Source organism: Vibrio sp. 2096, assembly GCF_033339595.1.
In the GTDB taxonomy this organism is placed as follows: Bacteria; Pseudomonadota; Gammaproteobacteria; order Enterobacterales; family Vibrionaceae; genus Vibrio; species Vibrio alginolyticus.
The window spans coordinates 1-57671 of sequence record NZ_JAWOUX010000005.1 but is presented as its reverse complement, the minus strand read 5'-3'; the positions used below and the strand labels follow the sequence as shown (position 1 = coordinate 57671).

Genomic DNA, 57671 nt, shown 5'->3' with positions numbered 1-57671 from the left:
TTGAGAAATAATGCGTTATTTTCCCATATCCAGACTCCGATGTAATTAGATAACATGACCAGATATGGCTTACGAGCACGTGTAATTACACTAACTCTCGCTCCCACTCTCATTATTGGTTTATTACTGAGCGGCTTTTTCTCATTTAACCGCTACCAAGACCTTGAGAAACAAGTTATCACCACTGGTAACAGCATTATTGAGCCGCTGGCGATTGCCAGTGAAACTCATCTACTATCAGAAAGCCGAGAGGCGGTACGTCGCTTGATAAGCTACGCGCACCGAAAAAACTCCAAACTGGTTCGTAGTATCGCGGTATTTGATGAACATCATGAGCTCTTTGTGACCTCTAACTTTCATCCTAATTTTGAAGCCTTGATGTTTCCCAAAGATAAACCGATCCCGCAACTGGGTAATTCGGAAATCTACGAAAACTCACTGATATTGCGTGTCCCCATTTTGTCAGAAGGTCACTACTTAGCGGAGTTGTCGAACGAAAGCCAAGGCACAAAAGCGATTGGTTACATCGCCGTCGAGTTAGATCTCTCCTCCTTGAGGCTGCAACAGTATCAAGAAGTCTTTTCTGCTTTTTTAGTTCTGGTTCTCGGTCTTGGCTTAGCAAGTGTGTTTGCTTCACGTCTAATGCACGATGTGACCCAACCTATCACCCACATGAAGAATGTCGTTGACCGCATTCGCCGCGGTCATCTTGATGTGCGTATCGAAGGCAAAATGCACGGTGAGTTAGACCAGCTAAAAAATGGCATCAACGCCATGGCGGTATCGTTATCAGAATATCACGTGGAGATGCAGCACAGTATAGACCAAGCCACGTCCGACTTACGTGAAACGCTTGAGCAGTTAGAAATTCAGAACGTTGAGCTGGATATCGCGAAGAAACGCGCGCAAGAAGCGGCCAGGGTTAAGTCAGAGTTCTTGGCGAACATGTCGCACGAGCTGCGTACTCCGCTCAATGGGGTGATTGGCTTTACTCGTCAAATGCTTAAAACGCAGCTTTCTAACAGCCAAATGGATTACCTACAGACGATTGAGAAATCGGCGAACAACTTGCTGAATATCATCAATGACATTCTCGACTTCTCGAAACTTGAAGCGGGTAAGCTGGCGCTGGAAAACATTCCTTTTGATTTCCGAGAAAGTTTAGAAGAGGTAATTAACCTACAAGCCACAAGTGCACATGAGAAAGGGTTAGAAATCACCCTAAAAGTGGACCCTAAAATTCCACCAGGTTTAGTTGGGGATCCACTACGTATCCAGCAAATTTTGACGAACTTAGTCGGTAACTCAATCAAGTTTACCGAGCGAGGCAACATTGATGTTAGCGTAGAAATGCGCTCTCAATCAGGAGACTCCGTCGAACTGCAATTCATGGTGCGTGATACCGGTATTGGTATCTCTGAGCGTCAGCAAGCGCAGTTGTTCCAAGCCTTTAGCCAAGCAGATGCAAGTATTTCACGTCGTTACGGCGGTACTGGTCTTGGTCTGGTTATCACTCAGAAACTGGTGAGCCAGATGGGCGGCGAAATCAGTTTAACCAGCCGTCTACACCAAGGTTCAACCTTCTGGTTTACGGTGCGCTTGCACTCAACCGAGATGCCAATGAGCGAACTGATTGAAGTGGAACTTCTGACTGGGAAGCAGTTACTGCTGATTGAACCAAACATGCAAGCCGCATCCGTAACCCAACAGATTCTAAGTCAGGAGGGTATTTTAGTAACCTACCGCTCTTCGCTACCAAACAACGAAGAACAATATGATTATGTACTGTTGAATTTAGCGGCCAACCAGACTCACGATGCGGAAGTTATTACACCTTGGATAGAACAAGCGAAACGTATGGCTCCGAGTGTTCTCCTAGGGACACCGAGTACCGAATTGGCGCTTGCGGACCAAATAATGACAGAGCATCACGTCCAGTGCCTGACCAAGCCATTGTCTCGCCGTAAATTGCTACAAAGCCTGATTAGCGAACATGTAGAATCCCCACCGGTATTAAGCGCTCCAATTACGCCAAGCGAAGGGGACCGTTTACCTCTGACTGTACTAGCAGTGGATGACAACCCTGCAAACTTGAAGCTGATCTCTGCACTGCTCCGCGAACGAGTAGAAACCGTCACCGCCTGTAGCAATGGCCAGCAAGCGGTGAACCTGGCGACAGAGAAAAAGTACGATTTAATCTTCATGGATATCCAAATGCCACAAATGGATGGGGTGACCGCTTGTAAGCACATTAAAGAGTTGGAGTTAAATAAAGACACGCCAGTGATTGCGGTAACGGCGCATGCCATGGCTGGGGAACGAGACCGCTTGCTCTCGGCAGGAATGGATGACTACTTGACCAAACCTATTGAAGAGCATGTACTACAACAGGTTTTGGTTCACTGGAACCCTAATGCTTGTACAGAGAGCATTGGCAAAGTCGCCCCTTCATACGTTGATGAACCTGAAGGAAGCGCACCACAATCCGTTTCTTCACCTCAACAGGATGTGATTATTGATTGGCAAGCAGCCTTGAAACAGAGCGCGAATAAAGAGGATCTCGCCAAAGATATGCTGCGCATGTTGATTGAGTTCATCCCTGAAGTAGAAGCGGTTGTTGACCAAGCTCTAGAGCAAGAAGATATCTCTCGTGATGACCTAATTCATGTAATCCATAAGCTGCACGGCAGTAGTTCATATTGTGGCGTTCCAAGACTGAAGTCACTCTGTGCGACGCTTGAGCAAGCACTGCGCTCAGGGGTCAGTCTTGAGGAAGTTGAGCCTGAAATGTTCGAGCTGCAAGATGAAATGATTAAAGTAACAACAACCGCAAAGTTATACCTTGAACAGTGATCTATTGAAGAGAAACAAAAGCCAGAGCAAATGCTCTGGCTTTTTAGTATTTTGTTTAAGACTTACAAGCTAGGATTCAAAAATGACCGTCGCCACAGCGTAATGACGCTCATCGGAAATGGACAGGTGAATGTGGTTAACGCCCATCGCATCCGCTATTTGCTTGGCTGTGCCCGTCAATGCGAGCACTGGTTTTCCAAGCTCATCGTTCGAGATGGAAAAGTCGTGAAACGTGACCCCTTTTGCGATCCCTGTTCCCAGTGCTTTTGAGGCCGCTTCTTTAACTGCAAAGCGCTTAGCAAGATAACGACCTTGCAGCTTAAGCTGTGAGAATTTGGCCATTTCTTCTTCTGAAAGAATCCGCTGAGCAAAAGGTTCACCACTACGAGCTAACGCTTTTTCAATACGCTCAATTTCTGCAATGTCGGTCCCTAACCCTATAATCGCCATCTAGATAGCCCTATGACTGGCGAGCCTCAATCATCAGTGCTTTCATGTCAGCAACCGCTTTATTTAAACCATCAAATACTGCGCGACCAATGATTGAATGACCAATGTTGAGTTCGTAAATTTCTGGTAATGCAGCAATTGGTGCGACATTGTGATAAGTCAGGCCATGCCCGGCATTAACAATAATACCTAGGTCATGTGCATAACTCGCACCAGCAGCAATCTTCTTCAGTTCAGCTTGCTGTTCGTCTTCTGTCGTCGCATCTGCATAGTGGCCAGTATGTAGCTCAATAAACGGAGCGCCACACTTTTTCGCAGCTTCAATCTGTTGACGGTCAGCATCAATAAAGAGCGAAACTTTAATGCCGGCATCTGTCAGCTTTTTCGTCGCAGCTTTAATTTTTTCAAGCTGCCCTACAACATCTAAGCCACCTTCCGTCGTCAGTTCTTCACGCTTTTCAGGCACTAGACACACAAACTCTGGTTTAGTTTGCAGCGCAATCTCAACCATTTCGTCCGTCACTGCCATCTCTAGATTCATACGCGTTTGAATGGTTTCACGCAGAATACGTACATCACGATCCAAAATATGGCGACGGTCTTCACGTAAGTGGATAGTGATACCGTCCGCGCCTGCACGCTCTGCAATTTCAGCAGCGTGAACAGGATCTGGGTATTTTGTACCACGTGCATTACGTAGAGTGGCAATATGGTCGATATTGACGCCTAAATAAATTGAGCTCATTTTCCGTTACTCCGTGCTCTGGGGGTCTGAATGAAAAATTCACGACTTTTTAAAGGTTTGCCGCCAAGATACGGCTTTAAGGCTATACGTGTAAAGCGTTTTGCCGCTTTTAGCTGCTCTTTAGTGACGAACCGCCGCTCACTGATAGCAATCAGTTCATTCCCTAAAAACGTGAGGTTATCGCGCCTAACCGAAGCAATAAACCCTTTCTGTTCCCGGTAACGATAGGTCATTTCTGGATCGACGGGCTCGCCGGTACCTGCACAATGCAAAAAATCCACGCCATACCCCATCGCAGACAGCAAGGCTAACTCAAAACGACGCAGTGCAGGCTCAGGGTTCTCGTTGTGCGCCAACTCGGTTAACGCATGCAAATAATCATGAAATAGTGCTGGCATCGGCACTTCAGCCATCAAAATACGGCCAATCAGTTCATTGACGTACATGGCTGAGTAGAGATTAATGCCCGTTAACGGCAAACCTAGACTTATCGGCTCGGCTTGACGCAAAGTTTTCATTGAGCCTTTCCCCGACCATTTAAGTAATAGCGGGGTAAAAGGTTGCAATGCGCCTTTTAAGTTCGAACGCTTACTGCGCGCGCCTTTGGCCATTAAAGTCATTCGGCCATATTCCTCACTAAATACATCAAGGATTAAGCTCGATTCACTGTAAGGGCGTCGGTGCAATACAAAACAGCGCTGTAAACCTTCGGAAGACAGATTACTCATCTAAGTCATTGTGCCTAAAAAGTGTGAAATAAAAAATAAGGAGCCGAGCGGCTCCTTATTTTAATCGATACTGATTTTTCATCGATGTTGGAGCGAAGCACCTTCGCAGCCAAGATTATAAATCGTCTATATAACCCAACGAACGCAACGCTCGTTCGTCGTCTGCCCAGCCAGATTTCACTTTTACCCAAGTTTCTAGGTAAACCTTACGACCGAACAATTCTTCCATATCTAAACGCGCTTCGCGACCAATGGTTTTAATCTTCTCGCCACCTTTGCCAATCACCATTTTCTTCTGGCCATTACGCTCAACAAGAATCAAGGCATTGATGTGGAAACCGTCGGTTTCTGGGTTGTAATCAAAACGTTCAATCTCAACCGTTACTGAGTATGGCAGCTCTTCACCAGTAAAGCGCATCAGCTTTTCACGCACAATCTCAGACGCCATAAAACGCTGAGAACGGTCAGTCACGTATTCTTCTGGGAAGTGATGCGTTGCTTTAGGTAAGTGATTACGCACGTGCTTACGTAGTACGTCAATGTTCTTACCTTGCTTGGCAGAGATTGGCACAACATCCACGAAGTCCATCTTCTTCGACATCTCCGCCATGTGTAGCATCACGTCGTTACGATCTTGTACGTTGTCGACTTTGTTTACACAAAGCACAACTGGGAAGTTCGATTTTTGAAGTTTGGTCAGTACCATCTCATCGTCTTTAGTCCAATGCGTACCATCGACTAAGAAGAACACAAGGTTTACATCACTCAATGACGAGTTAGCAGCACGGTTCATCAAACGGTTGATCGCACGCTTTTCTTCAATGTGAAGTCCAGGCGTGTCGACGTAAATCGCTTGGTAATCGCCGTCCGTATCCACACCCATAATACGGTGGCGTGTCGTTTGCGGCTTACGAGAGGTGATCGAAATCTTCTGACCCAAAATCTTGTTCAAAAGTGTCGACTTACCTACGTTTGGACGACCAACAATAGCAATAAAGCCACAGTGTTGGTTTTCTGGCGAGCTTGGCTCACCTTGTGATGCGAAAAACGCATCGATATCGAATTCGTTATCAGCCATTTGTTAATTGCTCAAGTGCTGTTTCAGCAGCCGCTTGTTCTGCCTTGCGGCGGCTGGTGCCTTTACCGATTACAGGCTTATCCACACCTGCTACTTCGCACTCAACCGTGAACTCTTGGTTGTGCGCTTCACCTTTAATATTAGTCACTGTGTAGACAGGCAGCGGTTTTCTTCTGCCTTGTAGGAACTCTTGTAGGCGAGTTTTCGGATCTTTCTGTGAAACGCCTGGTTTAATGGCTTCAAGGCGTGACTGATACCAACTCAGTACAATGCCTCGCACAACTTCAAGATCACTGTCTAGGTAAATTGCGCCAATAATGGCTTCAACCGCATCGGCTAAAATAGAGTCTCGGCGAAAACCGCCACTCTTCAATTCACCTGGACCTAATTTTAAATAATCTCCTAGATCGAATTCACGACCCAGTTCCGCCAATGTATGTCCGCGAACCAAAGTAGCACGCATGCGGCTCATGTCACCTTCGTTCACTTTTGGGAAACGATGGTACAGATCATCAGCGATGACAAAACTTAAAATTGAATCGCCCAGAAACTCAAGACGTTCATTGTGCTTACTGTTGGCGCTGCGGTGCGTCAGCGCCAAATTGATAAGCCCGGCATCTTGAAACTGGTAGCCGAGCTTTCTCTCTAGTTTATCAATTGGAGAATTCATACTCTCTCGATATTTGAATGGTTAGTGAATGCCACCGATGCGGTTAAAACGCACACCAGTTGGAATCCATGAAGGTAGAACACTATCTGCGCCACGATCAAACTCGAAGCTGATCCAGATCGCGACAGCTTTACCGACTAAGTTTGCTTCTGGAACAAAGCCCCAGTAACGGCTGTCAGCACTGTTGTCACGGTTATCACCCATCACAAAATACTGACCTTGTGGTACAACCCACTCTGTCGTGCCGCTGCGTGGGAAATATTGCTCCACGCGGTTACGCACAAGAGGGTTAACCAAAATATTGTGCTCAACGTTACCCAATTTTTCATCCAGTTGGATCATTGGAATACCGTTCGAGCTAAACTGACTTTCTTCAACATTGCTCAGTTTAACTGGCTTACATGCCGATTCGCCTTGGCTTTGCACGCAAAGCTGCTTATCACTTGAATAACGCACGATATCACCAGGTAAACCAACTACACGCTTAATGTAGTCCACACTTGGTTGTGGTGGGTATTTGAATACCACGATATCACCACGCTCAGGCTTACCAGTTTCCACTAGCTGAGTACGCCATACTGGGTCTTTTAGACCGTACGCGTACTTCTCAACTAAAATGAAATCGCCAACCAGCAAGGTAGGCATCATTGAGCCTGATGGGATTTGAAATGGTTCGTAGATAAAAGAACGTAATACTAAAACGAACGCGATCACAGGGAAAATAGAGACGCTATTTTCAACCCACCAAGGCTGACGCTCAACTTTTTGCAAGGTCACTGCATCCAAACCATTAGACGTCTGAGCTTGAATCTCAGCCAGTTTTTCCTGACGCTTTTTCGCGAAAACCAGCTTTTCCAATAGCCAAACCACGCCAGTTACCAAAGTCGCAATAACCAACATCAGTGAGAATGTATTCGCCATTAAATTCCCTTATCTAAAAATACGAAAGTGAAAGAGCCGAAACCCTTTCACTTATTTTAATATCTAACGTCTTAAGACCGACAAGTGTGAGACAAAGTTCAACTTTAGTCTTTACCTACGTGAAGGATGGCTAGGAACGCTTCTTGAGGCAGCTCAACGTTACCGATCTGCTTCATGCGTTTCTTACCTTCTTTCTGTTTCTTCAGAAGTTTCTTCTTACGACTTACGTCACCGCCGTAACATTTCGCAATAACGTTCTTACGCAACTGTTTTACCGTTGAACGAGCGATAATGTGGTTACCAATTGCCGCTTGGATTGCGATATCAAACATTTGGCGAGGGATGAATTCTTTCATCTTCTCTACCAACTGACGACCGCGAGTCTGAGACTGATCTTTGTGTGTGATCATCGCCAATGCATCAACAGTGTCACCGTTAAGAAGAACGTCTACACGTACCATGTTCGAAGCTTCAAAACGCTGGAAGTTGTAATCCAAAGATGCGTAACCGCGTGATGTTGATTTCAGACGATCGAAGAAATCCAGTACCACTTCAGCCATTGGAATATCGTAAGTCACAGCGACTTGGTTACCGTGGTAAACCATATCAACTTGACTGCCTCGCTTTTCAACACACAGAGTGATTACGTTACCTAGGTACTCTGAAGGCACAAGGATATTACAACGTGCAATCGGTTCACGAATTTCTTCAATGTCATTGATCGCTGGTAGTTTTGCTGGGCTATCAACATACAGCAGATCGCCATCCGTCTTCTCAACTTCGTAAACGACCGTTGGTGCTGTGGTGATAAGATCCAAGTCGTATTCACGCTCTAGACGCTCTTGGATGATTTCCATGTGCAACATGCCAAGGAAACCACAACGGAAACCAAAGCCAAGTGCCGCAGAGTTTTCTGGCTCGTAGAATAGCGATGCGTCGTTAAGGCTTAGTTTGCCTAGTGCGTCACGGAAGTTCTCGTAATCGTCAGAAGATACAGGGAACAGACCTGCGTAAACCTGAGGTTTAACTTTCTTAAAGCCTGGTAGCGGTTTATCACAACCATTCTTCGCTAGAGTCAGCGTATCACCAACAGGAGCACCAAGAATGTCTTTGATGCCACAAACAACCCAACCTACTTCACCAGTACGAAGGGTATCGGTATCTACTTGTTTTGGCGTAAAGATACCAAGGCGGTCTACACCCCAAACTTGGCCCGTACTCATCACTTTGATCTTATCGTTCTTCTTCAGTTCGCCGTTTTTAATACGCACTAGAGAAACAACGCCAAGGTAGTTATCAAACCATGAGTCAATGATCAGCGCTTGTAGTGGCGCATCTGGATCACCTTCCGGTGCTGGAATCGCTGACACAATGTTCTCTAGAACGTCGTCAACACCGATGCCTGTCTTCGCAGAACAGCGAGTTGCTTCCATTGCATCGATACCAACGATTTCTTCAATTTCTTCCGCTACACGCTCAGGATCAGCTGCAGGTAGGTCAATCTTGTTTAAGATTGGCACAACCTCTAGATCCATTTCGATCGCGGTGTAACAGTTAGCCAGTGTTTGAGCTTCAACACCTTGACCCGCATCCACAACCAATAGCGCACCTTCACAAGCCGCTAGAGAACGTGATACTTCATATGCAAAGTCAACGTGCCCCGGAGTATCGATGAAGTTCAGCTGATACGTCTCACCGTCTTTAGCGGTGTAGTTTAGCGTCACACTCTGAGATTTGATGGTGATGCCACGCTCACGTTCAAGATCCATAGAATCCAGAACCTGTGCGGCCATTTCACGATCGGTTAACCCGCCACAAACTTGGATTAGACGGTCTGATAGGGTCGACTTACCATGGTCGATGTGGGCGATAATCGAAAAGTTACGAATGTGCTTCATAGATTTAGGGTGACTAACTCTTTACAAATAGGGACAGTAAGAAACGCCATCTACTGACGGCATTTCAATCAAGTTGGCAGATTCTACCGAATTTCGTTAACGGGCGCACGTAATTTAAAGTACATACCCAAATAACCTTTAGTGGAGGGGGACAGCACTTACTGGATTGGCTCTCCAAGTACCCGAACGAGGGTAACTTGGCGCTTGGATTCATCTTCTAACGGACGAGAAACACGTTTTGCGACCCACATTCCACCAGCGGCAAACAATACCGAAGCCAATATGATGATGCCTTCCCCGCCGGCTGTCAGCGGCGCTAATAGGAAGTGACCAAACATCGCACCGATAATCAAACCAAACAATGGCAGTAAATAAACCGCCATTGCTGATTTTATTAGGCTCGACTCAGGAAAACCAATCTCGACGACTTGACCTATTTTCACCGATTTATCCGTGCGCAGGTGCCAAGATAAACTCTTGTTACCAATGGCTTTAGTAACAACGCCCGTTCCGCAGCTTTTCTGTGAAGAGCAACTACTGCAACTGGTCTGCTGTTCGCAACTTAAATCAATTTCGTATTGCTTACCGCGACGATGCACGTCTGTCACGGTAGCCAACGCGGTCATCATTGTTGTTTACTCTTTGTTACATTAAATGTGACAGATTGGGCGATACGCTGTGCTGTGGTCGGTGGAATGTCTCCTACGACGGAGATTTCATGTTGACCGCTCACAAAACTGTGTAGCGTTCTTCTGCCTTGGCGAACCAACTGCCCTTTTAACGAATGCTCATCTTTGTTTGCTACGTAAACAGAGAAGCTAAACAGACCATCAGAATACAGCTGACTCTCCACCATTTGGTTAGTAACGGCCATACGATAGCGGTTGAGCTCGTTCGGCTCGAAACCCTCAGGGATCCAACCAACCTGCCAATTACTGGTCCCAATATCGCCTTTTGGCATGGTTAGAACAGCAGGTAATTGAACATCTTGCAAGCCACTCATTAACTCTGCGATTTTTGGGTTTACCGTGTAAGAAATAGTGCGATATTGTTCAAGCATTTCACCATCGCGGTCCACAAGGTCGGCACGTAACGGCAATTTACTCTTTTCATCGATCCATAGTACGTATGAATAGCGCAGACCGTCTTTAGGAACAATACGCAGCACTTGTGTTGCCACACCAGCTTCACGAGCTCTGCCCACTTTTACATAGTCGTAATACAAATTTAGCTCATCGATATTGGTGTTGAGCATAGGCATCGTCGGAGCGACCATTTTACCTGACTCGATGGTGAACGGTTCTAAACCCGTTTCGATATAACTTACTTCAGTTCCGCGACGAATCACTTCACGCACAGGGCCACTTAAGTAGACAAGATGAGCATATTGATCGTCACCATGCGTGGCATGACGATACAGCAACGGCTCAATGCTGTTCTTTTTGATAAGGATATAAGAGAGTTCGTAACTTAAATTCTTACTCGCCTCGCTCATTTGATGCAATAAAGCCTCCGCTGGCTTATCACCAGCAAAGGCTTGAGAAGACATCATACTGAACAGAGCGCAAGCGCTGATCAGAAATTTTTTCATTCAATATCCGGATTCAGATTTGCATCTTGTTGAGATGCATCACTGTTAATTCGTAACTGCAATTCGTAGTCTCGCAGCATAGCATGAACACGCTTGCGCTGCTCTTGCATATTTGCCTCGCCTACAGAACGTTCTACAGACTCACGAGTCAAACTCACTGGTTCTGCGCTGCCAGCAAACGGAACCGTCTGCAATACAGGTAATTGATCTGTTTGCGGCGACATTGAATCGCTACCACCGTACTGCTGTACACCTAAAATAACAACAAGCGATACACATGCAGCAACAGCAACTTGACCAAACTGCGTCAACCAACCTGGCAACTGACGTTTTGCTTTTTGCGGTTCTGGTTGCGACTCTTTTGGCGTATCCGCAATTGAGATAACATTTGCACTGTGCGAATCAAACGCACGGTGTGCAGGTTCATCTTCTAACGCTAACGCCACGCTTTCAGCAATATTCCACTCAGGTTTTGCTGGCGCTTCGCCTCGCATCACATCACCAATCAGGTGATAGTTCTGCCAAGCATCACGGCTCTCTTGGTCTTGCTCTAACTCTTGAATTAAAGCCTTATCGACCAATTCTCCATCCATGAGAGCTGAAAGTTTTTCTTTGTCAGCCATTATTTTCACCATAGTTATTACTTGTACTAGCGTTGCAAAAGAGGTCTGATTTTCTTTTCCACCGCCTCACGAGCACGGAAGATACGCGATCGTACCGTTCCTACCGGGCAATCCATCACTTCTGCAATTTCTTCATAACTCAAGCCATCGAGCTCTCGTAATGTCATTGCGGTTTTTAAATCTTCAGGTAAAGCTTCGATTGCACTGAACACCACCCGTTGCAATTCTTTGGACAACGTTAAGTTCTCAGGGTTCGATATTTCTTTAAGTGCACTACCTGTTTCGTAAAATTCAGCATCTTCAGCATCGACATCTGTCGCTGGAGGTCTACGCCCTTGAGCAACAATGTGATTTTTCGCAGTATTCACTGCAATGCGATACAGCCACGTATAAAACGCACTTTCCCCACGAAAGCTAGGGATAGCTCGGTAAGCTTTAATAAACGCTTCTTGTGCTACATCTGGTACATCGCCAGGATTACTAACGTATCTGGAAATAAGATTACATACCTTATTCTGGTACTTTGTTACCAACAGGTTGAATGCTTGCTTATCGCCATTCTGAACTCGCTCAATCAATACTTGATCGGTCAGCTGCTCGTTCATTCGAGCGGATACTCCTATTTGTTATGCCCCTACTCTTCTCAGATATGGGTACTAATTATGCAAAACGTAGTATTGACACCACTGCTTACTTGAGCACTATTGTGACCCTAACGTGAATGAGAAAGTTCCATGGTTTCTCAAGTTTTTTGTCATTGTTTTTTCACAGTGTGATGTCTGTACCCAAATGACCACCGCTGCCTGACTTTAGTCTAAGTTTGACAAGCGAGCATCTTGGAGGGAAATGGGTATAATGAATGATCTCTGTCCCAGATTGTGCTGGGTCGAGCATGGAAAAGCAATGGCATTGACAAACTATTACTTTTCATTTGCATGGCTAATGGCTATCTGAACACCGCGTTACAAATTATAACTTAGGAAGCATGCTCATGCTCTGCATGAAAAAGAAGAGTGGCTCAGTCACCGCAGTAACACGGACGTCGATAGGTCTCCCAACTTAGCCCTTAGCGACAGATGTCGCGATAATGGAATGCACATGGTGTGCAAATAATACACAAGGTAACTTTGTTACCTTAGCTTGGGATTATAAAAGTTATATGAACACAAATCGTGAACATGAGTGTGATGTATTAGTGGTAGGGAGTGGCGCGGCAGGTTTGTCGTTGGCTTTGCGCGTTGCTAACCACTGTAAGGTGATGGTGCTGAGTAAAGGACCACGCAGCGAAGGGGCTACCTACTATGCTCAAGGCGGTATCGCTGCCGTATTTGATGAGTCAGACACCATTGATTCACACGTTGAAGACACGCAAATCGCCGGGGATGGTATTTGCGATGAGGAGACCGTAAGGTTCATTGCTGAGCATTCAAAAGAGTGTGTACAGTGGTTGATTGACGGTGGTGTCCCATTTGATCGTGAAGAAGATGACTCTGACGATGAACCTCGCTACCACTTAACTCGTGAAGGTGGTCATAGCCGTCGTCGTATTCTTCACGCGGCAGATGCGACAGGTATGGCGATGCAAACCTCCCTGCAAGATAACGCTCATAACCATCCAAACATTCATGTTCTCGAACGTCACAATGCTCTGGACTTAATCACCGAAGACAAAATTGGCGGTGATAAAAACAAAGTTATCGGTGCTTATATTTGGAACCGCAACGAAGAGCATGTCGAAACCGTGCGAGCCAAATTTGTGGTTCTCGCTACAGGTGGTGCTTCAAAGGTTTATCAATACACCTCTAACCCAGATGTGTCGTCTGGTGATGGTATTGCGATTGCTTGGCGTGCAGGGTGTCGTGTGGCTAATATGGAATTTAACCAGTTCCATCCGACGTGTTTATATCACCCAGAAGCACGTAACTTCTTGCTAACTGAAGCGTTACGTGGCGAAGGTGCTTACCTGCGTCGTCCAGATGGTTCTCGCTTTATGCCAGATTTCGATGAACGTAAAGAGCTTGCTCCGCGTGACGTCGTGGCTCGTGCTATCGACTTCGAAATGAAGCGTTTAGGCGCCGACTGTATGTATCTCGACATCAGTCATAAGCCTGCTGACTTTATTACGAAACACTTCCCAACCATTTATTCACGTTTGATGGATTTGGGCATCGACATGACTAAAGAGCCAATCCCAATCGTACCTGCTGCACACTACACTTGTGGCGGTGTCATGGTGGATAGAAATGGCTGCACCGATCTGAAAAATTTGTATGCGATTGGTGAAGTTAGCTACACCGGGCTGCACGGTGCTAACCGCATGGCATCAAACTCACTTCTCGAATGCGTGGTTTATGCTTGGTCTGCGGCAAAAGATATTCTAAAACATCACACTAACGTTGAGCTACCCTCACAGGTGCCATGTTGGGATGAAAGTAAAGTAACCAATAGTGATGAAGAAGTGATCATTCAGCACAACTGGCACGAGCTTCGTCTGTTTATGTGGGACTACATGGGCATTGTGCGAACTGACAAGCGTTTAGAGCGCGCCTTACGCCGTATCCAACTGTTGCAACAAGAAACACACGAGTACTACAGCAATTTCCGTGTGTCGAACAACTTATTAGAACTGCGTAACCTTTTACAAGTCGCAGAGTTGATGGTTCGTTGTGCGATGCAGCGTAAAGAGAGTCGAGGTTTGCACTACACGCTTGACTATCCGAACCAACTGGAAAACAGCGGCCCAACGATTTTGGTTCCAGCTAAACAGCTTTAACTTTACCAAGTAAACTATTACATCAGCAGGGAGCATTAGCTCCCTGTTTCATTTCCCATTGGCGTAATACCAAAGATAGTTGACGATACTGCTCATCGTCACAGCTATCACGCCAAATCGTAACACTACGGCCAGATTGCAATTGGAATGTTATCTTGAATGGTGATGTCGATGTATCGACTCGCTGTAAATGACCCTTTTCGGACTCAATATCTTCCGAGCATTCGCCATACTCAAGGGCATCAAACCTAACCGAGCCATCGCAGTGCACATACCAATGCCCATGACTTGTAGGTTGAACAAGGCCTTGGCTTGAGAGAGCCTTAACAATCAGTAATAACAAATAAGTCGATAATACGAGCGGAACACTAGAGAAGATAACAGCCCAAGTCATCAATAAGAAAAGTACAACATTGAAGACTCGGGCAGTCAGAGAGGGAGAAGCAGTAAAATTAACGAACTTTGCTGAGGTTATGGGCGACAATTTTATCAACCATTGCTGCATGACCTAAATTTTCGCTACGGCCATGCCCCATTACCCAAGTAAACAGATCAGGATCATCGCATTCAAGTAAAGAAACAAAGTCACGCTGCTCTTGTTCACTCAGAGTATCAAAGCACTCTTCAAAAAACGGCATAATTACTACGTCAAGCTCAAGCATGCCTCGACGACAAGCCCATTTAATACGCGCTTTTTCTTCCGGAGTGTACATTCACTATTCCTTCATAGATGTCTTGTTGTTAGTGCGGAGTGTAACAAGTGATGTGCTACGTCACTAGTGTGCGGGTCACAATACGATAGTGAAAGCAGACAAATGTTGATTCGTAAATCGCTCCCCTAGTATCTCAAGGTTATTTGGGTATAACATAGCGGAAAAATATCTTCAAAAGGCATTGTAATTATGGAATGGCAAACTCGTTTTTCAGCATTACCTCTCTCAACTCAAGACGCACTTCCAGAGTTATCTATCTCACTGCTGGATAACTTCGGCATGATCACCATGATCGGTGACGATAAAAAATCATACTTACAAGGTCAGGTTACCTGCGATGTTGTTTCTTTAGAAAAAGACCAATCAACACTGGGCGCACATTGTGATGCGAAAGGCAAAGTGTGGAGCGTGTTCCGCCTTTTCCATCATCATGATGGCTACGGCATGATCCAACCAAAATCGGCGATTGACGTAGAACTTAGTGAAATAAAGAAATACGCCATTTTCTCTAAAGTAACGATTGAAGCTTCTGATGACGTTATCTTAGGTGTCGCTGGCGTCAAAGCCGATGAATTCATTTCAACAATGAGCAAGACAACTGGCAGCGTTCGCCCAGTTGACGGTGGCACAGCAGTACAAGTTGCCCAAGATCGCTGGTTACTGATATTAAGTGCGCCAGAAGCACAGCAAATCGTTGAAACTACCGACGCTGTCTTTACGACAAATGAGCTTTGGAATCGTTTCGATATTAAGGCAGGTTTACCATTTGTCTCTGCATCCGCGCAGAATGCTCACATTCCACAAGCACTTAACGTGCAAGCTTTAGGAGGCATAAGCTTCACAAAGGGCTGCTACACGGGACAAGAAACGGTAGCACGAGCGAAGTATCGCGGTACCAATAAACGTGCGATGTATATCGTAAAAGGTGCAACTTCTGCTCCATTCAGTGACGAACCAATTGAGCTCGAACGCAGCGTAGGTGAAAACTGGCGTTCAGTAGGTGCTTTATTAAATCACTACCAGTTCAGTGACAATCATGCGATTGGCCTGATCGTGCTGCCTAATAATCTCGATGAGGACACTCGTCTTCGTTTGGTTGCGCAACCAGAGTGTGAATGGACAATCGAATCACTGCCTTACAGTCTTGATGATGAGTAATACAATCCATACTCCTTTGATGCAATTTCTCACAGACCAACACATTCCGTTTCGTCTGTTACCGCATCAAAGACCAGCAACCACCATTGAGGATGCCGCGCACCAACGCGGCATTCGCCCTTCTCAAATGGTGAAAGCAATCTTGCTACGAGACATGGGTAATCAATATGCACTCGCCTGTGCGCCAGGTGATCGTAGCGTTGATCCCAAAAAAGTGCGCTCGTTACTGAAATGTCGCCGGATGACTTGTGTTGATCAAGCCGACGTTGAGTCCATCACTGGTTACAAAATTGGTACTGTCACTCCTCTGTTACTCAAACGTCATATGCCAATCGTGTTCGACCCTAGCTTACTAGAAGAACAGGAAGTCACGATCAGCAGTGGCGATCGAATGGCTGGGCTGGCGCTTTCTATTCAAGATCTTATCCAATTGTGCCAGCCGACCGTAGCTGAGATCTGTCGTTAATCGTCTAAAAACAATGTAATGACATGTAGTGTTTCTATCACTGCGTGATCTCGCTCATATCTACAAAAATAGACATGAGAATTTTTAATCACATATAAAACATAAATAGTCACAAAGATAAAACTCGTATATGCTGAATTTGTTGGTTAAGTTTCAAACAAGCACTTAACCAATATAAAGTGAGTCAGCTAGCTGAGTGACAGCATTCATGCAGTTAGTTATCCACTTTTGTGTAATGCATCTGTGACTATTCGCCCGCTGAAGCGGGCTTTTTTTTACGTGGAACTTTTTCTCTTTCATTTCCTCTAATCGTTAGAACGTAAAGTGTGTTACGCGAAGCACGACCTTAATAGAAACAACTAGCAAACAACCGTTTTCGTTCTATTCTTAATTCTGTAACAAAACTATTGCTTAATGCGTCACGTAAAAAGGAGTGTATTGGCGTAAGGGTTCCTTTAGAGAGGTTATTTTTGGGGTAATCCTCACGCTATTTAAGAGATGACACTGTCAAATTGTCTAAGACAACACAATTCTCTGACGCAACACCCTACATCTGTATTTAATACTATTGCTGTCACAATAATTTTCGCGTCCAGAACGTAGAATACCTAGGCTAGGTTAGATAAAAGGAAAGTAAATATGAGACTGTTTAAGCGCTATACACCAAGTATGATTGCTAAACATATAAGTCGTCTTTTTAAAGGAAGAATTTATATTTACGGGGTCGGTAGATTCGAGTTTGATAACGGTAAGTTAATACTGCCGGAGAAAGCAGAGCAACGCCATTTCCGAGCGGTCAAAGAGATCAATCAAGAAATAATGAAACTCCGATGCGCATATGCTTAGCAAAATGTTGATAAAACAAAGGCTGGATTAACCAGCCTTTTGTGTATTTGAAGTTTGCTTTGCACTTACTGACGCGCCAGATCCGGCAAGTGTCCCTTTAAACCAAGCGCGCGCTTCATGATCTCATCTTTCGCTCCCGGCAGTTGCCCCGCTAAACTCAAGCCAATGCCACGAACAAGCTTCTTAGCAGGGTTCTCGCCAGAGAACAAATCTCGAAACCCTTGCATAGTAGCGATCATCTTTGCCGCTTCCGCTTTTCGCCAACGCTCGTAGCTTCTTAGGTTGCGTTTACTGCCGATATCTTGACCCTGCTTCCAAAGTGCTAATACTTCTTGAGCAAGACTGGCCGCATCTAATAAACCTAAATTCACACCCTGCCCCGCTAATGGGTGAATGGTATGGGCCGCATCACCAACCAGCGCGACTCGCTCGACAACAAAATCTCGCGCATAGCGCATTTTCAAAGGAAACGCAGCACGCTCTCCCACTACTTCACATAGACCAAGTCGAGCATCAAACTCACTCGTCAACGCTTTATTGAAATCATGTTCACTCATCACCACTAACTGCTCTGCTCGATTTGGCTCCGTGGACCAAACAATAGAGCACATATCTGGTTGCGACATTGGCAAAAATGCCAACGGTCCGTGAGGAGTAAATATCTGGCGCGCAATGCTGTTGTGTGGCATAGCAGTTTTGACATTCGCGACCAAAGCATGATGACCATAGTCCCAATGCGTTAATGGAATATCCATTTGATGGCGAAGCCACGAATTCGCCCCATCGGCTCCGACCACTAATTTAGCGGTCATGGCTTGGCCATTATCGAGCATCAGCCAGCTTTCTTGCTCACCGACCGCGAGAGTCGCGCAACGTGCGGGCATAAACATCGTGACGTTATCGAGCTTTTGGACTTGTTCAAGCAGCGCAAGTTGAATCACACGATTCTCAACAATATGCCCTAAATCAGGTTGTGCCATACTTTGTGCATTAAATTCAATGCTGGCAAAGCTATCTTGTTCCCATACTTCCATGCCATGGTAAGGCGAAGCTCGGCGCTGTTCTATGCCCTGCCAAGCACCAAGTTTACGCAAAATCGTCTCACTAGAGCGGCTCAGCGCAGACACACGAACATCGGGCAATTCTTTCAACGAATCATCTGGCACTTTACCTTCAATAACGGCGACACGCAGATCACTGTCTTTGAACGCGGCAGCAAGTGCCAACCCAACCATCCCTCCGCCGATGATGGCGATATCTACACTTTGCATCATTGCTTTTTATTACCTAATTCAGTGCGGCCGTTCATCGTTTTACCAAGCCAAGTGTATGGCGTAGTAGCGGCTGCTTAAAAATAGAAAGGTTATCCATCGCTGCTAAGGCAGTATTTCGGCCAATTCGCATCGCGGTTAAATCATTTGAAAAAACATGCACCAAGGCACTGGTTAGCCAAATAGTTTCGCTTCGATCTGCTTCTCTACGTTGACTAAAGCGCATCAGGCCTTGATAAAGACCCACATCCTCACTTTGCTGCACAATTTCTTCTGCTAGTGAGACTACATCGCGAATACCGAGATTAAAGCCTTGTCCAGCTATCGGGTGCAGCGTTTGCGCCGCATTTCCAACAATCGCAAAGCGATGTGAAATATTTTGCTTTCGATGGCGAAGAAGCAATGGGTAACTTGCACGGCGCCCCACTTTTTTCATCGCGCCTAAACGCCAACCAAAATCGTTCTGTAAACGCTGGAGAAATGCTTGATCAGATAACTCAAGAACGGCTTGGGCTTCTTCAGGGTGCAAACACCAAACTAAGGACATTCGATTGTCACTCATTGGCAATAAAGCAACAGGGCCATTTTCAGTAAAACGTTCAAAGGCTCTACCTTGATGAGGTTCTTGAGTCACAATATTGGCAATGACAGCCACTTGTTCAAAATCTTGCTCAGAAAGTTCTAGACCAATTTTCTGACAACAGGTCGAAACAGCACCATCTGCAGCCACCAACAGTTTTGCTTCAAGTTGCTCACCACTTTTCAACGTCACATGGGTACAGTTTTGCTCGCGCTCGATATCGGTAACGGAGTCAGGACAAAACAGCGTAATGGATGCGCTACTGTCTAATAATTCTTGATATACACGCCCAACATCGGCTAATTCTACAACATACCCTAGAGCTTCAACCCCAACCTCTTGCTTGGTAATCTCCGTCATCCCAGCATGAGAACGGTCAGAAACGTGGATATGTTCAATGGGGGTGACAAACGGTTCTACTGACGTCCAGAGCTGTAGTTGACGCAACAGATTGACAGTACCGTAAGACAATGCGATTGAGCGAGAGTCAAAACCAGGGTGCATATCTGATTGCGCTTTAAAAGGCTCAACGACGGCAATGCGGAGCTTTCCCTGAGACAAATGGTCAATCGCCAATGCTAACGTTGCACCAGCCATGGCACCACCAGCAATGACTACATCATATTGCTTCATACTAACCTCTGGACGGTCTACGATTAGTGAATAGTAGGTTTTTTGTCGCTGCTTTCAGGACGAACACCAAATTCAGCATGGATCGTTAGTACGCAAGCTTTGATGTGCTCAATCACTTGCTCTAGCAATTGCGCTTGTTCACCAAGATCGTCATCTTCATCGATGCCTAATTTGGCAATCTCTTCTAGGTCAGCCAGTGCTTCTTTAGCGTCATCAGATGCTTTATTAAGCGCAACGCCTGCTAGACCTAACCCAGAAATAAAGTGGTTTACAAAGTCGGACACACTGTCGGCTAATGCGAATAAGCCTTCTTCGCCCGGCTCATCTGGCAATAGTAAAGACAGCTCCATTGATGTGCCAGTAAGCTCATTAACAGTAACGTTGAATATGCTCTGAGCAAAAGTGAGTGCTGTCGAGGGCCACCCCATCCCATCATTGGTGTAGTCAAAAAGAATCGGCTGCCAAGTTTGATCATTGATCGCCAATCCACCACTTAACATGCCAACAAATAAGCCATGTAACTCCGCCGGTGTCACAGCCAGGCTTGCCGATTGCAGTTCAGCAGCAATAGATTGGTATTCAGGAAGGGTGATTTCACTCATAACTTGGCTCATTCTTGCGTAATAATGTATTGGTATATCCTACCATCAAGGTTAGTGGTCTGAAACGGCTATCAAATTCAATTTTGGACAGCATTTGTTCAATTTGTCCAATTCCTGTGTGATCTCGTCATCATTTCTCTTTCTGTGATGGGAAATGCTTGAATCTTAATAGCGGTTTTCCTATAGTTTGCTCCTCGGTAGTTGTATGAAGCAACACCTTAGATAGCGCGAATATAGAGTTTATTCATCATGAGCAATCAAGCGATCGACGTTGAAATATTAGGCAAACTTACACGAGTGAATTGTCCGACAGGACAAGAAGAGTCTCTTGTTGCAGCGGCAAAAGATCTGGATCGCCGATTGAAAGAAATGAGCGAACGTACTAAGGTAACCAATGAAATCCAACTGCTGACCTTTGCTGCATTGAATATTTGCTATGAGTTGCACACCAAGTCATACGAATCCAATGGTCAACAGCAAGAAATTACTGAGCGAATGGAAAAGCTCACCGCGTCTTTAGAGAACGCATTAAGCAAAGTTACGCAAGGACAGCAGTAAATACAAAATTTACCCTGGGGTGTGCGTCAGCAGGATTTAAGTCCCTGAGCCGATAAGCAATACCTAAGGGTTAGTATTTGGTAACTATTGAGCAAGCTCGGCATGCACCGAGAAGCCTACGGTTGTCATTGCTGATCCGCCTTGAACCAGCTGGTTCAAGGGCCACAATCCTCAACGGCACCCTGGGGTATTCTCTCTATGTCAGACCTCTCTCGACAAGACTTCCGCAAACTGATTCGTGAAAAGCGCAACGCTCTGTGCAGTGATACGCAATACCAAGCGGGAATCGACCTTATTACTCAATTTTCCCAACTTCCTGAAATCGATCAGGCGCAACATATTGCCATCTACCTTTCTGCAGACGGTGAGCTTGATACTAAACCGCTCATTGAATGGTTATGGCAACAGGGAAAATCGGTTTATCTGCCCGTCATCCATCCCTTTTCTAAAGGTCAGTTACTGTTTCTTCAGTATGTAAGTGATGAACAGCTCGTCTACAACAAGTACGGCATCTTAGAGCCCAAGCTCGATATCAGGCACCTCAAACCCGTTCGCCAGCTTGATTTAATCTGCACGCCTTTAGTTGGGTTCGACAGCATCGGACACCGCTTAGGCATGGGCGGGGGGTACTACGATCGTACTCTGTCACGTTGGTTTATAACTGGAGAGGGAGCTAAACCTGTCGGTATCGCTCATGACTGCCAACATGTAGAACGCTTACCAATTGAAAGCTGGGACATTCCATTACCTAAGATCGTGACCCCAAGCCAAATATGGCAATGGGAAAGTGACAAGTAAGCCGCTATAATCACGCCCGCAAACGTTAACAAACATCTATTCAGGAGATTGGCATGACTCAAGATGAAATGAAAAAAGCGGCTGGTTGGGCAGCACTAAAATATGTTGAGAAAGGCAGCATTGTCGGTGTTGGTACTGGCTCTACCGTGAATCACTTCATCGATGCACTAGGCACTATCAAAGATGATATTAAAGGTGCAGTGTCTAGCTCTGTCGCTTCAACTGAGCGCCTTAAAGAGCTTGGTATTGAAGTATACGAGTGTAACGATGTAATGAAGCTGGATGTGTATGTTGATGGCGCAGATGAGATCAACCCAGCACGTGAAATGATCAAAGGCGGCGGCGCGGCTCTGACTCGTGAGAAAATTGTCGCAGCAATCTCTGATAAGTTCGTATGTATCGTTGACGGCACTAAAGCAGTTGACGTACTTGGCCAGTTCCCATTGCCTGTTGAAGTAATCCCAATGGCACGCTCTTACGTGGCTCGTGAATTGGTAAAACTAGGTGGTGATCCAGCTTACCGTGAAGGCGTTGTGACTGACAACGGCAACGTGATTCTGGATGTGCACAATATGCAAATTACCAACCCGAAAGAAATGGAAGACAAAATAAACGGCATCGCTGGTGTCGTGACTGTGGGTCTTTTCGCTCATCGTGGTGCAGACGTAGTGATCACTGGCACACCAGAAGGTGCAAAAATTGAAGAGTAAATAACAGCCTAAAATGAACCTATCTGGTTCACTTTTCTGTTATTTCATTACATACGGTGCTGCAAGGCACCGTTTTTTATTCCTTTCTATAAGAAAATTATCTCTTATTCCGTAATTTTCTTACCCAAAGCAATTTTTTTTTGTTACTTTATTGAACAGAAGACGCACAGGGAAACGTTTGTCTTCCTACAAAACTGTTAATTATCCCCTTTTTAATAGTTTTGCCCAATGTGCGCCACATTAGCCCACCTTTCCATTTTAAGGACGAGAAAAAATGGCCAAAGTTTCACTGGAAAAAGAAAAGATTAAGATCCTCTTGTTAGAGGGACTCCACCCTTCTTCAGTTGAAGTTCTTCAAGCAGCTGGTTATACCAACATTGAATACCATAAAGGTTCCCTTCCGGAAGAAGAACTAATTGAAGCGGTAAAAGACGTGCACTTCATTGGTATCCGCTCCCGTACGAACCTATCCGAAGAGGTAATCAATGCGGCGAACAAGCTGGTTGCAATTGGCTGTTTTTGTATTGGCACTAACCAAGTAAACCTAGACGCAGCAGCAAAACGCGGTATTCCTGTCTTTAATGCACCATTCTCTAACACTCGAAGCGTGGCAGAGCTTGTACTTGGGCAAATCCTTTTACTAGTGCGTGGTATTCCTGAAAAGAATGCTCTTGCACATCGCGGTATTTGGAAGAAAAGTGCAGACAACTCTTACGAAGCTCGTGGTAAGTGCCTTGGCATTATCGGATACGGTCACATTGGTACGCAGCTTGGTATTATTGCCGAAAACTTAGGTATGCGCGTTTACTACTACGATATTGAGAACAAACTGTCCCTTGGTAATGCGACGCAAGTACATACCATGAGTGAACTATTGAACAAATGTGATGTGATTTCTTTGCACGTCCCCGAAACACCGGAAACGAAAAACATGATGGGTGAAGCTGAATTTGCTCGAATGAAACCAGGTTCCATCTTTATCAACGCGGCACGTGGCACCGTTGTGGATATTCCTGCACTTTGCCATAGCTTAGAAGCTGGTCACCTTGCCGGCGCTGCAATTGATGTATTCCCAACTGAACCAAAAACAAATGCTGACCCGTTCGAGTCTCCTTTACAAAAATTCGATAACGTCATTCTCACTCCACACGTTGGTGGTTCAACGCAAGAAGCACAAGAGAATATCGGCTTAGAAGTGGCGGGCAAACTGGCTAAGTACTCTGATAACGGCTCGACACTTTCAAGCGTAAACTTCCCTGAAGTGTCATTGCCAGAACACAGTGGTGAGTGCTCTCGTCTGCTTCATATCCATAAGAACCGTCCTGGTATTCTAACTCAGATCAACACCATCTTTGCTGAAGAAGGCATTAACATTGCCGCGCAGTACCTACAAACAGCCGCTGAAATAGGCTACGTAGTGATCGACGTTGAAACTGAACGAGCAGAAGAAGCTCTAACAAAGCTCAAAAACATTGAAGGCACAATCCGTGCTCGTATCCTGCATTAAACTGTGAAATAGAAATGACAAAGGCAGGGGTTGTAACTCCCTGCCTTTTGCTTTTTACTGTTTGCTAAGCCTTACTTTAGCTTATAAATGACATCGACTTGATCGCGAATGATCATGGTTGAATCTTGGTAGCTATTCGCTCCTTCTTTACTATCCATCGCCATTGAACGCATTAACACAGGCTGAACGTGCATCTGTCTGTAATTGATCTGCCATACATCGCCCAACTTTTTCTCAAAACCAGTCGCTAATGACCCTGCTTTTTCTCTTGCGTCCTTAATCGCAGCCATTCGTGCCTTTTGCTGATACTCGGCTTGGTTGCTTACCTTAAGTTGAATATTATCGACCTGATTAATTCCCGCTTCTAACGCCATATCTAGGTATTGGTTAAGGTTTTTCAGATCCGTCACCGTGACATCAATACTGCGAGATGCTCGATACCCAACAAGTTCTGCTTTTCCTGATTTAGGGTAATGGTACTGAGGAGCAAGGTATAAATTCGAGCTAGTAATATTGTCTTTTGACAAGCCGGCATCCGACAAGCTTTTTAGAAACTCTTCAACGGTTTTATCTACGGACAATTTCGCTTGTTCAGCCGTCATTGTCGTATCGACTACTTTTACAGAAAACGTAGCCATATCAGGTGTGGCCGTCACTTCGCCATACCCCGTTGTCGTAACATGAGCAAACTCTGGCGTATTCGCCAAAACTGAAGCACTGGTAAGGCTGAGTGCTGAAGCCAGCAAAAATGAATACAATTTCATTCAATAAATCCATCCATACAAAATTAAGTACTTAATCTCAGATTCCAACATCACTATCATGGCTGAGAAAGCGTGTGGTTTCATAATAGAAACTTCCGCCGATTATCCAAGCACCCATAGTGACTTCTAACACAACTTTGACTATGTAACATTGGCGTAATTTTTAAACAAAACACACTTAAGTTAACGATATGCAGCTCTGACAAACTTATTGAGGTAGATGCTGCTGCGCATACCCGACTATCGCGTGTGAGATTTCTTGTAATACCCCAGTTTCTAACTGCCAGTGGTGCCAATAAATCCGATGGGACATTAAAAAACCTGGAGTCACATCAACCAACACACCTCTGTCTAATTCGTCGGTAATTTGCAAGCGGGGGATCAAGCAATAAGCAACACCAGCTAACGCCACTTTTAGAAACGCTTCAGAACTACTGATGTTGTGATGAATAACGCTGTCAGGATTGACGTTAAAATGCTCGGTAAGAAATGTTTTATGTAGATCATCATATTGGTCATATGAAACGGCCGGTGCTTTTGCCAATGTCTGATTATTTACGCCTTTAGAAAAATAACGCTGATAGAACTCTGGGCTCGCGACACAAACATAATCGATGCGACCTAAATAGTCTGCTCTGCATCCGGGGATTGGCTGGGACTCCAAGCTGATCGCTCCTGTCACTTCGCCACTTTTGAGTTTTTCAATAGAGCGGTATTCACCATAGATAGTCAGTTTTAGTTCAACTTGACGCTGCTTCATAACATTTTTCAGCGCTGGCAGTAGCCATGTTGCAAGGCTATCTGCATTAGTCGCTAAAGAGAGTTGCACAGGTCGCGTACTGGTATCATTTTTTAGTTCGGGGAGAATTTCATGCTCTAGCAAGCGTACTCGCCGATAAAGACCCAACAATTTTTTACCAATTGGCGTTGGCTTAGGTGGCTGGCTTCGAATTAAAACAGGCTGCGCGAGAAACTTCTCTAACTGCTTGATACGTTGAGAAATGGCGGATTGAGAAACAAATAAATGCTCGGCAGCACGCTCAAAGCTACCCTGATAAACTATAGCGTCTAATGCCTCAATCCATTTGTAATCTAACCCTCGCATACCTTCCCTCTCACTCTTGATCAAACGCCTCCCGTTAAATTAGTCTATCTAATGTAAGATTAAAATCATTAATTATACTTATTTAGATAAACGCTTTATCTTTCCCCTCTATGTAAATGTATTTGTTATTTTGAAGTGAGGTGAAGTGTGAACTTGTGGGTTCTATTGCAAGGTTTTGGTTTAGGAGCATCAATGATCATTCCGATCGGCGCGCAAAATGCGTATGTTTTGAATCAAGGCATAAAGCGTAACCACCATCTAACAACCGCCACTATTTGTAGCGTGCTAGATATGATTTTCATCTCTCTAGGTATCTTTGGTGGTGGTGCAATTCTGTCTCAAAATGAAATCTTACTGACGTCGGTGACACTTGGCGGTATTGCTTTCTTGAGCTTCTATGGACTGCTCTCGCTAAAAAGTGCTTTTAAGCCAGAGAGTGAATCGGAATCAAAAGGGGAGATCGTAGCTCGAGGTCGTCGAACGGTTATTCTAGGTGCGTTAGCTGTCACTGTGCTTAATCCGCACTTATATTTAGATACAGTCGTTATTCTAGGTTCGATCGGTGGACAATTTGAAGGCCATGATCGCATTGCTTTTGCACTAGGTACGATTATGGCTTCCTTTGTTTGGTTCTACACTTTATCGATAGGAGCAGCCAAACTAGGTCCAACACTCTCTAAACCAAAAGTGAAAAAAACCATCGACATTGCAATCGCAATGATGATGTTCACAATAGCGTATATCTTAGCGAGTGAGCTTATTGATAAGTATTGGTAATCATAAGGTAGTAAGGCAGCAAAGACATGGAGTCACTAAAACGTATTTATAACAACAATAGAGATCGATTCAACGCGCTCTCTATTCCTTTTCGTGAATGGCAGCACGAAGCCATCTTAGACTTTGAGACAGATATACGCATTGCGAGAGAGCTTGGTTGGACGGGTACGCATACCAAAAGCCTCTTTTTAACACTCAAAGGACAAGGTTACGCAGTTTATCTGACAGATAAGGACTCGCGCCTCGATGCCAAGCAGATTAAAGCGATTACAGGTAAACGTCCCTCTATTTGTAATGATGATGAAATGGTCGAAGTGTTAGGTTGCGTACCCGGCGCGGTTTGCCCAATAGGCTTACCGGAATACATCACTATCATTGTTGATACCAATCTCTATCAACATCAAGAGTTGCTCTATACGCCTGGCTTACCTGAGTTCACATTTGGATTTGCAGGTAAACATCTAAAACGCCTCTTACTTGCTGGTCATCACACCCTTTACGAAATATAAAAAAGCGAGGCCTATTGGCCTCGCTTTTGAATATCGACTGCTTTTGATTAAGCGTCGACTTTGTTCAGGTGAACATCCATTTGTGGGAATGGAATCTCGATACCATTTTCATCCAATGCTTCTTTAATACCTTGCATTGCATCAAAGTATACGCCCCAGTAATCTGCAGTTTTCACCCATGGACGAACCACAAAGTTAACTGAAGAGTCTGCTAACGTAAGTACACCAATTGTGATATCTGGGTCTTTCAAGATACGTGGATCTTTCTCTAGCGTCTCACGAATCACTTTCTTCGTTAGTTTAAGGTCTGCTTTGTATGAAACACCAATCACTAGGTCGACACGTCGTGTCGCATGGCGAGAGTAGTTAGTAATGGCACCGCCGATAACTGAAGAGTTAGGCACAACAACCATTTTGTTGTCTGGTGTTTTTAGAACGGTTTGGAAGATTTGAATTGCTTCAACACTACCCGCTACACCACCGATTTCTACGTAGTCGCCTGATTTGAATGGACGGAACGCAACAATAAGTACGCCTGCTGCAAAGTTTGATAGTGAACCTTGTAGTGCAAGACCAACAGCAAGACCTGCCGCACCAATCACAGCAACAACAGAAGCGGTTTGAACTCCTAATCGACCAAGAGCCGCGATTAGCACGATTACAAATAGCAAGTAACGAACAAGACCGTGAATAAATTCAACGACGGCCTTATCCATGTTTTTCTTTTCTAGTACTTTAGAAACACTACCAGCGACTGCCTTAACGATAAGATTACCGATAAACAGAATAAGCACCGCAGAGATAATGTTCACACCGTACTGAACCAGTAGATCTGAATTGTTTGTCAGCCAAGTTTCAGCCTGAGTTAGACCATCCGTTAAAGTGGTATCGATACCCACCGATTCACCTGCCATAATTCTTATCCTCAAAAATAAAGAGATATAAATCCAATTGCCGTTAATTTATGAACCTTGTTTTTTAAAGGCTCTTTTCTAAAACAACATCCCTATTGCTCCACTGAACAGTGTCAGATTTTTGGCACAATATCCCAACTCTGACTTTTTTCAAAGTCAGAGTTTCGCAAAGATATGCAAAACAAGACTTTATCAGAGCTTTCTGACACTGACTTGTTACAGGTTACGCAATGCACTCTGATTTCGCCACTCTTAAGACTGATATTCCCATGTTTTCTTTAAAAAAAACGTTAAAGGTGAGATATCTCACTAGCAAATACAACCTAACGCATAAAAATATCGGGAGAAAGCAGAGGGGAAGAAAATGATAGATATAAAAAAACCCGCTCAAAGAGCGGGTTTTTAAGTAACTTAATCAGTAACGATTATAGTACGTCAACTGCGTTAAGGTCAGCAAATGCTTGCTCTAGACGAGTAACCATTGAAGCTTGGCCTGCACGTAGCCATACGCGTGGATCGTAGTACTTCTTGTTTGGTGCATCTTCACCAGTTGGGTTACCGATCTGACCTTGTAGGTAATCGTGGTTTTCAGCTTCGAACTTACGGATACCATCCCAAGTAGCCCACTGTGTATCAGTATCGATGTTCATTTTGATTACACCGTAGCCGATAGATTCACGGATTTCTTCTAGAGAAGAACCTGAACCACCGTGGAATACGAAGTTTAGAGAGTTTGCTGGAAGACCGAATTTCTCAGAAACGTGCGCTTGAGAATCACGTAGGATAGTTGGAGTTAGTACAACGTTACCTGGCTTGTATACGCCGTGTACGTTACCGAAAGATGCTGCGATAGTGAAACGGTGGCTGATTGCGCTTAGTTTCTCGTATGCGTATGCAACGTCTTCTGGAGAAGTGTATAGCTCAGACGCATCCATATCAGAGTTGTCAACGCCGTCTTCTTCACCACCAGTACAACCTAGTTCGATTTCTAGAGTCATGTTCATTTTAGCCATGCGCTCTAGGTACTTAGCAGAAATTTCGATGTTCTCTTCTAGAGACTCTTCAGAAAGGTCGATCATGTGAGAAGAGAATAGTGGCTTACCAGTTTGCGCGAAGTACTCTTCACCAGCGTCTAGTAGACCGTCGATCCAAGGAAGTAGTTTCTTAGCTGCGTGGTCAGTGTGTAGGATTACTGGAACACCGTAAGCTTCAGCTACAGCGTGAACGTATTTCGCACCAGCAACAGCACCTAGGATTTGAGCTTCTTGACCTTCAAGTTTTAGACCTTTACCAGCAAAGAAAGCAGCGCCACCGTTAGAGAACTGAACGATAACTGGAGCTTTAACTTTTGCAGCTGCTTCAAGTACTGCGTTTACAGAGTCAGTACCCACACAGTTTACTGCTGGAAGTGCAAAGCTGTTTTCTTTTGCAACTTCAAATACTTTCTGAACGTCATCGCCAGAGATAACACCTGGTTTTACGAAGTCGAAGATCTTAGACATGGATGTAATCCTATTTATCTGTCGTTTTTAAACAAAACTTGTTAAGTTGAAAATCTTGCAAACGTTTGCTCACAACTGAGGCTATTCTAGCAGAGTTCCTCACACGTTGCAGCAAACAAGAAAGCGGGAGAATCACTCCCCCGCTTTGCTTTAATTACTTAGCGCGTGCTTCTAGCATTTCTACTGCTGGAAGAACTTTACCTTCTACGAACTCAAGGAAAGCGCCGCCGCCAGTAGAGATGTAAGATACATCCGCTTTGATACCGAACTTGTCGATAGCCGCTAGCGTGTCACCACCGCCTGCAACAGAGAAGCCTTCAGAAGCTGCGATAGCTTCAGAGATACCTTTAGTACCTGCTTCGAAGTTCTTGAATTCGAATACGCCTACTGGACCGTTCCATAGGATAGTCTTAGCGTTTTTAAGGATTTCAGCTAGTTCAGCAGTTGAATCTGGACCAAGGTCGAAGATCATGTCGTCGTCTTGTACTTCAGAAACGTGCTTGATTTCAGCTTCTGCGTTCTCGTCAAATGCTTTCGCACATGCAACGTCAGTTGCTACTGGAATTGCACACTCGTCCATTAGCTTCTTAGCTGTTTCAACTAGGTCTGCTTCGTATAGAGACTTACCAACGTTGTGGCCAGCAGCTGCGATGAATGTGTTAGCAATACCACCACCAACAACGAGTTGGTCAGCGATTTTAGATAGAGACTCAAGAACAGTTAGCTTAGTAGAAACTTTTGAACCACCTACGATAGCAACCATTGGACGAGCTGGCTTGTCCATTGCTTTGCCTAGCGCTTCTAGTTCGTTTGCTAGTAGAGGACCAGCACATGCTACGTCTGCGTGCATGCCAACGCCGTGAGTAGATGCTTGAGCACGGTGAGCCGTACCGAATGCGTCCATTACGAATACGTCACATAGTGCTGCATATTTCTTAGATAGCTCTTCGTCGTTTTTCTTTTCGCCTTTGTTGAAGCGAACGTTTTCAAGAACAACAAGTTCACCCGCATTTAGCTCTAGGCCATCTAGGTAGTCTTTTGCTAGCTTCACTTCGCAATCTAGTGCGTCGTTTAGGTAGTTAACAACTGGTTGTAGAGAGAACTCTTCAGCGTATTCACCTTCAGTTGGGCGACCTAGGTGAGACGTAACCATTACTTTAGCGCCTGCTTCTAGGCAGTGCTTAATAGTTGGAAGAGATGCGATGATACGTGCATCCGAAGTTACTTTACCGTCTTTTACTGGCACGTTTAGGTCAGCACGGATAAATACACGTTTACCTGCAAGATCCAGGTCAGTCATCTTGATTACAGACATGATGTGTCCTCTCAAATATTTAATAATTAAAGTTTTTGAAAACTCGGCAACCCTGCCAAGCCTGTTAATTCTTCAAACTGGTTATAGATATGGAGATATTATGGATTTATTTCAAGGCTTGAAATAAAAATTCTCCATCACTTCTTCGTCATTACTGTTCCACTTGCGAAGAAGCTTGCATTGCTAAGGCAGTATCCAGCATCCGGTTAGCAAAGCCCCATTCGTTGTCGCACCAAACGAGCATTTTTACGAGTTGCCCGTTACTCACTCTAGTCTGGCTTCCATCCACAATCGCACTATGGGGGTCGTGGTTAAAGTCGATGGAAACGAGTGGCGATTCAGTATAGTCAACAATGTTACGTAATGTACACTGAGATGCGTTAACAATGGTTTGATTTACGTCATTAACTTTCACATTTGTACTAATTGTGACACTTAAATCCATTGCAGTGACGTTAACCGTTGGAACACGAACAGAAATTGCTTCGAATTTGTTGGAAAATTTCGGGAAGATTCTTTCAATCCCCTTATGCAACTTAGTGTCCACCGGAATAATAGATTGGCTTGCAGCGCGGGTACGGCGTAAGTCGTTATGATACGCATCAATTACTTGTTGATCGTTCATGGACGAATGAATTGTGGTAATGGTGCCAGATTCTATGCCGAAGGCTTCGTCTAATACTTTAATGATGGGAACGATACAGTTGGTGGTGCAAGAGCCATTGGAGACAACACGGTGCTCGTCTTTCAGAGTTTCGTGGTTCACGCCATAGATAATCGTATTATCTAGGTCGTTTGCGCCCGGGTGCGAAAACAGTACTTTCTTAGCGCCAGCTTCTATATGCGCTTGCCCATCGGCTTGCGAACCAAATACGCCAGTGCAATCCAAGACGATATCAACTTCTAAATCACGCCAAGGAAGTAATTCGATTTCGGAGAGGTGGAGAATGCGAATGGAATCATATTCACCGCTGTCATGATGAACATGCAAATGTTCTTGGTCATGGGAAATTTTTTTACCAAAGCGACCATGACTGGTGTCATATTGCAGTAGGTGTGCCATCGCCTCTGGCTGAGCTAGTTCGTTAACCACCACAACCTTGATCTGCTGGTGTTTTCCACTTTCATACACCGCTCGCAGAACATTACGACCTATACGTCCAAATCCATTGATCGCAACCTTTAGCATTTATCCTTCGCCCTACCAAAAATTTCGTGTCACAGATACTACCTGATCAGGCTGACAAACGCACCTGTTGAATCAAAGTAAAGCAGGATTAAAAAAGGTCGAGACTATGCTCGACCTTATTACAACGATAGATAATTAAAATGCGACGTCTAAACCTAACCAGTAGCGACGACCATCTTCAATATATCCGTATTCTTCGTAACTGATTTCCTCGTCCAGCAAGTTATAGATAGCGCCTTTAATACGAGTATTGTCGGTTAACTGGTATGTCACACCGGCGTCCACAAAGGTATAAGCTGGTTCTACAATACTGTTTCTTGATGGGCCAGTAACCGGATCCATTTCTTTACCTCGGTACGTGACTTTCGCCCAGCTCTCTAGATCTGTTGTCGTTTGCCAAGTCACATCCACATTAAACAGATGCTTTGGTAACTGCTGCAGCGGCATGCCTTTGTATTCACCTGTTTTTTGCTCTGAGTCGGTAAATGTGTAGCTCGAGCTAAGGTAAATGGTTTCCGTTAACGGCGATGCTAAGGTCGCTTCAATACCTTGTGTGACGGCTTCATCCACGTTAATACGGTACGTTGGATCTGCGCCCCATTGGTTTGGACCATCAGTACAGATAGTGTCTGGACAAACAACACGTGTGATCTTGTCTTTGAATTCGTTATGGAACGCTGTCAAAGAGACATCTAAGCCAGAATCACCTTGATACAAGACGCTGATTTCTTTGTTTAGCGACGTTTCAGGGTCAAGATCTGGGTTACCGTAGATATTACCGCCACCACTGACTTGCGCCCAGCCAGGAGTAATTTCACGTAATTGTGGAGAACGGAAACCTGTTGCCACACCGCCTTTCACCGTCCAAGACGGATCAACTCGCCATACACCGTAAACACGCGGACTAAAGTGCGCGCCATAGTTTTCGTCATGATCTAGACGACCACCAAGCGTAACGCTAAACGGATCGGCGATTCTCCATTCATCTTCAATGAAAACAGCCCACTGCGTATTCGATGTTTCAGTCTTCGATGACGCTTTGTTGGAGGTGAAATCCTCAAGCTCTGCATGAGTGGCGTCCACACCCGTCGTCAACGTATGGTTTCCGATACCAGTCACCAAGCTCGATTTGAACGTGGTGTTGGTGATCGTCATCTCACGAGATTTGTTCTCGCTCTCTTCTCGCTGTAAGTAAGTATCTGAAATGCCAATCGAATCCCAATCACCGTTGTGGCTTACCGTTACGTAATTACGACGATATTCATTCAGTGAGTCTTCACACCCACCACGACACCCAGTGGTCGGCACTGAAAGGCCCACATTACCACGACGACTTTGTGCCGACGTGCCACCTTCTAATTGCACCGAATGGCGCTCATTAATCTGGTAAGTCAGTTTTGAAGAGATACTCTGCATATCTTTATCTTCATAACCGTATTCGATGTCATCTTCTTCTCTGGTTGTGTACTGACCATATACTTGGAGAGATAAATTTTCAGCCAACGGACCATTAACGAAAAAGTTCGCGCTCTGCTCTCCCCCTGAGCGGCTATTCTCTTGTAGTACCGTGCCCAGTTGAACATTACCTGTCCACTCTAGCGCATCTTTTCGTGTGATGACGTTAATCACACCACCAATCGCATCAGAACCGTAAAGCGTCGACATTGGGCCACGAATAACTTCGATTCGCTCAATCGCTTGAAGAGGAGGTAACCAACCTTGTTCGATACCAGGACCGTCACTATTTGGACGAGTTTCACGCGTGCTTTGACGTTTACCGTCGACCAGTATCAAAGTGTATTTAGAACCCATACCACGGATACTAATGTCGGTGGTATCACCACCACCTGTCACGACAACACCTGGCACACTTTTTAGTGCATCAGTCACATCGCGGTAATAACGGGAGTCCAACTCCTCACGTGAAATAACACTAATACTTGCAGGCGCGTCCGCTTGAGATTGCTCGTAGCTTGATGCAGTTACAACCACTGTTTCCATTTTAGAAACTGCATCATTGGCAAAAACATGAGGGACACTGACGAAGGCTAAAATACCAGTTGCGGTAATAACTGGCAGTCTAAGAGTAGACATCTACATCTCCATAATTGATAATGATTATTATTTTCGAAAGTGAATTATTCACAAATAGAATGAGATGCATAGTGAGAGTTATGGAACGGTTCTTTCCATTTATGGAACTCGTACATAACGCAGTAAGGAGTAAAAGAAATATGCACGACTTAGCATCAATTAGAGCCTTTGATGCGCTCAATCAGCATAAAAGTTTGACAGCCGCTGCTAAAGCCCTTAATCAGCCAAAATCAACGCTAAGTCGTCGCTTGGCACAATTAGAAGAAGACTTCGGTCAGGCTCTAACCGCCAGACAAGGTAATCGATTAGTTCTGACAAGAGCTGGAGAGATCTTTGCCCACTACAGCCGCCAGATTCTTGAGTTAAGTGAAGAGAGTTATGATGCACTTCAAGGTTTAACGAACCAAGTTTCAGGGCCACTGCATATTGTTTGTCACACTGCCTTAGTTAGAAGCTGGCTCGGCGGCGTACTCAATCGTTTTCTTGCTGATAATCCCGATGTTAGAGTTCAACTTACCAGTGACTTTTCTGAGGCGCATCATGACCCAGATTTGTTCATCTGGCTCGGTGAACGTAAAGAGCTAGACTGGCGAAAAGAAGTGCTGGGGGTATTTCGCTATACGCCTTTTGCCTCTCCAAATTATCTAAAACAACATGGGCCTATACCGCACCCCAAAGAACTTGAAGCACATCCATGGATCGATTTTGGTTCAGTGCAAGAAAATGGATTGATGCTAGCACACCCTCAACACGGTGAGTTCTTTTTAGAACCCTTTGTTAGTCGCTTATACAGCGACAACATAGCAATGCAAATAGACAGTATCGCGAATGGTCATGGTATTGGACTGCTGCCGACTTGGACAGCATGCGGCTATGAGAAACATCACCCAGGGCGAATCACACCATGCTTAGAAGGTTGGCTTTCTGAGCCTATTTCCATTAACTGCTATACACCAGCAGGACGACCACCACTGCGCTTATCCGTACTTTTAGACTGCATTCACCAAAGCATTCCACAAGGTTGGAAAACCTGACAAAAATAAAAAGGCCATCATAATGATGGCCTTTCTAACTTTAGCATCTAACAGTTGTCGTTTACGTTCGACTGTTTAGATGGTCCTGCAATTACGCTAGCAATTCTTTAGCTGTGTTCACTACGTTTTCAGTCGTGAAGCCAAACATCTCGAATAGCTGACCAGCAGGTGCTGATTCACCGAATGTTGTCATACCGATGATGCGACCGTCGAAGCCTACGTACTTGTACCAGAAATCCGCAATGCCCGCTTCAATAGCGATACGTGCCGTTACGTCTGATGGCAGTACAGATTCACGGTAAGCAGCGTCTTGTTTGTCGAATGCGTCTGTTGATGGCATTGAAACAACGCGTACTTTCTTGCCTTCTGAAGTTAGTTGCTCAGCGGCTTTCACTGCAAGCTCAACCTCAGAACCTGTTGCGATAAGGATTAGCTCAGGCTTACCTTCGCTATCTTTCAGGATGTAAGCACCTTTCGCGATGTCTGCGACTTGTTCAGCAGTACGCTCTTGTTGCGCTAGGTTTTGACGAGAGAAGATAAGTGCAGTTGGTGCATCTTTACGTTCAATCGCTAGTTTCCATGCAACTGCAGACTCAACTTGGTCACATGGGCGCCATGTGCTCATGTTTGGAGTTACACGTAGAGACGCCATTTGCTCAACAGGTTGGTGAGTTGGACCATCTTCGCCAAGACCGATCGAATCATGCGTGTAAACTTGGATGTTCTGAATTTTCATCAGCGCAGCCATACGCATTGCGTTACGAGCGTATTCCATGAACATTAGGAATGTTGCGCCGTAAGGAACGAAACCACCGTGCAATGCGATACCGTTGATGATAGCAGTCATACCGAATTCGCGTACACCGTAGTGGATGTAGTTGCCAGAGAAGTCCTCCGTTTCTAGAGACTTAGAACCAGACCACATGGTCAGGTTAGAAGGCGCTAGGTCAGCAGAACCACCCATAAACTCAGGAAGCATTTGACCAAACGCTTCTAGTGCATTTTGCGATGCTTTACGTGATGCAATGTTCGCTGGGTTTGCTTGAAGATCGGCAATGATTTGGTTCGCTTTTTCTTCCCACTGTGCAGGAAGTTCGCCGTTTAGACGTCGTTTAAGCTCTGCCGCTTCAGCAGGGTAAGCTGCAGCGTATGCCTCGAATTTTTCATTCCAAGCTGCTTCTTTCGCGGCGCCCGCTTCTTTTGCATCCCACTCAGCGTAAACATCTGCCGGGATCTCAAATGGGCCGTACTCCCAACCTAGGTATTCACGAGCCGCTTGGATCTCATCGTGACCTAGTGGTGCACCGTGACAGTCGTGCGAACCAGACTTGTTAGGAGAACCGAAACCGATAATTGTTTTGGTACAGATAAGCGTAGGACGTGGGTCCGCTTTTGCTGCTTCAATTGCTGCGTTGATCGCGTCTGAGTCGTGACCATCGACTGCTGGGATTACATGCCAGCCGTACGCTTCAAAACGCTTAGGTGTATCGTCAGAGAACCAGCCTTCAACGTGACCGTCGATAGAAATGCCGTTGTCATCCCAAAACGCGATCAGTTTGCCTAGACCTAACGTCCCAGCAAGAGAGCATGCTTCATGCGAGATGCCTTCCATTAGACAGCCGTCACCCATGAACACATACGTAAAGTGGTCAACGATATCGTGACCTTCTTTGTTGAACTGTGCCGCTAGTGCTTTCTCTGCGATCGCCATACCAACAGCGTTAGTGATGCCTTGACCTAGAGGACCCGTTGTTGTCTCGATACCAGGCGCGTAGCCGTACTCTGGGTGACCTGGGGTTTTTGAGTGCAATTGACGGAAGTTTTTCAGATCGTCAATAGATAGCTCGTAACCGCTTAAGTGCAGTAGAGAGTAAATAAGCATTGACCCATGACCGTTTGACAGCACAAAGCGATCGCGGTCGGCCCACTCTGGGTTTGAAGGGTTATGGTTTAGGTGAGAGCGCCAAAGAACTTCAGCGATATCAGCCATACCCATTGGTGCGCCTGGGTGGCCTGAGTTAGCTTGTTGAACACCATCCATGCTTAGAGCACGAATTGCATTGGCAAGATGTTTACGAGACGACATGTCTGCTCCTGAGTACATTAAGCGAAACGAAAAGTAGGTCATAATTCTCTCAAAGCCCTGTTGGGTGTGCAAACGTTTTCCAGTCCAAAACCTCACAAATATTGCACCTTTCGCGCCAAATCGTTCGAAGTTCTTAAAATTATCAATAAATCAGGCAAACGTTTGGTTATAACAAAAACCAAAAAAGAGCTTGTAATTCGAGCAATCAAATTTAGAATAGACGTCTAGATGTAGATACACCTACAAAAATTAGTATTAATTTGCGCTGGAGAGTTTATCATTCCCCAGTTTTAAACCAGATATAGTGGAGCTAACATGGCTAAGCACCTGTTTACTTCTGAGTCAGTATCAGAAGGTCATCCAGATAAAATTGCAGACCAGATTTCTGATGCGGTTCTTGACGCGATTCTAGAGCAAGATCCAAAGGCTCGTGTTGCATGTGAGACTTACGTTAAAACCGGTATGGTAATGGTGGGTGGTGAAATCACGACTTCAGCATGGGTAGACATCGAAGAGTTAACTCGTGAAACCGTTCGTGAAATCGGCTACGTACATTCAGATATGGGCTTTGACGCAGATTCTTGTGCGGTACTAAACACAATCGGTAAACAGTCGCCAGATATCAACCAAGGTGTTGATAAAGCTGACCCTAAAGAACAAGGTGCAGGCGACCAAGGCATCATGTTTGGTTACGCTTGTAACGAAACTGAAGTACTAATGCCAGCGCCAATTACTTACTCTCACCGTCTTGTTCAAAAGCAAGCAGAAGTTCGTAAAAACGGCACACTACCTTGGTTGCGTCCTGATGCAAAATCTCAGGTAACATTCCAATACGATCAAGGTAACATCGTTGGTATCGACGCGGTTGTTCTTTCAACTCAACACTGTGACTCAATCTCAACTTCAGACCTGCGTGAAGCGGTAATGGAAGAGATCATTAAGCCAGTACTACCTTCTGAGTGGATCAACAAAGAAACAAACTTCTTCATTAACCCAACCGGTCGCTTCGTAATCGGTGGTCCTATGGGTGACTGTGGCCTAACTGGTCGTAAGATCATCGTAGATACCTACGGCGGCGCAGCTCGTCACGGTGGCGGTGCGTTTTCTGGTAAAGATCCATCAAAAGTTGACCGTAGTGCAGCATACGCAGCACGCTACGTAGCGAAAAACATCGTAGCGGCAGGCATGGCTGACCGTTGTGAGATCCAACTTTCTTACGCAATCGGTGTTGCTGATCCAACGTCTATCATGGTGGAAACGTTCGGTACTGAGAAAGTACCTCACGACATCATCATTGAAGCGGTTCGTCAATTCTTCGACCTACGTCCATACGGTCTACAAGAAATGCTTAACCTTCTTCAACCTATCTACAAAAAGACAGCGGCTTACGGTCACTTCGGTCGTGAAGAATTCCCGTGGGAAGCGACAGACAAAGCTGCACTTCTACGCGATTTCGCTGGCATCAAATAATCAAGCCAAGCAAGAATCAATCAAGCCCTCGCCTATGGTGGGGGCTTTTTATTTTCAGCAACTTTTATCTAGCCATTTCGGCTCATACCGCCCTGCCCCACAAAGCAGTCCTGTTTCTCCCTCATTTTTATACCGAATAAATTTTAAGCAATTATTTGTAAATTATCCCATCTCCGCCAATAGTTAAAATATTGTTAACTCCAATTTAAATAGAGACGTCGGATGCTGGCGACTGTGGAAGCAACACTTAAGTAAAGACATGAGTCAGGCATCTTTATGGCCGATACCAAACTAAGCCAATGCTCAGATGTAAACTTGAAAAAGTCGCTTCAAGTTTGACTGAACAAAAACCGCTGTCAGTTGGTATAAGCGGATAATGTGGGAATAAATCAAGGAGGAGTTATGCCTCGAACTGTTAATCCATCGGACTTCCACAACAAGCGAAAGGAAGTGCCAGACAACGAATACGCCAGAACCATACCGTGCAATACGGTCAATCTTTCTGCACCTTTTCATTGGCTCGCATTAGGTCTGCATGATTTCGTGCGAATGCCGCTTATTAGTGCTTTCTATGGCATCTGTTTTATGGCAGCAGCCATAGGCATTGTTTTGCTCGTACAGTGGCAAGGCACACACTTGGTCGTCATGCCCAGTTTGATTGTTTACATGTTAATCGGTCCGTTTCTCGCGCTCGGCTTGTATGATGCCAGTTGGGAGAGAGAGCGCGGACACAAAGCAAGCTTGTTCCATTCAATGAAAGCGATCGGTCGTAACTCAACATCTCAATGGGCGTTCGCCGTGTTACTCGCAGTGTGTATGATATTTTGGATGCGCATTGCCGCTCTACTTCATGCGCTCTACCCTTCTGTTCAAGGGGCACCTTTAAGTGAGTTTCTACCCTTCCTTGTCATCGGCTCTTTAGTTGGCTTTGTTTTGGCTTGTGTGGTGTTTAGTATTTCAGCCTTTTCTATTCCGCTCATGATGGAGCGTCGCGTAGACATGATGACCGCTGTATTTACCAGCTTTAATGCAGTGAAATCCAACATTCCAGCAATGATTGTTTGGGCAGCGATCATCTGTGGCGGTATTCTTATCGGCTTTGCGACCTACGGGATCGGAATGTTGTTTACCATGCCAATTCTAGGCTACGGTACATGGCACGCTTACCATGCCACCATCAAGAAAAAACACACACCATAATTAACTGATGCTATGATCTGGCCCTCGCAAATGCGGGGGCTTTTTTATTTGATTTATCGAGGTGAATTGTGGATATAGAACTCAGCTATAAAGCCAAGCAAGTGATGGCGGGCTGTATCGCGATGGCGGAACAAGCTTTCAAACGTTCTTTCCCAATTCCAACAATCACCTTCGACGTCCGTGGGAAAGCGGCAGGAAAAGCCCACCTTCAATTAAATCAAGTACGCCTAAACCCTGTTTTATTTCGCGAGAACACCCAAGCATTCTTAGATGAAGTCATTCCTCATGAAGTAGCACACCTGATTACTTATCAGGTTTACGGGCGAGTTAGGCCTCACGGCAAAGAATGGAAAGGCGTCATGGAAGCCGTATTTAACGTACCAGCCAAAACCACTCACAGCTTTGAAGTAAAATCCGTTCAAGGTAAAACCTTTGAGTATCGTTGTGGTTGTATGACCTACCCTCTATCGATTCGCCGTCATAATAAAGTGCTGCGCAAAGAGGCGACGTACTCTTGTCAAAAATGCCGCCAACCACTTAACTTCACCGGCATTCAATTATCGTAGCCCTTACCTCATAGTGTTACTTGCGTTCCCAAAATAAAGATCGAGTTGATCAAAACCTTCCCTTCGCCACTTATTGTTAACTTACTCATCACTAAAGCTATTTTATGCGTGTTATCATGAATAAAGTCATACTTTATAAAGACTTTTATCATGAAATACTTACTCTCTCTATTGCTTATCGCGCTTTCTAGCACTGCGATTGCCGCGCCACCGAGCTCATTCTCAGCTGCCAAACGTGAGGCGGTCAAAATTTATCAAGACCATCCAACAAGCTTCTACTGTGGCTGTAACATTCAATGGCAAGGCAAGAAAGGCTTACCCGATTTAGCCTCTTGCGGCTACCAAGTCCGTAAACAAGAAAAACGGGCTGCACGAATCGAATGGGAGCACGTGGTTCCTGCGTGGCAATTTGGCCACCAGCGTCAATGCTGGCAAGATGGCGGACGTAAAAACTGTAAGAAAAAAGACAAAACTTTTCGTTTGATGGAAGCAGACTTGCACAACCTAACTCCTGCTATTGGTGAAGTAAACGGTGACCGTTCGAACTACAACTTCAGCCAATGGAACGGTATGGATGGCGTGAGTTATGGTCGCTGTGAGATGCAAGTGAACTTTAAGCAGCGTAAAGTCATGCCACCAGACCGTGCGCGTGGCTCAATTGCTCGTACCTATCTATACATGAGCAAAGAGTACGGTTTCAAACTGTCGAAGCAGCAAACGCAATTAATGAGTGCTTGGAACAAAACCTATCCTGTCGATAAATGGGAATGTGAGCGTGACGAGCGCATTGCAAAAGTACAGGGCAATCACAACCCATTTGTTCAAGAAGCCTGCCGCGCACTGTAACCTCCGACCTCGAAGCGTTTCAATTACTGATATTGAAACGCTTCTTGCCCCTTGTTTTTTCGGTGCAAAGCATCCATGTTAGGGTTTAAGTTTATTCTCTTGCTGGAAATCTCATGCGTACCCCTCGAATTTATCATCCAGAAACCATTCATCAACTTGGCTCACTTGCTTTAAGTGACGACGCAGCAGGCCATATCGGTCGTGTTTTGCGCATGAAAGAAGGCCAAGACGTTCTCCTTTTTGACGGCAGTGGCGCAGAGTTCCCAGCGGTTATCAGTGAAGTCAGCAAGAAATCAGTTTTGGTTAACATCACCGAGCGCGTAGAAAACAGTATTGAATCCCCTTTAGATCTGCACCTTGGTCAAGTCATTTCACGTGGCGATAAGATGGAGTTCACCATCCAAAAGTCTGTTGAACTTGGCGTCAATACCATCACTCCTCTGATTTCTGAACGTTGTGGTGTCAAGCTTGACCAAAAGCGTTTTGAGAAAAAACTCGCGCAATGGCAGAAAATCGCCATCAGTGCCTGTGAGCAATGTGGGCGTAATGTCGTGCCCGAAATTCGTCCAATTATGAGCTTGGAAGAGTGGTGTAAAGAAGAGTACGATGGTTTAAAGCTTAACCTTCACCCTCGTGCTAAATACTCAATCAACACTTTGCCAACCCCGGTTGAAAAAGTGCGCCTACTGATCGGTCCTGAAGGCGGTTTATCGTCTGAAGAAATCGAGATGACTCGAGAATACCAATTTGAAGAAACGCTACTCGGCCCTCGCGTTCTGCGTACCGAAACAGCGGCTCTGACAGCAATTACAGCCTTACAAGTTCGTTTCGGCGATCTTGGTTAAACGGAGAAAAATAATGATCAAACTCGGTATCGTAATGGACCCAATTTCGTCCATTAACATCAAAAAAGACTCTAGCTTTGCCATGATGCTTGAAGCGCAACGACGCGGCTATGAAATCCACTACATGGAAATGAATGATCTACATCTCGATCAAGGCGTTGCCATTGCAGATACTAAAGTGGTAGAACTAAAAGAAGATCCAAACGGTTGGTACGAGTTCAAATCAGAGCAAACTATCGAACTGTCTGAGCTAGACGCGGTGCTAATGCGTAAAGACCCTCCGTTTGATACTGAATACATCTACGCGACTTACATCCTTGAGCGTGCAGAAGAACAAGGTGCACTGATCGTTAACAAGCCTCAAAGCTTACGTGATTGTAACGAAAAGCTGTTTACAGCATGGTTCCCAGAGCTGACACCTACAACGATCGTGACGCGAAAAGCAGAAAAAATTAAAGAATTTCGTGAAAAACATGGTGATGTCATCCTGAAACCGCTTGATGGTATGGGTGGCGCGTCCATCTTCCGTGTGAAGGAAAACGATCCAAACGTCTCTGTGATCATCGAGACATTGACTAACCACGGTCAAAACTACGCAATGGCACAAACCTTCGTGCCAGACATCAGCAACGGTGACAAACGTATCCTAGTAGTAGATGGCGAACCTATGCCTTACTGTCTAGCACGCATTCCTGCTAAAGGCGAAACGCGCGGCAACCTAGCCGCTGGTGGTACTGGTGAAGCTCGTCCGCTAAGCGAAACCGACCTCAAAATTGCGCAAACCGTTGCTCCGACACTGAAAGAAAAAGGCCTTATCTTTGTTGGCATTGACGTAATTGGCGACAAGCTAACAGAAATCAACGTCACCAGCCCAACCTGTATTCGCGAAATTGAAGCAGCTTTTGATATCTCAATCACAGGCAAGCTGATGGATGCGATTGAGCGTCGAGTAAAAGGCGAATAACTCAAACTGTATTACAGTTAATAGAGAGCGTAGTACATTAACTTAAGCAAACTCATGCACATACCTAGATGGTAAACTGTATGATGTTTGCTTAAGGACATTTACGAGAGTTAAGGGTCAGTATGAGTATGAATCTCACAAATCACTTTTTGGTTGCCATGCCTGGGATGAAAGATCCGTACTTTCAAAACAGCGTGATCTACGTTTGTGAGCACAACGAAGACGGCGCTATGGGGCTGATGATCAATGCTCCTGTTGATATCACCGTCGGCAACATGCTCAAGCAGGTGGAAGTTCAGCCAGTACACCCGCGCCTATTTGAAGCCAGTCTAGATAGACCAGTTTACAATGGCGGCCCAATCTCGGAAGATCGTGGCTTTATTTTGCATAAACCCAAAGATTACTACGAGTCCAGCGTCCAAATGACCGATGACCTCGCGGTAACCACTTCGCGTGATATTCTGTCGGTGTTAGGAACAGAAGCAGAACCAAGTGATTACTTAGTGGCACTTGGCTACTCCGGTTGGAGTGCAGGCCAATTAGAAAGTGAGCTGGTCGAAAACTCTTGGCTCACCATTGAAGCGACGCCTGAAATTATCTTTAATACACCAATCAACGAGCGTTGGAAGAAAGCGGTCGAAAAGCTGGGCATCGACCCAAGTCACCTTTCAGCAGACTCTGGACATGCTTAGTCCAAATATACAGTTACATTAGATAGAGACACCTTATGTCACGCACAATTATGGCTTTTGACTTTGGAACCAAAAGCATTGGTAGCGCTATTGGCCAAGAAATTACTGGTACAGCTTCCCCATTAAAAGCCTTTAAAGCCAATGACGGTATTCCAAACTGGGACGATATCGAAAAGCAAATCAAAGAGTGGCAACCAGATTTGCTAGTGGTCGGTTTACCGACCGATCTGCATGGTAAAGACCTTGAGACCATAACCCCTCGTGCACGAAAATTTGCTAAGCGTCTGCAAGGCCGATACGGATTGCCAGTTGAACTGCATGATGAGCGTTTATCTACAGCAGAAGCTCGTGCGGAGTTGTTCAGCATGGGCGGCTACAAAGCCCTATCGAAAGGTAATGTTGACTGCCAGTCAGCGGTGGTGATTCTAGAAAGCTGGTTTGAAGCCCTTTGGGGTGAGTAAACACTTCAAGCACAATGAAAAAAGGTTGGCTCCTGCCAACCTTTTTTGTTTCTGGATTGGATTAATCCATATCGATCTTAACGTTCGCCAAACTGCCCGTAGAGAATGCTTCACCACGCTGCGTTTTCAACATCAAGCGCAGATCATTTGCCGAGTCGGCACTATGTAGTGCATCCTCTTCGCTGATCTTACCTTGCATCACTAACTTATAAAGAGATTGATCGAACGTCAGCATACCAAACTCATTTGAGCGAGCCATGGTTGACTTCAACTCATGTAAATCTCCGCGACGAATCAAATCCGACACACGTGGGCTATTTAGCAAGATCTCAAATACACCATGACGTCCCTGCCCATTTTTATCTCGGATCAGCTGCTGACCAACCACGCCTTTCAGATTCATCGACAAGTCGAACAAGAATTGTTCTTTTTGATCTTTCGGTACCAAGTGAAGAATGCGCTCTAAAGCTTGGTTTGCATTGTTGGCGTGCAACGTTGCCATACACAGGTGACCCGTTTCGGCGAAGGTCATCGCGTATTCCATTGTTTCACGGCTACGGATCTCACCAATCAAAATCATATCTGGTGCTTGGCGCAGCGAGTTTTTAAGCGCAACTTCATAGCTTTCCGTATCTAACCCAACTTCACGTTGAGTCACGATACAGCGCTTGTGTTCATGCACGAACTCGATCGGATCTTCGACCGTCAAAATGTGCCCGGTTTTATTACTGTTTCGATAGCCTGTCATCGCCGCCATAGTGGTCGATTTACCCGAACCAGTAGCACCGACCACCAGCACCAAACCACGCTTAGCTATCGCCAAATCTTGCAACACTAACGGTAACTTTAACTGCTCAAAAGTAGGAATATTAGTTTCAATACGACGAATCACTGCGCCTGGTAACTCGCGTTGAAAAAAGGCACTCACACGGAAGCGACCACAATCTCTCACAATGGCAAAATTCGACTCGCGACTTTTACGAAATTCCTGACGCCGATCTGGTTCCATAGCGCTGTCGAGTAATGCAGCCACATCGCTCTCGGTGAGTTTTTCCCCTTGCGGACGCAATTCGCCATCCACACGAAATAGAATTGGCGCTCCAACCGTGATGTAAAGATCCGACGCTTTCAGCGCCAGCATGCCTTCGAGAAATTTATCTAGATCCATCTTCCGTATTCACCATTATCTGTATGAACGTTACGAGAATTGCTGCACTTCTAATCCGATCTTACTATCGACCTCTTCACGAGCAACCATGCCTTGCGCCATTAACTGACGAGCATTTTGCTCCATGGTTTGCATGCCGTGAGCCGCACCTGTTTGAATGATCGAATACATCTGCGCGACTTTGTCTTCGCGGATCAAGTTACGAATCGCAGGCGTTGCCATCATAATTTCATGGCATGCAATACGTCCACCACCATTACGCTTCAGAAGCTTTTGCGCGATAACCGAACGAAGAGACTCAGATAGCATCGAGCGAACCATATCTTTATCACTACCAGGAAACACATCGATAATACGGTCAATGGTTTTTGCCGCCGAGCTGGTGTGCAACGTCCCGAAAACTAAGTGACCCGTTTCTGCCGCCGTTAAGGCAAGGCTGATGGTTTCTTTGTCACGCATCTCACCAACCAGAATAACGTCTGGGTCTTCGCGCAATGCACTACGCAAAGCATTTTGGAAACTATGGGTGTCACGGTGAACTTCACGCTGGTTGATCAAACATTTATTGTTGTTGTGAACAAATTCAATCGGATCTTCAATTGTGAGTACGTGCTTGTTGTGATTACGGTTAATGTAGTCAACAATGGCTGCTAAGGTCGTCGATTTACCTGAACCTGTTGGGCCAGTGACCAGAACTAAGCCTTTTTCAGCGTTCGCAATTTTTTTGAAGATCTCTGGCGCTTCTAGCTCTTCCAGAGTTGGAATGCTACTTGGAATGGTACGGAATACTGCCGCACAACCGCGAGATTGGTTGAAAGCGTTGACACGGAAACGGCCAACGTTATGCAACTCAAAAGAGAAATCGACTTCGAGTTTTTCTTCGAACTCACTGCGTTGGGCATCGTTCATGATTTCGAAAACCAAACGATGCACTTCTTGGTGTGTAAACGCTGGAATGCCTAGTTTTCTCACATCCCCATCAATACGAACCATTGGTGGGACACCTGCAGAAAGATGTAGATCCGAGGCATTATGTTTTACACTAAAATCCAGTAACTCAGTGATATCCATTTAAAATCCTTAAGTCTAAAGTACAGCTATGAGTAGTATTCAACAAAATATTGAACATATCACCTCTCAAATTCGATATGACGAGCAAAAATGTGGTCGAACTCCAGAGTCAGTGCAACTTCTAGCGGTAAGCAAAACTAAACCTGTCGAGGCAATTCTCGAAGCCTACCAAGCGGGACAAACCGCCTTTGGTGAAAACTACGTTCAAGAGGGCGTCAGTAAAGTTCAGCACTTTGCCGAGCATTATCCAGATAATCGAATCGAATGGCACTTCATTGGCCCGATTCAATCCAATAAATCGCGACTTGTTGCTGAACATTTCGATTGGGTTCACACCATCGATCGAACCAAGATTGCTCAACGCCTGAATGAGCAGCGGCCAAGCGAACTTAAACCGCTACAAGTTCTGATTCAGGTTAACACCAGTGGTGAGGCATCTAAGTCTGGTGTCACTGAAGCGGAAGTATTCGAGCTGGCGGAGTTGATTTCTCGCCTACCCAACCTCACTTTAAGAGGGTTGATGTCGATTCCTGCCAACGTGTCTGACTACGAATCACAACTCCGTGAATTTCAGAAGTTGGCTACGTTGAAGCAAACACTCGAAGCACAGTTCCCAGAAATCGATACATTATCAATGGGAATGAGTGGTGATATGACCGCTGCAATCGAAGCTGGTAGTACAATGGTTCGTATTGGAACCGCTATTTTCGGCGCACGAGACTACAGCTAAATCAACAAAACGCTCACTCGCGACATAAGTTATGTCGTCAATCGTTAGAGCGTAAATGCGCAATCATCTTACTCGCCAATAGGAGCAGTAAGTAACAGCGGCGCCATTATACACCTGAGCGCACAACAAATTCTAAATATCATGATGGAAATCAGACAAATGGAACATAAAAAAATCGCCTTCATTGGTGCTGGCAACATGGTGAGAGCCATTGTTTCAGGCTTGGTTGCTAACGGATACCCAGCGCAAAACATTACCGCGACGGCTCCTTCAGAGGCTCGCCGCCTTCTGCTAGAACAAGATTTTGGCATCCGTACCACCAGCGATAACATCCAAGCTGCGACCGAGGCGGATGTGGTGGTATTGTCTGTGAAACCGCAAATGATGGCGGATGTCTGTAAACCACTGCAATCGATCGATTTCACTAATAAACTGGTGATTTCTATTGCCGCAGGCATCAACTGTTCACGATTGGATGATATGCTAGCCACCAAATTGAACTTGGTTCGTGTTATGCCAAATACGCCATCACAGCTTGGGTTGGGTATGAGTGGGTTGTTCGCACCAACTCATGTAACCGAGCACGACAAAGCTTTTGCCGCAGAGTTAATGGAAGCGGTCGGTAAAGTATGCTGGGTTGAGCAAGAGTCTGGCATCAATAATGTGATTGCCGCAGCGGGCAGTGCTCCAGCATACTTCTTCCTGTTTATGGAAGCGATGCAAGCAGAAGCGATTGCGCAAGGCTTTGATAAAGAGACCGCTCGACTATTGGTTCAGCAAGCGGCACTGGGCGCGGCCAGTATGGTGGTTAGCAACCCAGAAACTGAGCTATCGACCCTGCGTGAGAACGTAACATCGAAAGGTGGGACAACGGCAGAAGCACTGCGTACATTCAACGAACATCAACTTTCAGATATTGTCGCTAAAGCCATGCAAGCTGCTGTGGCTCGCGCGGAAGAAATGGAAAAACTGTTTTAATTATTTGGATGAACTCCGTTTAGTATCATCCATCACTTGTTAAGGGTACCTTATGAATTCAATGAGTTTTCTCATCTCAACCCTATTTGACCTGTACATCATGGTCGTAATTTTGCGAATTTGGTTGCAAGCTGCGCGCGCAGACTTCTACAACCCATTCTCGCAATTCATAGTAAAAGCGACTCAGCCGGTCATTGGTCCATTGCGCCGCGTTATCCCTTCCGTGGGGAATATTGACCTAGCAACCGTGTTGTTTGCCTACGTGTTGTGTGTGCTTAAATTTGTCGTGCTTATCCTAATAGCTTCGAACGGTTCCGTCTCTTTCAGCGCTGACTTCTTATTCTTGGGCTTATTATCATTAATCAAAGCCGCAGGTGGCCTATTGTTCTGGGTACTATTGATCCGTGCAATTTTGAGCTGGGTAAGCCAAGGCCGCAGCCCTATCGAGTACGTATTCCATCAACTGACCGAGCCAATGTGCGCTCCAATCCGTCGTATTCTTCCGGCTATTGGTGGTCTTGATTTAAGCGTACTGGTGTTATTTATCGGCTTGCAGTTCGCGAACTTCTTAATGGGCGATATCATTGGTCCAATTTGGTTCCAGCTATAATGTCAGCTGCAGTTTGGCAAGATGGTGAGGACATCATCCTGAAGCTCTATATTCAACCTAAAGCTAGCCGCGATAAAATCGTTGGCTTGCATGGTGAAGAGCTAAAAATCGCCATTACTGCTCCACCTGTCGATGGCAAAGCTAATGCACACCTAACTAAGTTCTTAGCCAAGCAGTTTAAAATCGCTAAGGGCTTGGTTCACATAGAAAAAGGTGAATTAGGACGGCACAAACAAATTCGGATAGAATCGCCTACCCAGATACCGACAGAAATTAAAGCCATCTTATGATGGCTTTTTATTTACGATTTTGTACCACACTTACTAATACCAACGACTGAGTACGCATTTTTTACCCCCTGACCAAGGTAAAATTGCAGCTTTGGTTGTTTTATAACAAGTGCTTTGAGGAAGTAACAATGAGCAAATGGATTACCGCATTACTGATTAGCCTGTTGTCGTTACCAAGCTTCGCCGATCAGTTTAAAAATATGAAAGATATCGAAGTACACTATGTCGCGTTTAACTCAACATTCCTAACACCCAAAGTCGCACGTAGCTACGATATCAAACGTAATGGATACCTCGCTGTGGTTAATATTAGCGTGTTAGATAGAGCTTCATTGGGTAAGCCAGCATTAGAAGCAAAAATTGCTGGACGCGCGAAGAACCTTATCGGCCAAACTCAGACCTTGACCTTTCGTGAAGTCAAAGAAGGCAATGCGATATACTATTTAGCCGAACTACCAATTACCCACGAAGAAACTTTTACTTTCGATATTGACGTAAAAGCTGGAAACAAAGGCTCAGGTAAGCTTAAATTCACCCAGAAGTTTTATGTTGAAGAGTAATTGGGTTGTGATGTTCCAAAAGCTTTTGGATCTAAGCAGGCTAAAAACCACTTATTAGTTAAAGAATATCTAGAGGAGAACGATTTGTTCTCCTCTATCACTATTAAAAGAGATTCCCATGAAAAAAATTGTGCTAGCAACTGGTAACCAAGGCAAAGTTCGTGAAATGGCAGATTTGTTGTCTGACTTCGGCTTTGAAGTATTAGCGCAAAGTGAATTCAATGTATCGGAAGTAGCTGAAACGGGTACAACTTTCATTGAAAACGCAATCATTAAAGCTCGCCATGCCGCACAAGAAACAGGGCTTCCTGCCATTGCAGACGACTCTGGCTTAGAAGTCGATTTCTTAAAAGGCGCTCCGGGCATTTACTCTGCACGTTACGCAGGCGAGAGCGCATCTGATCAAGAGAATCTAGAAAAATTGCTAGCGGCAATGGAAGGCGTACCAGAAGCAGAGCGTACAGCACGTTTCCACTGTGTATTGGTTTTGATGCGTCACGAGAACGATCCAACCCCTATCGTTTGTCACGGTAAATGGGAAGGTCGCATTCTAACTGAAGCACACGGTGAAAATGGCTTTGGCTACGACCCAGTCTTCTTCGTTCCTGAAGACAACTGCGCGTCTGCCGAACTTGAGCCAGCACGTAAGAAGCAACTGTCTCACCGCGGTAAAGCACTCAAGTCGTTGTTTGCTCAACTGTCTGAGCAAGTGTCTCAGTAATCGCGAGCGAATTAGACCATGTTAACGCCCCCAGCACTGAGCTTGTATGTACACATCCCGTGGTGTGTACAAAAGTGCCCTTATTGCGACTTTAACTCTCACGCGCTTAAAGCCGAGATCCCAGAAGAAGAGTACATCAATGCCCTTCTTGAAGACTTGGATACCGACATTGAGAAATACCGCCTTAACGAAGCGCCACGTTCACTGCATTCAATCTTCATTGGTGGTGGTACGCCGAGTTTGATTTCGGCAGAAGGTATCGAGCGTCTACTTAAGGGCATTGAAGCGCGTATTCCGTTCAAGCCTGAAATCGAAATTACCATGGAAGCGAACCCAGGCACCATCGAAGCAGAGCGTTTTGTTGGCTACCGTAAAGCCGGGGTAACGCGTATCTCTATCGGCGTGCAAAGCTTTGAGCAGCAGAAGCTTGAGCGTTTGGGGCGCATTCACGGCCAAGACGAAGCCGTCAATGCTGCTAAGCTGGCGCACCAAATCGGTTTGAACAGCTTTAACCTCGATCTCATGCACGGCTTACCTGATCAAAGCATCGAACAAGCCTTGGCAGATTTGGACAAAGCGATTGAGTTGGCACCGCCGCACTTGTCTTGGTATCAGCTGACCATCGAACCAAACACCATGTTTTACTACAAGCCACCAACGCTACCTGACGATGATGACTTGTGGGATATTTTCGAGCTCGGACACCAAAAACTTGCAGCTGCGGGTTATGTGCAGTATGAAATCTCCGGTTACAGTAAGCCGGGCTATCAGTGTCAGCACAACCTCAACTACTGGCGCTTTGGTGATTACCTTGGTATCGGTTGTGGCTCTCATGGCAAACTCAGTTTTACCGACGGACGTATTATTCGAACGACAAAGGTAAAACACCCGCGAGGCTATTTAGCGGCTTATCAAAATATGGTCAAACCTTATCTGCATACAGAACATGTCGTCCTGGATGAAGATCGTCCATTCGAGTTCTTTATGAACCGATTCCGCTTAATCGAAGCCTGTCCGAAGCAAGATTATGTAGACACTACGGGCTTACCGCTCAGTACGATTCAAGAAACCATCAACTGGGCGATAGAAATGGGCTACCTGAGTGAAACGCCTACCCACTGGCAAATTACTGAAAAAGGGAAGCTCTTCCTTAATGATTTGCTCGAAGCCTTTATGGCCGAAGAAAGCGAAGAGTAACGCAACCCCAAAACAAAAAAAGCCTCTCAATTGAGAGGCTTTTTATTTAGAAACTGTGCCGTCCTAAATAAGGTTGACACATTTCCAACATTAGAAAATTGAACGGCCAATTCGCTCTGAGAGCAGCTCAAGCGCCTTAGTACCCGCAAGCGAGTTACCTGAAGGATCAAGCTCTGGAGACCATACTGAAATGGTCATTTCACCAGGTACTACCGCGATAATGCCACCACCAACACCAGACTTACCAGGCATTCCAACGCGATAAGCAAACTCGCCCGCGCCATCATACAAGCCACACGTTGCTAACAGTGCATTAAGTTGTTTGGTTTGCACAGGAGAAACTACAGGCTTACCCGTTTGTACCGATGTGCCCTTGTTTGCTAAATAGCTAAACGTTTTAGCCAAATCGACGCAACTCATCTTCAGCGCACAAGCGTGGAAGTAGTTTTGTAGTACTGGAATCACTTCATTTTCGAAGTTGCCAAACGAACGCATGAGATATGCAATCGCCGCATTACGATCACCATGCATCATTTCGGATGCCGCAACGACTTTGTCATACACAATATGGGTATCACCAGAAAGCTGACGCACAAATTCCAACAGGCGCTGACGAGGTGCAGATAAGCGAGTTTGTAACAAATCTGCCACTACTATCGCTCCAGCATTTATAAATGGATTACGAGGAATACCTTGCTCCATTTCTAGCTGGATTAGCGAATTAAATGCCTGCCCCGAAGGCTCTTTTCCCACTCGAGACCAAATTTCTTCTTGCTTGTACAAGCACATCGCTAACGTCAAGCTCAATGCTTTTGAAATAGATTGGATAGAGAAAGGTTCATCGGCATCACCCGCCTTAATAACCTCACCTTCGTTGGTGTATACCGCAATACCTAACTTGTTGCTGGGTACTTTTGCCAGAGCAGGAATATAATCAGCCACTTTACCTTGGCCGATTAAAGGGCGTACTTCCGCCAAAATATCTGTCAAAATTTCCACTGTCGGTTTCATTCTCTACCTTCTATTTACAAGAGAACTCGTTGAGCTCAGAGGTAAAAAAAGCCAACGTGTCGTTGGCTTTTCCATAGGGTTCGTTCGACTCAAGTCGATTATGGTTTTACTGCCACAATAATATTGCGGTTGATAGATTGATCAACACGGTGAAGATAACCGATGTAAGGCTCTTCTGAAAGTACCTTCCAACCTTGCTCTTCAAATAATGCCGCGACATCTTTCCATTTCAATGTGAATTCATTGAAAGACAACACCACTGAACCTTGCTTTTTCAATACCACTTTCCATGCAGGCAGAGCCTCTTTTAAAAGCTCTAGTGGACTACGGTTCAGTTTGCTGTCCTTGGCATTTTTGCTGCCGTGCTGCACGCCATAAGGCAGATCAGACACCATCACATCAACTGAGTTCTTTTTCACGACTTGATCAGCGATACGAGTATCAGCCGAATACAGCTTCATAAACTGAAGATTGCCTTGGTTGTAATCTTCTTTATTTGCTGCAGCTTCAACCACGAAACCATCCGCCACTTTCTTGCCACCCGCAGTGCGCTTTTCTTTGCTCACTTTGTGCTTAAAGCGGCCATTCTTCATGAACTTAACAATAAAGGTCTGGATCTCTTGCACCCACTTGGCGTTGATCTCAACCCCTACCACGTTCAAACCGTGGATCAAGCCTTCAAATAAGGTTGTACCTTTACCACACATTGGATCCATTAAGGTCAGTTGTTCACTTCCCGTATTGGACGCACTAATGCCGATATTCACCATCAAACGGGTAAACTGCTCATTTGTTTTCCCGGTGTAGCGCAAAATCTGGCTCATGCTTTCCGGGAAAGTGTTAAATACGGGCGCTTGAACTGGTCGAAGTAAACCATCTTCGCGCACTTCAAATAGCGCATAGTAAATCGAAGAGGCTGCGATTCTTCGCGCCTGCTCATCGGTTAGCGCTTCCTGACAAGAAAACACCAACGCAGCAGGTAAGCCAACGTCTTTACTACCAATTTCTGTCACATCCACGCCTTGTGAAGCTAAAATTGCTTTTAGTTCAGAACAGGCAATGGTCATTGCGCTATCAAAGTAAATTCGGTTATGACCCGGATTCGCTAATATCGCGTAATGGTACATCCCATGAACTCCTCTGGTTACGCAATACGCTTATATTTGATATCCCAAACACCGTGACCAAGACGGTGACCACGAGCTTCAAACTTCGTTAGCGGGCGATCGTCTGGACGAGGAACGAAATCACCATCTTTAGCAATGTTTTCGAAACCTGGCGCTTGGTTCATCACTTCAATCATGTGCTCTGCGTAGTTTTCCCAGTCGGTCGCCATGTGGAAAATACCTTCATTAGGGATAAGCTTCTCACGCACCATTTCCGCAAAACCTAATTGAACAATACGACGCTTGTGGTGACGCTTCTTATGCCAAGGGTCTGGGAAGAACAATTGCAGTGTCGATAAGCTGCCATTTGGGATCATGTGTTCGAATACTTCTACCGCATCGTGACACATTACACGCAGGTTAGTAATTCCCGCTTCGCGAGCATCGGCAAGACAAGCACCAACGCCTGGGCTATGAACTTCGATACCGATGAAGTTTTTCTCTGGCGCGTTCTTTGCCATTTCAACCAATGAAGCACCCATACCAAAACCGATCTCAAGCACTACTGGGTTATCGTTGCCAAACACCTCTTTCCAATCGAGAAGTTCAGCTTTGAAGTCAATACCCATCGTAGGCCAGCATTCATTCATCGCGCTCTCTTGACCTTTAGTCAAACGCCCTTCACGGCGTACAAAGCTGCGGATTTTGCGGATCAGCTTTCCGTCTTCGTTGTATTCGTTAGTGGTTACTTCACTCATTGATTTTGCCTGCACATTGATTAATCAAAGCGGGGATTATCCAAAGAATTTACTTAGGTGCAAGTATTTGTTGAGCTCTTGGTCTATGGCAACCCAAAAGCAACGAAACACCTCTTTATATCCCTACTGTTTATCCGTTGTACTTCTTGCCCATTATGTGGTGCAATTTTGCACCTAACCAATAATAGAATACAGAGCAAGTCGTGACACCTTTCGCCAGTGCCATCCTAGAATGGTATGACGCATATGGAAGAAAAGATCTTCCGTGGCAACAAAATAAGACCGCATACAGTGTCTGGTTGTCTGAAATTATGCTTCAGCAAACTCAGGTCACTACGGTTATTCCGTATTACCAACGTTTCTTGGAGCGCTTTCCAACCGTAATCGATCTTGCCAATGCTGAGCAAGATGAAGTCCTACACCTTTGGACTGGCTTAGGGTATTACGCCCGAGCCCGTAACCTTCACAAAGCAGCACAAGAGGTCGCCTCTACATACAATGGTGAGTTTCCTCTTGATATAGAGAAAATGAACGCCCTACCGGGGATTGGTCGCTCTACTGCTGCCGCCATTTTATCGTCTGTGTATAAACAACCACACGCGATTCTTGATGGTAACGTGAAGCGCACCCTATCCCGCTGTTTCGCAGTTGCAGGATGGCCAGGACAAAAAAAGGTTGAAAACCAGCTGTGGGAAATTGCCGAAACGCATACCCCACAAACGGATGTAGATAAGTATAACCAGGCAATGATGGACATGGGCGCAATGGTCTGCACTCGCAGCAAACCCAAATGTAGCCTCTGCCCTGTTGCTGACCTGTGTGTGGCAAAACAACAAGGTAATGTGCTCGACTACCCGGGCAAAAAACCGAAGAAAGATAAACCAATCAAGCAAACTCGTTTCGTGATGCTTCACCACAACACCGAAAATGGTCATGAGGTGTGGTTGGAGCAAAGACCACAAACAGGCATTTGGGGTGGCTTATTCTGCTTCCCACAAACCGAACATGTGGATGCAGAAAGCGACATTGAATTGCTACTGGATCAACGCGGCATTCAAGCCAGCAATATCAAACAGAAGCAAACACTGATTACCTTTCGTCATACATTCAGCCATTACCACCTAGATATCACGCCAATTTTGATTGATTTATCAAAGCAACCGGACGTGATAATGGAAGGCAACAAAGGTCTTTGGTATAACTTATCTAAACCTGAAGAAGTCGGTTTAGCCGCGCCAGTAAAACTATTGCTGGAAACGCTACCCCACGAACTTCGTTAATTGAATACAAGGAGTCATTATGAGCCGCACTGTATTTTGTGCTCGACTAAAGAAAGAAGGCGAAGGTCTAGACTTTCAACTTTACCCTGGTGAACTAGGTAAACGCATTTTCGACAACATCTCGAAAGAAGCGTGGGCTCAGTGGCAACACAAACAAACCATGTTGATCAACGAGAAGAAACTCAACATGATGGATCCAGAACACCGCAAACTGATCGAAACAGAAATGGTAAATTTCCTCTTTGAAGGAAAAGACGTTCATATCGAAGGTTACACACCGCCGAGCGAATAAAGTCGCTTGAGTTAAACAATGACATCACAACCATTTGTGGTGTCATTTTTCTATTACCTTCAATAACTCTGATACTTATGAAAAAAATTGTCTTTATTGCTGCCGCACTTTTAATGGCAGGCTGTAGCCGTGAATTCGTCGAAAAGATTTATGACGTCAACTACGAGCCAACAAACCGTTTTGCCAATAACTTAGCTGAGCTACCAGGACAATTTGAAAAAGATACTGCGGCGCTAGATGCCTTAATCAATAGCTTTTCAGGCAATATTCAAAAGCGCTGGGGTAAAAAAGAAATCAAGTACGCAGGCAAGAGTAATTACGTTAAGTACATCGATAACTACCTTAGCCGCGCCGAGGTCGACTTTCGCAAAGGCGTGATCACGATAGAGACCGTATCACCGACCGAGCCCCAAAAACACCTAAAAGACGCGATTGTCACCACCTTATTAACACCAGACGATCCCGCTCACGTCGACTTATTCTCCTCTAAAGGTATCACGTTAGAGGGGCAACCATTCCTGTATAAACAAGTTGTCGACCAAGACAATAAGCCAATTCAATGGTCTTGGCGGGCAAACCGATTTGCGGAATACCTCATCGCAAATAAAATAAAAACCAAAAATGTAGATTTCAAGAAAGCGTATTACGTCGAAATTCCCATGGTTGAAGACCACTTTTCAACTCGCAGCTACCAATACGCCGATATCGTGCGTCGAGCTTCCAAGAAATACGACATTCCAGAAGACTTGATATACGCCATTATTAAAACCGAGAGCAGTTTCAACCCATACGCGGTAAGTTGGGCAAATGCATATGGCCTAATGCAAGTTGTACCTAAAACAGCGGGACGAGATGTGTTCAAACTCGTGAAAAAGCGCTCGGGCCAACCAAGCCCTGAATATTTGTTTAATCCAGAAAACAACATAGATACTGGTACTGCGTATTTCTATATCTTAAAAAATCGTTATTTAAGAGAAGTCCGCCACCCTACCTCTCTCGAGTACAGCATGATTTCAGCTTACAATGGCGGTACTGGAGGAGTTTTAAACACATTTCATCGCAGTGATCGCAAACGCGCAATGCAAGATCTTAATTCATTGCAACCCAACCAAGTTTATTGGGCGTTAACCAAGAAACACCCGAACGCAGAAGCGCGTCGCTACCTAGAAAAAGTTACAAATTTCAAAAAGGAATTTAACTCGAAGCAAACTTTGTAGTGACAGTTGAATAAAAAGCGTTCGAACAACCACTTTTTTGAAATTATTTAAAAAAAGTGGTTGACGCAACGCGGGAAAATCCGTTTAATAGCGCTCCGTTGCCCGGATAGCTCAGTCGGTAGAGCAGAGGATTGAAAATCCTCGTGTCGGTGGTTCGATTCCGCCTCCGGGCACCAC

At 45.2% G+C, this 57671-nt stretch carries 59 protein-coding genes, 1 tRNA gene and 1 other RNA gene; 32 read left to right on the top strand and 29 right to left on the bottom strand.

The genetic code is table 11. The features are described 5' to 3' along the window. Positions 1–54 precede the first annotated feature (54 nt). Complete coding sequence (gene barA / locus R7Q41_RS11485) at positions 55–2853, top strand: two-component sensor histidine kinase BarA (RefSeq protein WP_318108924.1); 2799 nt, start codon at positions 55–57, stop codon at positions 2851–2853. 69 nt (positions 2854–2922) lie between these two features. Here the strand turns inward: barA and acpS are convergent, their stop codons facing one another. The 11 genes from acpS to rpoE form a co-directional block, all read right to left on the bottom strand. Further along, positions 2923–3303, bottom strand: a complete 381-nt coding sequence (acpS, locus tag R7Q41_RS11480) for a holo-ACP synthase (protein WP_005380927.1) — start codon at positions 3301–3303, stop codon at positions 2923–2925. A gap of 10 nt (positions 3304–3313) precedes the next feature. Beyond that, positions 3314–4048, bottom strand: a complete 735-nt coding sequence (gene pdxJ / locus R7Q41_RS11475) for a pyridoxine 5'-phosphate synthase (protein WP_005384579.1) — start codon at positions 4046–4048, stop codon at positions 3314–3316. After that, positions 4045–4776 (bottom strand): DNA repair protein RecO, encoded by a 732-nt coding sequence (gene recO / locus R7Q41_RS11470; RefSeq protein WP_005384578.1) that lies wholly within the window; start codon positions 4774–4776, stop codon positions 4045–4047. Before recO ends, pdxJ begins: the two co-directional genes overlap by 4 nt. Positions 4777–4891: 115 nt before the next feature. Then, complete coding sequence (gene era / locus R7Q41_RS11465) at positions 4892–5854, bottom strand: GTPase Era (RefSeq protein WP_005380931.1); 963 nt, start codon at positions 5852–5854, stop codon at positions 4892–4894. Beyond that, positions 5847–6524 carry a ribonuclease III gene (rnc, locus tag R7Q41_RS11460; protein WP_005380932.1) on the bottom strand — a complete coding sequence of 226 codons (678 nt, stop codon included), beginning with the start codon at positions 6522–6524 and terminating at the stop codon, positions 5847–5849. Before rnc ends, era begins: the two co-directional genes overlap by 8 nt. 21 nt (positions 6525–6545) lie before the next feature. Then, positions 6546–7445 (bottom strand): signal peptidase I, encoded by a 900-nt coding sequence (lepB, locus tag R7Q41_RS11455; RefSeq protein WP_005380933.1) that lies wholly within the window; start codon positions 7443–7445, stop codon positions 6546–6548. A gap of 104 nt (positions 7446–7549) precedes the next feature. Then, a complete protein-coding gene (gene lepA / locus R7Q41_RS11450; protein ID WP_005380934.1) occupies positions 7550–9343 on the bottom strand; it encodes a translation elongation factor 4 in 1794 nt (597 codons plus the stop codon). 158 nt (positions 9344–9501) lie between these two features. Further along, the gene (locus R7Q41_RS11445) at positions 9502–9972 is read right to left on the bottom strand and encodes a SoxR reducing system RseC family protein (protein ID WP_149191724.1); all 471 of its coding nucleotides are present in this window, start codon (positions 9970–9972) and stop codon (positions 9502–9504) included. Beyond that, positions 9969–10934 carry a sigma-E factor regulatory protein RseB gene (gene rseB / locus R7Q41_RS11440; RefSeq protein WP_130544998.1) on the bottom strand — a complete coding sequence of 322 codons (966 nt, stop codon included), beginning with the start codon at positions 10932–10934 and terminating at the stop codon, positions 9969–9971. The genes R7Q41_RS11445 and rseB overlap by 4 nt, the downstream gene beginning before the upstream one ends. After that, positions 10931–11557 carry a sigma-E factor negative regulatory protein gene (locus R7Q41_RS11435; protein WP_005380944.1) on the bottom strand — a complete coding sequence of 209 codons (627 nt, stop codon included), beginning with the start codon at positions 11555–11557 and terminating at the stop codon, positions 10931–10933. Before R7Q41_RS11435 ends, rseB begins: the two co-directional genes overlap by 4 nt. 26 nt (positions 11558–11583) lie before the next feature. Beyond that, the gene (gene rpoE, locus R7Q41_RS11430; protein ID WP_005380946.1) at positions 11584–12162 is read right to left on the bottom strand and encodes an RNA polymerase sigma factor RpoE; all 579 of its coding nucleotides are present in this window, start codon (positions 12160–12162) and stop codon (positions 11584–11586) included. 554 nt (positions 12163–12716) lie between these two features. On the opposite strand from rpoE, the gene nadB reads away from it, so the two are divergent. Next, the gene (gene nadB, locus R7Q41_RS11425; RefSeq protein WP_005380947.1) at positions 12717–14330 is read left to right on the top strand and encodes an L-aspartate oxidase; all 1614 of its coding nucleotides are present in this window, start codon (positions 12717–12719) and stop codon (positions 14328–14330) included. A 22-nt stretch (positions 14331–14352) separates the two neighbouring features. Here nadB and R7Q41_RS11420 read toward each other — a convergent pair whose 3' ends face one another. After that, the gene (locus tag R7Q41_RS11420; RefSeq protein ID WP_318144501.1) at positions 14353–14814 is read right to left on the bottom strand and encodes a protein YgfX; all 462 of its coding nucleotides are present in this window, start codon (positions 14812–14814) and stop codon (positions 14353–14355) included. Beyond that, the gene (locus tag R7Q41_RS11415; RefSeq protein WP_005380951.1) at positions 14783–15043 is read right to left on the bottom strand and encodes a succinate dehydrogenase assembly factor 2; all 261 of its coding nucleotides are present in this window, start codon (positions 15041–15043) and stop codon (positions 14783–14785) included. Before R7Q41_RS11415 ends, R7Q41_RS11420 begins: the two co-directional genes overlap by 32 nt. A 189-nt stretch (positions 15044–15232) precedes the next feature. Between R7Q41_RS11415 and ygfZ the strand changes: the two genes are divergently transcribed. The 3 genes from ygfZ to R7Q41_RS11400 all read left to right on the top strand — a co-directional run bounded on the left by ygfZ (position 15233) and on the right by R7Q41_RS11400 (position 17513). Then, positions 15233–16201, top strand: a complete 969-nt coding sequence (gene ygfZ / locus R7Q41_RS11410) for a tRNA-modifying protein YgfZ (protein WP_318144500.1) — start codon at positions 15233–15235, stop codon at positions 16199–16201. Continuing rightward, positions 16194–16667 carry an aminoacyl-tRNA deacylase gene (locus tag R7Q41_RS11405; protein ID WP_047103194.1) on the top strand — a complete coding sequence of 158 codons (474 nt, stop codon included), beginning with the start codon at positions 16194–16196 and terminating at the stop codon, positions 16665–16667. Before ygfZ ends, R7Q41_RS11405 begins: the two co-directional genes overlap by 8 nt. Positions 16668–17306: 639 nt before the next feature. After that, complete coding sequence (locus R7Q41_RS11400; RefSeq protein ID WP_005380970.1) at positions 17307–17513, top strand: DUF1107 domain-containing protein; 207 nt, start codon at positions 17307–17309, stop codon at positions 17511–17513. 65 nt (positions 17514–17578) lie between these two features. Here the strand turns inward: R7Q41_RS11400 and R7Q41_RS11395 are convergent, their stop codons facing one another. Genes R7Q41_RS11395 through R7Q41_RS11385 form a run of 3 tightly spaced genes read right to left on the bottom strand, consistent with a single transcriptional unit; the run spans position 17579 to position 20599 of the window. After that, the gene (locus R7Q41_RS11395) at positions 17579–18787 is read right to left on the bottom strand and encodes an FAD-dependent 2-octaprenylphenol hydroxylase (protein ID WP_318144499.1); all 1209 of its coding nucleotides are present in this window, start codon (positions 18785–18787) and stop codon (positions 17579–17581) included. A gap of 31 nt (positions 18788–18818) precedes the next feature. Next, positions 18819–19997 (bottom strand): 2-octaprenyl-6-methoxyphenyl hydroxylase, encoded by a 1179-nt coding sequence (gene ubiH / locus R7Q41_RS11390; RefSeq protein ID WP_318144498.1) that lies wholly within the window; start codon positions 19995–19997, stop codon positions 18819–18821. 23 nt (positions 19998–20020) lie between these two features. Beyond that, complete coding sequence (locus tag R7Q41_RS11385; protein WP_005380976.1) at positions 20021–20599, bottom strand: YecA family protein; 579 nt, start codon at positions 20597–20599, stop codon at positions 20021–20023. A gap of 249 nt (positions 20600–20848) precedes the next feature. On the opposite strand from R7Q41_RS11385, the gene R7Q41_RS11380 reads away from it, so the two are divergent. The 5 genes from R7Q41_RS11380 (at position 20849) to serA (ending at position 24172) form a co-directional block, all read left to right on the top strand. After that, positions 20849–21157, top strand: coding sequence for a cell division protein ZapA (locus R7Q41_RS11380; RefSeq protein ID WP_005384553.1), 309 nt, complete (start codon positions 20849–20851; stop codon positions 21155–21157). An 8-nt stretch (positions 21158–21165) separates the two neighbouring features. Beyond that, positions 21166–21350, top strand: a non-coding RNA gene (gene ssrS / locus R7Q41_RS11375) — 6S RNA. Positions 21351–21355: 5 nt separating this feature from the next. Further along, positions 21356–21955: a 5-formyltetrahydrofolate cyclo-ligase gene (locus tag R7Q41_RS11370; protein WP_017633556.1), complete on the top strand. Its 600-nt coding sequence runs from the start codon at positions 21356–21358 to the stop codon at positions 21953–21955. 53 nt (positions 21956–22008) lie between these two features. After that, positions 22009–22665, top strand: coding sequence for a ribose-5-phosphate isomerase RpiA (gene rpiA / locus R7Q41_RS11365; RefSeq protein ID WP_005380982.1), 657 nt, complete (start codon positions 22009–22011; stop codon positions 22663–22665). Between the two features lie 274 nt (positions 22666–22939). After that, positions 22940–24172, top strand: a complete 1233-nt coding sequence (serA, locus tag R7Q41_RS11360) for a phosphoglycerate dehydrogenase (RefSeq protein WP_017821632.1) — start codon at positions 22940–22942, stop codon at positions 24170–24172. A 71-nt stretch (positions 24173–24243) separates the two neighbouring features. On the opposite strand, the gene R7Q41_RS11355 is transcribed toward serA, so the two are convergent. Together R7Q41_RS11355 and R7Q41_RS11350 are read right to left on the bottom strand one after the other, a co-directional pair. Next, positions 24244–24936, bottom strand: coding sequence for an oxidative stress defense protein (locus tag R7Q41_RS11355; protein WP_005384550.1), 693 nt, complete (start codon positions 24934–24936; stop codon positions 24244–24246). Positions 24937–25144: 208 nt separating this feature from the next. Further along, entirely contained in the window at positions 25145–26041 is an 897-nt protein-coding gene (locus tag R7Q41_RS11350; protein WP_213872062.1) for a LysR family transcriptional regulator ArgP, read from the bottom strand. Positions 26042–26188: 147 nt separating this feature from the next. Here R7Q41_RS11350 and R7Q41_RS11345 point away from each other — a divergent pair, with 147 nt between their 5' ends. Then, positions 26189–26818 (top strand): LysE/ArgO family amino acid transporter, encoded by a 630-nt coding sequence (locus tag R7Q41_RS11345; RefSeq protein WP_151515121.1) that lies wholly within the window; start codon positions 26189–26191, stop codon positions 26816–26818. A 26-nt stretch (positions 26819–26844) separates the two neighbouring features. Continuing rightward, positions 26845–27327, top strand: coding sequence for a YbaK/EbsC family protein (locus R7Q41_RS11340; protein WP_318108918.1), 483 nt, complete (start codon positions 26845–26847; stop codon positions 27325–27327). A gap of 47 nt (positions 27328–27374) precedes the next feature. On the opposite strand, the gene mscS is transcribed toward R7Q41_RS11340, so the two are convergent. The 5 genes from mscS to R7Q41_RS11315 all read right to left on the bottom strand — a co-directional run bounded on the left by mscS (position 27375) and on the right by R7Q41_RS11315 (position 34341). After that, on the bottom strand, positions 27375–28241 hold the full coding sequence (gene mscS / locus R7Q41_RS11335; protein ID WP_005384548.1) for a small-conductance mechanosensitive channel MscS: 867 nt from the start codon (positions 28239–28241) through the stop codon (positions 27375–27377). 425 nt (positions 28242–28666) lie between these two features. Further along, positions 28667–29743: a class II fructose-bisphosphate aldolase gene (gene fbaA, locus R7Q41_RS11330; protein WP_005380996.1), complete on the bottom strand. Its 1077-nt coding sequence runs from the start codon at positions 29741–29743 to the stop codon at positions 28667–28669. A gap of 154 nt (positions 29744–29897) precedes the next feature. Beyond that, the gene (locus tag R7Q41_RS11325; RefSeq protein ID WP_005384547.1) at positions 29898–31058 is read right to left on the bottom strand and encodes a phosphoglycerate kinase; all 1161 of its coding nucleotides are present in this window, start codon (positions 31056–31058) and stop codon (positions 29898–29900) included. A gap of 151 nt (positions 31059–31209) precedes the next feature. Further along, positions 31210–32247 (bottom strand): erythrose-4-phosphate dehydrogenase, encoded by a 1038-nt coding sequence (epd, locus tag R7Q41_RS11320; RefSeq protein ID WP_053306782.1) that lies wholly within the window; start codon positions 32245–32247, stop codon positions 31210–31212. A gap of 135 nt (positions 32248–32382) precedes the next feature. Beyond that, on the bottom strand, positions 32383–34341 hold the full coding sequence (locus R7Q41_RS11315; RefSeq protein WP_005380999.1) for a ligand-gated channel protein: 1959 nt from the start codon (positions 34339–34341) through the stop codon (positions 32383–32385). Between the two features lie 140 nt (positions 34342–34481). On the opposite strand from R7Q41_RS11315, the gene R7Q41_RS11310 reads away from it, so the two are divergent. Continuing rightward, entirely contained in the window at positions 34482–35375 is an 894-nt protein-coding gene (locus R7Q41_RS11310; protein ID WP_017633561.1) for a LysR family transcriptional regulator, read from the top strand. Between the two features lie 91 nt (positions 35376–35466). On the opposite strand, the gene tkt is transcribed toward R7Q41_RS11310, so the two are convergent. Continuing rightward, entirely contained in the window at positions 35467–37461 is a 1995-nt protein-coding gene (gene tkt, locus R7Q41_RS11305) for a transketolase (protein WP_005381028.1), read from the bottom strand. A 315-nt stretch (positions 37462–37776) separates the two neighbouring features. On the opposite strand from tkt, the gene metK reads away from it, so the two are divergent. From metK to ruvX, 8 genes are all read left to right on the top strand, one after another. Next, complete coding sequence (metK, locus tag R7Q41_RS11300; RefSeq protein ID WP_005384541.1) at positions 37777–38931, top strand: methionine adenosyltransferase; 1155 nt, start codon at positions 37777–37779, stop codon at positions 38929–38931. Positions 38932–39333: 402 nt separating this feature from the next. Further along, positions 39334–40131 carry a DUF2189 domain-containing protein gene (locus R7Q41_RS11295; RefSeq protein ID WP_005381026.1) on the top strand — a complete coding sequence of 266 codons (798 nt, stop codon included), beginning with the start codon at positions 39334–39336 and terminating at the stop codon, positions 40129–40131. A gap of 68 nt (positions 40132–40199) precedes the next feature. Beyond that, entirely contained in the window at positions 40200–40697 is a 498-nt protein-coding gene (locus R7Q41_RS11290; protein ID WP_318108916.1) for a SprT family zinc-dependent metalloprotease, read from the top strand. Positions 40698–40847: 150 nt separating this feature from the next. Then, a complete protein-coding gene (endA, locus tag R7Q41_RS11285; RefSeq protein ID WP_053306786.1) occupies positions 40848–41543 on the top strand; it encodes a deoxyribonuclease I in 696 nt (231 codons plus the stop codon). Positions 41544–41656: 113 nt separating this feature from the next. Next, complete coding sequence (gene rsmE, locus R7Q41_RS11280; protein ID WP_025768830.1) at positions 41657–42388, top strand: 16S rRNA (uracil(1498)-N(3))-methyltransferase; 732 nt, start codon at positions 41657–41659, stop codon at positions 42386–42388. A 13-nt stretch (positions 42389–42401) separates the two neighbouring features. Then, entirely contained in the window at positions 42402–43352 is a 951-nt protein-coding gene (gene gshB, locus R7Q41_RS11275) for a glutathione synthase (RefSeq protein WP_318108914.1), read from the top strand. Between the two features lie 128 nt (positions 43353–43480). After that, positions 43481–44044, top strand: coding sequence for a YqgE/AlgH family protein (locus tag R7Q41_RS11270; RefSeq protein ID WP_005381020.1), 564 nt, complete (start codon positions 43481–43483; stop codon positions 44042–44044). 35 nt (positions 44045–44079) lie between these two features. Then, positions 44080–44505 (top strand): Holliday junction resolvase RuvX, encoded by a 426-nt coding sequence (ruvX, locus tag R7Q41_RS11265; RefSeq protein ID WP_005381017.1) that lies wholly within the window; start codon positions 44080–44082, stop codon positions 44503–44505. A 61-nt stretch (positions 44506–44566) separates the two neighbouring features. Here ruvX and R7Q41_RS11260 read toward each other — a convergent pair whose 3' ends face one another. Then, positions 44567–45673, bottom strand: a complete 1107-nt coding sequence (locus R7Q41_RS11260; protein WP_005381016.1) for a PilT/PilU family type 4a pilus ATPase — start codon at positions 45671–45673, stop codon at positions 44567–44569. 30 nt (positions 45674–45703) lie between these two features. Next, a complete protein-coding gene (locus R7Q41_RS11255; protein ID WP_005381015.1) occupies positions 45704–46744 on the bottom strand; it encodes a type IV pilus twitching motility protein PilT in 1041 nt (346 codons plus the stop codon). 28 nt (positions 46745–46772) lie between these two features. Between R7Q41_RS11255 and R7Q41_RS11250 the strand changes: the two genes are divergently transcribed. From R7Q41_RS11250 to hemW, 7 genes are all read left to right on the top strand, one after another. Then, positions 46773–47474, top strand: coding sequence for a YggS family pyridoxal phosphate-dependent enzyme (locus R7Q41_RS11250; protein ID WP_151515124.1), 702 nt, complete (start codon positions 46773–46775; stop codon positions 47472–47474). Positions 47475–47633: 159 nt separating this feature from the next. Continuing rightward, positions 47634–48452: a pyrroline-5-carboxylate reductase gene (gene proC, locus R7Q41_RS11245; protein WP_005381013.1), complete on the top strand. Its 819-nt coding sequence runs from the start codon at positions 47634–47636 to the stop codon at positions 48450–48452. Between the two features lie 52 nt (positions 48453–48504). Next, positions 48505–49062, top strand: coding sequence for a YggT family protein (locus R7Q41_RS11240; protein WP_005381012.1), 558 nt, complete (start codon positions 48505–48507; stop codon positions 49060–49062). After that, positions 49062–49352: a DUF167 family protein YggU gene (gene yggU / locus R7Q41_RS11235; RefSeq protein ID WP_005393980.1), complete on the top strand. Its 291-nt coding sequence runs from the start codon at positions 49062–49064 to the stop codon at positions 49350–49352. The genes R7Q41_RS11240 and yggU overlap by 1 nt, the downstream gene beginning before the upstream one ends. A gap of 128 nt (positions 49353–49480) precedes the next feature. After that, the gene (locus R7Q41_RS11230; RefSeq protein WP_005381010.1) at positions 49481–49912 is read left to right on the top strand and encodes a DUF4426 domain-containing protein; all 432 of its coding nucleotides are present in this window, start codon (positions 49481–49483) and stop codon (positions 49910–49912) included. Between the two features lie 118 nt (positions 49913–50030). Next, positions 50031–50633: an XTP/dITP diphosphatase gene (locus tag R7Q41_RS11225; RefSeq protein ID WP_042521298.1), complete on the top strand. Its 603-nt coding sequence runs from the start codon at positions 50031–50033 to the stop codon at positions 50631–50633. 18 nt (positions 50634–50651) lie between these two features. Beyond that, positions 50652–51830: a radical SAM family heme chaperone HemW gene (hemW, locus tag R7Q41_RS11220; RefSeq protein WP_136976890.1), complete on the top strand. Its 1179-nt coding sequence runs from the start codon at positions 50652–50654 to the stop codon at positions 51828–51830. 90 nt (positions 51831–51920) lie between these two features. Here hemW and glsB read toward each other — a convergent pair whose 3' ends face one another. The 3 genes from glsB to trmB form a co-directional block, all read right to left on the bottom strand. Beyond that, complete coding sequence (gene glsB, locus R7Q41_RS11215) at positions 51921–52841, bottom strand: glutaminase B (protein ID WP_005381007.1); 921 nt, start codon at positions 52839–52841, stop codon at positions 51921–51923. A gap of 98 nt (positions 52842–52939) precedes the next feature. Continuing rightward, the gene (locus tag R7Q41_RS11210) at positions 52940–53968 is read right to left on the bottom strand and encodes a TRM11 family SAM-dependent methyltransferase (protein WP_005384509.1); all 1029 of its coding nucleotides are present in this window, start codon (positions 53966–53968) and stop codon (positions 52940–52942) included. A gap of 17 nt (positions 53969–53985) precedes the next feature. Then, entirely contained in the window at positions 53986–54705 is a 720-nt protein-coding gene (trmB, locus tag R7Q41_RS11205) for a tRNA (guanosine(46)-N7)-methyltransferase TrmB (RefSeq protein ID WP_005384506.1), read from the bottom strand. 203 nt (positions 54706–54908) lie between these two features. Here trmB and mutY point away from each other — a divergent pair, with 203 nt between their 5' ends. From mutY to R7Q41_RS11185, 4 genes are all read left to right on the top strand, one after another. Further along, positions 54909–55985, top strand: a complete 1077-nt coding sequence (mutY, locus tag R7Q41_RS11200) for an A/G-specific adenine glycosylase (RefSeq protein WP_017635575.1) — start codon at positions 54909–54911, stop codon at positions 55983–55985. Positions 55986–56004: 19 nt separating this feature from the next. Then, positions 56005–56277 carry an oxidative damage protection protein gene (locus R7Q41_RS11195; protein ID WP_005381002.1) on the top strand — a complete coding sequence of 91 codons (273 nt, stop codon included), beginning with the start codon at positions 56005–56007 and terminating at the stop codon, positions 56275–56277. A 77-nt stretch (positions 56278–56354) separates the two neighbouring features. Continuing rightward, on the top strand, positions 56355–57494 hold the full coding sequence (gene mltC / locus R7Q41_RS11190; protein WP_005381001.1) for a membrane-bound lytic murein transglycosylase MltC: 1140 nt from the start codon (positions 56355–56357) through the stop codon (positions 57492–57494). Between the two features lie 100 nt (positions 57495–57594). Continuing rightward, positions 57595–57670: transfer RNA gene (locus tag R7Q41_RS11185), tRNA-Phe, on the top strand. The last annotated feature ends 1 nt before the right edge of the window (position 57671 follow it).

Coding starts and splice junctions, on each gene's coding strand:
- R7Q41_RS11395 (WP_318144499.1), bottom strand. CDS start 18,787: ATGATGCAAAGTGTAGATATCGCCATCATCGGCGGAGGGATGGTTGGG.
- epd (WP_053306782.1), bottom strand. CDS start 32,247: ATGCTAAAGGTTGCGATCAATGGATTTGGACGTATAGGTCGTAATGTT.
- acpS (WP_005380927.1), bottom strand. CDS start 3,303: ATGGCGATTATAGGGTTAGGGACCGACATTGCAGAAATTGAGCGTATT.
- R7Q41_RS11250 (WP_151515124.1), top strand. CDS start 46,773: ATGAGTAGTATTCAACAAAATATTGAACATATCACCTCTCAAATTCGA.
- ubiH (WP_318144498.1), bottom strand. CDS start 19,997: ATGAAGCAATATGATGTAGTCATTGCTGGTGGTGCCATGGCTGGTGCA.
- ygfZ (WP_318144500.1), top strand. CDS start 15,233: ATGGAATGGCAAACTCGTTTTTCAGCATTACCTCTCTCAACTCAAGAC.
- R7Q41_RS11210 (WP_005384509.1), bottom strand. CDS start 53,968: ATGTACCATTACGCGATATTAGCGAATCCGGGTCATAACCGAATTTAC.
- R7Q41_RS11435 (WP_005380944.1), bottom strand. CDS start 11,557: ATGGCTGACAAAGAAAAACTTTCAGCTCTCATGGATGGAGAATTGGTC.
- R7Q41_RS11225 (WP_042521298.1), top strand. CDS start 50,031: ATGAAAAAAATTGTGCTAGCAACTGGTAACCAAGGCAAAGTTCGTGAA.
- rpiA (WP_005380982.1), top strand. CDS start 22,009: ATGACTCAAGATGAAATGAAAAAAGCGGCTGGTTGGGCAGCACTAAAA.
- barA (WP_318108924.1), top strand. CDS start 55: ATGACCAGATATGGCTTACGAGCACGTGTAATTACACTAACTCTCGCT.
- R7Q41_RS11255 (WP_005381015.1), bottom strand. CDS start 46,744: ATGGATATCACTGAGTTACTGGATTTTAGTGTAAAACATAATGCCTCG.
- R7Q41_RS11230 (WP_005381010.1), top strand. CDS start 49,481: ATGAGCAAATGGATTACCGCATTACTGATTAGCCTGTTGTCGTTACCA.
- R7Q41_RS11400 (WP_005380970.1), top strand. CDS start 17,307: ATGAGACTGTTTAAGCGCTATACACCAAGTATGATTGCTAAACATATA.
- pdxJ (WP_005384579.1), bottom strand. CDS start 4,048: ATGAGCTCAATTTATTTAGGCGTCAATATCGACCATATTGCCACTCTA.
- rpoE (WP_005380946.1), bottom strand. CDS start 12,162: ATGAACGAGCAGCTGACCGATCAAGTATTGATTGAGCGAGTTCAGAAT.
- R7Q41_RS11260 (WP_005381016.1), bottom strand. CDS start 45,673: ATGGATCTAGATAAATTTCTCGAAGGCATGCTGGCGCTGAAAGCGTCG.
- R7Q41_RS11310 (WP_017633561.1), top strand. CDS start 34,482: ATGCACGACTTAGCATCAATTAGAGCCTTTGATGCGCTCAATCAGCAT.
- mscS (WP_005384548.1), bottom strand. CDS start 28,241: ATGGCAGGTGAATCGGTGGGTATCGATACCACTTTAACGGATGGTCTA.
- R7Q41_RS11195 (WP_005381002.1), top strand. CDS start 56,005: ATGAGCCGCACTGTATTTTGTGCTCGACTAAAGAAAGAAGGCGAAGGT.
- ruvX (WP_005381017.1), top strand. CDS start 44,080: ATGTCACGCACAATTATGGCTTTTGACTTTGGAACCAAAAGCATTGGT.
- R7Q41_RS11270 (WP_005381020.1), top strand. CDS start 43,481: ATGAATCTCACAAATCACTTTTTGGTTGCCATGCCTGGGATGAAAGAT.
- R7Q41_RS11370 (WP_017633556.1), top strand. CDS start 21,356: ATGTCAGACCTCTCTCGACAAGACTTCCGCAAACTGATTCGTGAAAAG.
- R7Q41_RS11315 (WP_005380999.1), bottom strand. CDS start 34,341: ATGTCTACTCTTAGACTGCCAGTTATTACCGCAACTGGTATTTTAGCC.
- R7Q41_RS11340 (WP_318108918.1), top strand. CDS start 26,845: ATGGAGTCACTAAAACGTATTTATAACAACAATAGAGATCGATTCAAC.
- R7Q41_RS11380 (WP_005384553.1), top strand. CDS start 20,849: ATGAGCAATCAAGCGATCGACGTTGAAATATTAGGCAAACTTACACGA.
- R7Q41_RS11240 (WP_005381012.1), top strand. CDS start 48,505: ATGAATTCAATGAGTTTTCTCATCTCAACCCTATTTGACCTGTACATC.
- proC (WP_005381013.1), top strand. CDS start 47,634: ATGGAACATAAAAAAATCGCCTTCATTGGTGCTGGCAACATGGTGAGA.
- R7Q41_RS11295 (WP_005381026.1), top strand. CDS start 39,334: ATGCCTCGAACTGTTAATCCATCGGACTTCCACAACAAGCGAAAGGAA.
- R7Q41_RS11325 (WP_005384547.1), bottom strand. CDS start 31,058: ATGTCTGTAATCAAGATGACTGACCTGGATCTTGCAGGTAAACGTGTA.
- glsB (WP_005381007.1), bottom strand. CDS start 52,841: ATGAAACCGACAGTGGAAATTTTGACAGATATTTTGGCGGAAGTACGC.
- gshB (WP_318108914.1), top strand. CDS start 42,402: ATGATCAAACTCGGTATCGTAATGGACCCAATTTCGTCCATTAACATC.
- R7Q41_RS11385 (WP_005380976.1), bottom strand. CDS start 20,599: ATGAGTGAAATCACCCTTCCTGAATACCAATCTATTGCTGCTGAACTG.
- endA (WP_053306786.1), top strand. CDS start 40,848: ATGAAATACTTACTCTCTCTATTGCTTATCGCGCTTTCTAGCACTGCG.
- R7Q41_RS11445 (WP_149191724.1), bottom strand. CDS start 9,972: ATGATGACCGCGTTGGCTACCGTGACAGACGTGCATCGTCGCGGTAAG.
- R7Q41_RS11355 (WP_005384550.1), bottom strand. CDS start 24,936: ATGAAATTGTATTCATTTTTGCTGGCTTCAGCACTCAGCCTTACCAGT.
- rsmE (WP_025768830.1), top strand. CDS start 41,657: ATGCGTACCCCTCGAATTTATCATCCAGAAACCATTCATCAACTTGGC.
- hemW (WP_136976890.1), top strand. CDS start 50,652: ATGTTAACGCCCCCAGCACTGAGCTTGTATGTACACATCCCGTGGTGT.
- yggU (WP_005393980.1), top strand. CDS start 49,062: ATGTCAGCTGCAGTTTGGCAAGATGGTGAGGACATCATCCTGAAGCTC.
- rnc (WP_005380932.1), bottom strand. CDS start 6,524: ATGAATTCTCCAATTGATAAACTAGAGAGAAAGCTCGGCTACCAGTTT.
- R7Q41_RS11350 (WP_213872062.1), bottom strand. CDS start 26,041: ATGCGAGGGTTAGATTACAAATGGATTGAGGCATTAGACGCTATAGTT.
- tkt (WP_005381028.1), bottom strand. CDS start 37,461: ATGTCGTCTCGTAAACATCTTGCCAATGCAATTCGTGCTCTAAGCATG.
- rseB (WP_130544998.1), bottom strand. CDS start 10,934: ATGAAAAAATTTCTGATCAGCGCTTGCGCTCTGTTCAGTATGATGTCT.
- nadB (WP_005380947.1), top strand. CDS start 12,717: ATGAACACAAATCGTGAACATGAGTGTGATGTATTAGTGGTAGGGAGT.
- trmB (WP_005384506.1), bottom strand. CDS start 54,705: ATGAGTGAAGTAACCACTAACGAATACAACGAAGACGGAAAGCTGATC.
- R7Q41_RS11415 (WP_005380951.1), bottom strand. CDS start 15,043: ATGTACACTCCGGAAGAAAAAGCGCGTATTAAATGGGCTTGTCGTCGA.
- R7Q41_RS11405 (WP_047103194.1), top strand. CDS start 16,194: ATGAGTAATACAATCCATACTCCTTTGATGCAATTTCTCACAGACCAA.
- lepB (WP_005380933.1), bottom strand. CDS start 7,445: ATGGCGAATACATTCTCACTGATGTTGGTTATTGCGACTTTGGTAACT.
- metK (WP_005384541.1), top strand. CDS start 37,777: ATGGCTAAGCACCTGTTTACTTCTGAGTCAGTATCAGAAGGTCATCCA.
- recO (WP_005384578.1), bottom strand. CDS start 4,776: ATGAGTAATCTGTCTTCCGAAGGTTTACAGCGCTGTTTTGTATTGCAC.
- fbaA (WP_005380996.1), bottom strand. CDS start 29,743: ATGTCTAAGATCTTCGACTTCGTAAAACCAGGTGTTATCTCTGGCGAT.
- era (WP_005380931.1), bottom strand. CDS start 5,854: ATGGCTGATAACGAATTCGATATCGATGCGTTTTTCGCATCACAAGGT.
- lepA (WP_005380934.1), bottom strand. CDS start 9,343: ATGAAGCACATTCGTAACTTTTCGATTATCGCCCACATCGACCATGGT.
- serA (WP_017821632.1), top strand. CDS start 22,940: ATGGCCAAAGTTTCACTGGAAAAAGAAAAGATTAAGATCCTCTTGTTA.
- mltC (WP_005381001.1), top strand. CDS start 56,355: ATGAAAAAAATTGTCTTTATTGCTGCCGCACTTTTAATGGCAGGCTGT.